Annotated in this window: 58 protein-coding genes (1 of these 58 only partly in view); 48 read left to right on the forward strand and 10 right to left on the reverse strand. The window is 44.5% G+C overall.

Annotated features, from left to right (window positions below; translation table 11 throughout):
• Nucleotides 1-243 precede the first annotated feature (243 nt).
• From rny to H9630_RS03940, 9 genes are all read left to right on the forward strand, one after another.
• On the forward strand, nucleotides 244-1803 hold the full coding sequence (gene rny / locus H9630_RS03900; RefSeq protein WP_191714156.1) for a ribonuclease Y: 1560 nt from the start codon (nucleotides 244-246) through the stop codon (nucleotides 1801-1803).
• Between the two features lie 65 nt (nucleotides 1804-1868).
• Nucleotides 1869-2666, forward strand: coding sequence for a TIGR00282 family metallophosphoesterase (locus tag H9630_RS03905; protein ID WP_191714157.1), 798 nt, complete (start codon nucleotides 1869-1871; stop codon nucleotides 2664-2666).
• Between the two features lie 388 nt (nucleotides 2667-3054).
• Nucleotides 3055-3483 (forward strand): RicAFT regulatory complex protein RicA family protein, encoded by a 429-nt coding sequence (locus H9630_RS03910; RefSeq protein ID WP_191714158.1) that lies wholly within the window; start codon nucleotides 3055-3057, stop codon nucleotides 3481-3483.
• Between the two features lie 591 nt (nucleotides 3484-4074).
• On the forward strand, nucleotides 4075-6600 hold the full coding sequence (gene mutS / locus H9630_RS03915) for a DNA mismatch repair protein MutS (RefSeq protein ID WP_191714159.1): 2526 nt from the start codon (nucleotides 4075-4077) through the stop codon (nucleotides 6598-6600).
• A gap of 4 nt (nucleotides 6601-6604) precedes the next feature.
• Nucleotides 6605-8419, forward strand: coding sequence for a DNA mismatch repair endonuclease MutL (gene mutL / locus H9630_RS03920; RefSeq protein ID WP_191714160.1), 1815 nt, complete (start codon nucleotides 6605-6607; stop codon nucleotides 8417-8419).
• A gap of 73 nt (nucleotides 8420-8492) precedes the next feature.
• Nucleotides 8493-9413 (forward strand): alpha/beta hydrolase, encoded by a 921-nt coding sequence (locus H9630_RS03925; protein ID WP_191714161.1) that lies wholly within the window; start codon nucleotides 8493-8495, stop codon nucleotides 9411-9413.
• Complete coding sequence (gene miaA, locus H9630_RS03930; RefSeq protein ID WP_404825525.1) at nucleotides 9391-10377, forward strand: tRNA (adenosine(37)-N6)-dimethylallyltransferase MiaA; 987 nt, start codon at nucleotides 9391-9393, stop codon at nucleotides 10375-10377. Before H9630_RS03925 ends, miaA begins: the two co-directional genes overlap by 23 nt.
• Entirely contained in the window at nucleotides 10374-10598 is a 225-nt protein-coding gene (hfq, locus tag H9630_RS03935) for an RNA chaperone Hfq (protein ID WP_146556690.1), read from the forward strand. Before miaA ends, hfq begins: the two co-directional genes overlap by 4 nt.
• 311 nt (nucleotides 10599-10909) lie before the next feature.
• Nucleotides 10910-11209 (forward strand): rhodanese-like domain-containing protein, encoded by a 300-nt coding sequence (locus H9630_RS03940; RefSeq protein ID WP_191714163.1) that lies wholly within the window; start codon nucleotides 10910-10912, stop codon nucleotides 11207-11209.
• A 46-nt stretch (nucleotides 11210-11255) separates the two neighbouring features.
• On the opposite strand, the gene H9630_RS03945 is transcribed toward H9630_RS03940, so the two are convergent.
• Nucleotides 11256-11861 (reverse strand): trimeric intracellular cation channel family protein, encoded by a 606-nt coding sequence (locus H9630_RS03945; protein WP_191714164.1) that lies wholly within the window; start codon nucleotides 11859-11861, stop codon nucleotides 11256-11258.
• 109 nt (nucleotides 11862-11970) lie between these two features.
• On the opposite strand from H9630_RS03945, the gene H9630_RS03950 reads away from it, so the two are divergent.
• From H9630_RS03950 to H9630_RS03985, 9 genes are all read left to right on the forward strand, one after another.
• The gene (locus tag H9630_RS03950) at nucleotides 11971-13203 is read left to right on the forward strand and encodes a methionine gamma-lyase family protein (protein ID WP_191714165.1); all 1233 of its coding nucleotides are present in this window, start codon (nucleotides 11971-11973) and stop codon (nucleotides 13201-13203) included.
• Between the two features lie 121 nt (nucleotides 13204-13324).
• On the forward strand, nucleotides 13325-13711 hold the full coding sequence (locus H9630_RS03955; RefSeq protein WP_191714166.1) for a MerR family transcriptional regulator: 387 nt from the start codon (nucleotides 13325-13327) through the stop codon (nucleotides 13709-13711).
• 41 nt (nucleotides 13712-13752) lie between these two features.
• The gene (gene glnA / locus H9630_RS03960) at nucleotides 13753-15087 is read left to right on the forward strand and encodes a type I glutamate--ammonia ligase (RefSeq protein ID WP_191714167.1); all 1335 of its coding nucleotides are present in this window, start codon (nucleotides 13753-13755) and stop codon (nucleotides 15085-15087) included.
• Between the two features lie 234 nt (nucleotides 15088-15321).
• On the forward strand, nucleotides 15322-15450 hold the full coding sequence (locus tag H9630_RS18860) for a hypothetical protein (RefSeq protein ID WP_263615925.1): 129 nt from the start codon (nucleotides 15322-15324) through the stop codon (nucleotides 15448-15450).
• Between the two features lie 249 nt (nucleotides 15451-15699).
• Nucleotides 15700-16158 (forward strand): hypothetical protein, encoded by a 459-nt coding sequence (locus H9630_RS03965; RefSeq protein ID WP_191714168.1) that lies wholly within the window; start codon nucleotides 15700-15702, stop codon nucleotides 16156-16158.
• 161 nt (nucleotides 16159-16319) lie between these two features.
• Nucleotides 16320-16508, forward strand: a complete 189-nt coding sequence (locus H9630_RS03970) for a hypothetical protein (RefSeq protein WP_191714169.1) — start codon at nucleotides 16320-16322, stop codon at nucleotides 16506-16508.
• A gap of 147 nt (nucleotides 16509-16655) precedes the next feature.
• Entirely contained in the window at nucleotides 16656-17087 is a 432-nt protein-coding gene (locus H9630_RS03975) for a hypothetical protein (protein ID WP_191714170.1), read from the forward strand.
• Nucleotides 17088-17148: 61 nt separating this feature from the next.
• A complete protein-coding gene (locus H9630_RS03980; RefSeq protein ID WP_191714171.1) occupies nucleotides 17149-17343 on the forward strand; it encodes a hypothetical protein in 195 nt (64 codons plus the stop codon).
• A gap of 97 nt (nucleotides 17344-17440) precedes the next feature.
• Entirely contained in the window at nucleotides 17441-18175 is a 735-nt protein-coding gene (locus H9630_RS03985; RefSeq protein WP_191714172.1) for a class I SAM-dependent DNA methyltransferase, read from the forward strand.
• Nucleotides 18176-18238: 63 nt separating this feature from the next.
• On the opposite strand, the gene lexA is transcribed toward H9630_RS03985, so the two are convergent.
• Nucleotides 18239-18859 (reverse strand): transcriptional repressor LexA, encoded by a 621-nt coding sequence (gene lexA / locus H9630_RS03990; RefSeq protein ID WP_191714173.1) that lies wholly within the window; start codon nucleotides 18857-18859, stop codon nucleotides 18239-18241.
• Between the two features lie 165 nt (nucleotides 18860-19024).
• On the opposite strand from lexA, the gene yneA reads away from it, so the two are divergent.
• The 6 genes from yneA to H9630_RS04020 all read left to right on the forward strand — a co-directional run bounded on the left by yneA (nucleotide 19025) and on the right by H9630_RS04020 (nucleotide 23425).
• Nucleotides 19025-19342, forward strand: a complete 318-nt coding sequence (yneA, locus tag H9630_RS03995) for a cell division suppressor protein YneA (RefSeq protein WP_191714174.1) — start codon at nucleotides 19025-19027, stop codon at nucleotides 19340-19342.
• Nucleotides 19339-19992, forward strand: coding sequence for a YneB family resolvase-like protein (locus tag H9630_RS04000; RefSeq protein WP_191714175.1), 654 nt, complete (start codon nucleotides 19339-19341; stop codon nucleotides 19990-19992). The genes yneA and H9630_RS04000 overlap by 4 nt, the downstream gene beginning before the upstream one ends.
• 58 nt (nucleotides 19993-20050) lie before the next feature.
• Nucleotides 20051-20284, forward strand: coding sequence for a DUF896 domain-containing protein (locus tag H9630_RS04005; protein WP_191714505.1), 234 nt, complete (start codon nucleotides 20051-20053; stop codon nucleotides 20282-20284).
• Nucleotides 20285-20371: 87 nt separating this feature from the next.
• Nucleotides 20372-22375 (forward strand): transketolase, encoded by a 2004-nt coding sequence (gene tkt, locus H9630_RS04010; RefSeq protein ID WP_191714176.1) that lies wholly within the window; start codon nucleotides 20372-20374, stop codon nucleotides 22373-22375.
• 393 nt (nucleotides 22376-22768) lie between these two features.
• Nucleotides 22769-23011: a YneF family protein gene (locus H9630_RS04015; protein WP_191714177.1), complete on the forward strand. Its 243-nt coding sequence runs from the start codon at nucleotides 22769-22771 to the stop codon at nucleotides 23009-23011.
• Nucleotides 23012-23143: 132 nt separating this feature from the next.
• Nucleotides 23144-23425 (forward strand): hypothetical protein, encoded by a 282-nt coding sequence (locus tag H9630_RS04020; RefSeq protein ID WP_191714178.1) that lies wholly within the window; start codon nucleotides 23144-23146, stop codon nucleotides 23423-23425.
• 27 nt (nucleotides 23426-23452) lie between these two features.
• On the opposite strand, the gene H9630_RS04025 is transcribed toward H9630_RS04020, so the two are convergent.
• Both H9630_RS04025 and H9630_RS04030 read right to left on the reverse strand, forming a co-directional pair.
• Complete coding sequence (locus H9630_RS04025) at nucleotides 23453-24433, reverse strand: alpha/beta hydrolase (protein ID WP_191714179.1); 981 nt, start codon at nucleotides 24431-24433, stop codon at nucleotides 23453-23455.
• A 12-nt stretch (nucleotides 24434-24445) separates the two neighbouring features.
• Nucleotides 24446-25345: a hydroxymethylglutaryl-CoA lyase gene (locus H9630_RS04030; RefSeq protein WP_191714180.1), complete on the reverse strand. Its 900-nt coding sequence runs from the start codon at nucleotides 25343-25345 to the stop codon at nucleotides 24446-24448.
• Nucleotides 25346-25426: 81 nt separating this feature from the next.
• Here H9630_RS04030 and H9630_RS04035 point away from each other — a divergent pair, with 81 nt between their 5' ends.
• A complete protein-coding gene (locus tag H9630_RS04035) occupies nucleotides 25427-26611 on the forward strand; it encodes an acetyl-CoA C-acetyltransferase (RefSeq protein WP_191714181.1) in 1185 nt (394 codons plus the stop codon).
• A gap of 12 nt (nucleotides 26612-26623) precedes the next feature.
• Nucleotides 26624-26833 carry a YqkE family protein gene (locus tag H9630_RS04040; protein ID WP_191714182.1) on the forward strand — a complete coding sequence of 70 codons (210 nt, stop codon included), beginning with the start codon at nucleotides 26624-26626 and terminating at the stop codon, nucleotides 26831-26833.
• A gap of 117 nt (nucleotides 26834-26950) precedes the next feature.
• Here H9630_RS04040 and H9630_RS04045 read toward each other — a convergent pair whose 3' ends face one another.
• Together H9630_RS04045 and H9630_RS04050 are read right to left on the reverse strand one after the other, a co-directional pair.
• Nucleotides 26951-28132 carry an MFS transporter gene (locus H9630_RS04045; protein ID WP_191714183.1) on the reverse strand — a complete coding sequence of 394 codons (1182 nt, stop codon included), beginning with the start codon at nucleotides 28130-28132 and terminating at the stop codon, nucleotides 26951-26953.
• 140 nt (nucleotides 28133-28272) lie between these two features.
• Nucleotides 28273-30600 carry an S-layer homology domain-containing protein gene (locus tag H9630_RS04050; RefSeq protein WP_191714184.1) on the reverse strand — a complete coding sequence of 776 codons (2328 nt, stop codon included), beginning with the start codon at nucleotides 30598-30600 and terminating at the stop codon, nucleotides 28273-28275.
• 369 nt (nucleotides 30601-30969) lie between these two features.
• Between H9630_RS04050 and H9630_RS04055 the strand changes: the two genes are divergently transcribed.
• Nucleotides 30970-32007 carry a zinc-binding alcohol dehydrogenase family protein gene (locus H9630_RS04055; protein ID WP_318247976.1) on the forward strand — a complete coding sequence of 346 codons (1038 nt, stop codon included), beginning with the start codon at nucleotides 30970-30972 and terminating at the stop codon, nucleotides 32005-32007.
• A 148-nt stretch (nucleotides 32008-32155) separates the two neighbouring features.
• Entirely contained in the window at nucleotides 32156-32398 is a 243-nt protein-coding gene (locus H9630_RS04060) for a hypothetical protein (RefSeq protein WP_191714185.1), read from the forward strand.
• A gap of 85 nt (nucleotides 32399-32483) precedes the next feature.
• Here H9630_RS04060 and H9630_RS04065 read toward each other — a convergent pair whose 3' ends face one another.
• The gene (locus H9630_RS04065) at nucleotides 32484-34328 is read right to left on the reverse strand and encodes a tetratricopeptide repeat protein (RefSeq protein WP_191714186.1); all 1845 of its coding nucleotides are present in this window, start codon (nucleotides 34326-34328) and stop codon (nucleotides 32484-32486) included.
• Nucleotides 34325-34750, reverse strand: coding sequence for a hypothetical protein (locus H9630_RS04070; RefSeq protein ID WP_191714507.1), 426 nt, complete (start codon nucleotides 34748-34750; stop codon nucleotides 34325-34327). The genes H9630_RS04065 and H9630_RS04070 overlap by 4 nt, the downstream gene beginning before the upstream one ends.
• A gap of 461 nt (nucleotides 34751-35211) precedes the next feature.
• Between H9630_RS04070 and H9630_RS04075 the strand changes: the two genes are divergently transcribed.
• From H9630_RS04075 to H9630_RS04125, 11 genes are all read left to right on the forward strand, one after another.
• Nucleotides 35212-38886, forward strand: a complete 3675-nt coding sequence (locus H9630_RS04075) for a nitrate reductase subunit alpha (RefSeq protein ID WP_191714187.1) — start codon at nucleotides 35212-35214, stop codon at nucleotides 38884-38886.
• Nucleotides 38876-40462, forward strand: coding sequence for a nitrate reductase subunit beta (narH, locus tag H9630_RS04080; protein ID WP_191714188.1), 1587 nt, complete (start codon nucleotides 38876-38878; stop codon nucleotides 40460-40462). Before H9630_RS04075 ends, narH begins: the two co-directional genes overlap by 11 nt.
• Nucleotides 40455-41030 carry a nitrate reductase molybdenum cofactor assembly chaperone gene (narJ, locus tag H9630_RS04085; RefSeq protein ID WP_191714189.1) on the forward strand — a complete coding sequence of 192 codons (576 nt, stop codon included), beginning with the start codon at nucleotides 40455-40457 and terminating at the stop codon, nucleotides 41028-41030. Before narH ends, narJ begins: the two co-directional genes overlap by 8 nt.
• On the forward strand, nucleotides 41017-41706 hold the full coding sequence (narI, locus tag H9630_RS04090) for a respiratory nitrate reductase subunit gamma (RefSeq protein WP_191714190.1): 690 nt from the start codon (nucleotides 41017-41019) through the stop codon (nucleotides 41704-41706). The genes narJ and narI overlap by 14 nt, the downstream gene beginning before the upstream one ends.
• 38 nt (nucleotides 41707-41744) lie before the next feature.
• Nucleotides 41745-42203, forward strand: a complete 459-nt coding sequence (locus tag H9630_RS04095) for a GAF domain-containing protein (protein WP_191714191.1) — start codon at nucleotides 41745-41747, stop codon at nucleotides 42201-42203.
• A gap of 32 nt (nucleotides 42204-42235) precedes the next feature.
• Nucleotides 42236-43270 (forward strand): sensor histidine kinase, encoded by a 1035-nt coding sequence (locus H9630_RS04100; protein WP_191714508.1) that lies wholly within the window; start codon nucleotides 42236-42238, stop codon nucleotides 43268-43270.
• Nucleotides 43267-43914: a response regulator transcription factor gene (locus H9630_RS04105; RefSeq protein WP_191714192.1), complete on the forward strand. Its 648-nt coding sequence runs from the start codon at nucleotides 43267-43269 to the stop codon at nucleotides 43912-43914. The genes H9630_RS04100 and H9630_RS04105 overlap by 4 nt, the downstream gene beginning before the upstream one ends.
• Nucleotides 43915-43939: 25 nt before the next feature.
• A complete protein-coding gene (locus H9630_RS04110) occupies nucleotides 43940-44467 on the forward strand; it encodes a hemerythrin domain-containing protein (protein WP_191714193.1) in 528 nt (175 codons plus the stop codon).
• 346 nt (nucleotides 44468-44813) lie between these two features.
• Nucleotides 44814-46343, forward strand: coding sequence for a nitrate/nitrite transporter (locus H9630_RS04115; protein WP_191714194.1), 1530 nt, complete (start codon nucleotides 44814-44816; stop codon nucleotides 46341-46343).
• A gap of 57 nt (nucleotides 46344-46400) precedes the next feature.
• A complete protein-coding gene (moaA, locus tag H9630_RS04120; protein WP_191714195.1) occupies nucleotides 46401-47414 on the forward strand; it encodes a GTP 3',8-cyclase MoaA in 1014 nt (337 codons plus the stop codon).
• Nucleotides 47415-47473: 59 nt separating this feature from the next.
• The gene (locus tag H9630_RS04125; RefSeq protein ID WP_191714196.1) at nucleotides 47474-48172 is read left to right on the forward strand and encodes a Crp/Fnr family transcriptional regulator; all 699 of its coding nucleotides are present in this window, start codon (nucleotides 47474-47476) and stop codon (nucleotides 48170-48172) included.
• A 63-nt stretch (nucleotides 48173-48235) separates the two neighbouring features.
• Here the strand turns inward: H9630_RS04125 and H9630_RS04130 are convergent, their stop codons facing one another.
• Nucleotides 48236-49138 carry an aldo/keto reductase gene (locus tag H9630_RS04130; RefSeq protein ID WP_191714197.1) on the reverse strand — a complete coding sequence of 301 codons (903 nt, stop codon included), beginning with the start codon at nucleotides 49136-49138 and terminating at the stop codon, nucleotides 48236-48238.
• A 79-nt stretch (nucleotides 49139-49217) separates the two neighbouring features.
• Here H9630_RS04130 and H9630_RS04135 point away from each other — a divergent pair, with 79 nt between their 5' ends.
• The 7 genes from H9630_RS04135 to H9630_RS04165 all read left to right on the forward strand — a co-directional run bounded on the left by H9630_RS04135 (nucleotide 49218) and on the right by H9630_RS04165 (nucleotide 55897).
• Nucleotides 49218-49769, forward strand: a complete 552-nt coding sequence (locus H9630_RS04135) for an NUDIX domain-containing protein (RefSeq protein ID WP_191714198.1) — start codon at nucleotides 49218-49220, stop codon at nucleotides 49767-49769.
• A gap of 104 nt (nucleotides 49770-49873) precedes the next feature.
• Complete coding sequence (fur, locus tag H9630_RS04140) at nucleotides 49874-50335, forward strand: ferric iron uptake transcriptional regulator (protein WP_008430965.1); 462 nt, start codon at nucleotides 49874-49876, stop codon at nucleotides 50333-50335.
• 112 nt (nucleotides 50336-50447) lie between these two features.
• Nucleotides 50448-51350, forward strand: a complete 903-nt coding sequence (xerD, locus tag H9630_RS04145; RefSeq protein WP_191714199.1) for a site-specific tyrosine recombinase XerD — start codon at nucleotides 50448-50450, stop codon at nucleotides 51348-51350.
• A gap of 67 nt (nucleotides 51351-51417) precedes the next feature.
• A complete protein-coding gene (gene deoB / locus H9630_RS04150) occupies nucleotides 51418-52605 on the forward strand; it encodes a phosphopentomutase (RefSeq protein WP_191714200.1) in 1188 nt (395 codons plus the stop codon).
• A gap of 56 nt (nucleotides 52606-52661) precedes the next feature.
• Complete coding sequence (locus H9630_RS04155; protein ID WP_191714201.1) at nucleotides 52662-53966, forward strand: pyrimidine-nucleoside phosphorylase; 1305 nt, start codon at nucleotides 52662-52664, stop codon at nucleotides 53964-53966.
• A gap of 68 nt (nucleotides 53967-54034) precedes the next feature.
• A complete protein-coding gene (gene lysA, locus H9630_RS04160; protein ID WP_191714202.1) occupies nucleotides 54035-55357 on the forward strand; it encodes a diaminopimelate decarboxylase in 1323 nt (440 codons plus the stop codon).
• Between the two features lie 180 nt (nucleotides 55358-55537).
• Nucleotides 55538-55897: a GNAT family N-acetyltransferase gene (locus H9630_RS04165; RefSeq protein WP_191714203.1), complete on the forward strand. Its 360-nt coding sequence runs from the start codon at nucleotides 55538-55540 to the stop codon at nucleotides 55895-55897.
• Nucleotide 55898: 1 nt separating this feature from the next.
• Here H9630_RS04165 and H9630_RS04170 read toward each other — a convergent pair whose 3' ends face one another.
• Nucleotides 55899-56399: a DUF309 domain-containing protein gene (locus H9630_RS04170; RefSeq protein ID WP_191714204.1), complete on the reverse strand. Its 501-nt coding sequence runs from the start codon at nucleotides 56397-56399 to the stop codon at nucleotides 55899-55901.
• A gap of 83 nt (nucleotides 56400-56482) precedes the next feature.
• Between H9630_RS04170 and H9630_RS04175 the strand changes: the two genes are divergently transcribed.
• Both H9630_RS04175 and scpB read left to right on the forward strand, forming a co-directional pair.
• Nucleotides 56483-57256 carry a segregation/condensation protein A gene (locus H9630_RS04175; protein ID WP_191714205.1) on the forward strand — a complete coding sequence of 258 codons (774 nt, stop codon included), beginning with the start codon at nucleotides 56483-56485 and terminating at the stop codon, nucleotides 57254-57256.
• On the forward strand, nucleotides 57234-57671 hold the 5' portion of the coding sequence (scpB, locus tag H9630_RS04180; RefSeq protein WP_191714206.1) for an SMC-Scp complex subunit ScpB. The gene runs 153 nt beyond the window's last position; 438 of the gene's 591 nt are visible here — the first part of the coding sequence; its start codon is at nucleotides 57234-57236; the stop codon falls past the right edge of the window. The genes H9630_RS04175 and scpB overlap by 23 nt, the downstream gene beginning before the upstream one ends.

Raw genomic sequence — 57671 nt, forward strand, 5'->3', positions numbered from 1 at the left:
ATCAGCCCCTCGGGGTCATAAGTCCCTCTGTCCATGCGGCTGAAGAGATGCCGCACAGCCAAAGTGCCTTATGCCTGTCAGGGCTACACGATCGCTTGCGCTTTTCTTGGTTGACACGACATAAGTCCATCTATACAATTAAAATTGTATAATTTACTAATTCTTAAATAGTTGCAGTTGAAAAAATTTTTACTTATTCATCTTTTAAACTGAAAAAAATCAATAGCAAGAGGAGGTGTCCGAATGGGTATTAACGAGTTCATCTTCGCTTTGCTTGGTATCATCGTCGGTGTGGTTGTTGGATATTTTGCATTGAAAAAAGCTAACGATTCCAATATTGCAGGCGCTAAAAACTCTGCGGAGCAAATAGTCGAAGATGCAAAACGAGAAGCTGAAGCGCTGAAAAAAGAAGCCTTATTGGAAGCGAAAGACGAAAATCATAAATTGCGTACTGAAACAGAATCTGAAATTCGGGAACGCCGATCTGAGTTACAAAGACAAGAGAATCGGTTGTTGCAGAGAGAAGAAAATTTAGATCGCAAGGATGATGCTTTAAACAAAAGAGAAGCGAGTCTGGAACGCAAAGACGAAGCGCTCGCAGAAAAACAACAGCATATTGAACAGATGGAAAGCAAAGCTGAGGAGTTAGTCCGACAGCAGCAGTCCGAAATGGAACGCATTTCATCTTTGACACGCGAAGAAGCGAAATCAATCATCTTGCAGGACGTTGAAAAAGAACTTTCAACTGATATTGCTGTAATGATGAAAGAATCGGAAGCCCGCGCCAAAGAAGAATCGGACAAAAAAGCGAAAAACATTTTGTCATTGGCGATGCAGCGTTTCGCAGCAGACCATGTAGCAGAAACTACCGTATCGGTAGTCAACTTGCCGAATGATGAAATGAAAGGTCGTATCATCGGGCGTGAAGGACGTAATATCCGTACGCTTGAAACCTTAACAGGAATCGATTTAATCATCGATGATACGCCGGAAGCGGTTATTCTATCAGGATTCGACCCGATCCGCCGTGAAACGGCGCGATTGGCACTTGAAAAACTTGTATCAGATGGCCGTATCCATCCTGCACGCATCGAAGAAATGGTCGAGAAGTCAAGACGCGAAGTGGATGAACAAATTCGTGAAATTGGTGAACAAACCACATTTGACGTAGGTGTACATAACCTGCATCCTGACTTGATCAAAATTCTTGGGCGCCTTCGCTACCGCACAAGTTACGGACAAAATGTACTGAAGCATTCTGTGGAAGTTGCATTCTTGTCAGGCTTGATGGCAGCAGAACTTGGAGAAGATGTTACACTTGCCAGACGTGCCGGCCTTCTGCATGATATCGGTAAAGCGATTGATCATGAAGTGGAAGGAAGCCACGTGGAAATCGGTGTGGAACTTGGAACCAAGTACAAGGAACATCCGGTTGTCATTAACAGTATTGCCTCTCACCATGGCGACACCGAAGCGACTTCAATCATTTCGGTCATCGTTGCAGCAGCAGATGCATTGTCTGCCGCTCGTCCAGGTGCACGAAGCGAAACACTGGAAAATTACATCCGCCGCTTAGAGAAGCTTGAAGAAATTTCCGAATCGTATGAAGGTGTTGAGAAATCATTCGCCATTCAAGCGGGACGCGAAATTCGCATAATGGTTCGCCCTGAACAGATCGATGACATGACGGCGCATCGTCTGGCCCGTGATATCCGGAAACGGATTGAAGAAGAGCTGGATTATCCAGGTCATATCAAAGTGACGGTCATCAGAGAAACCAGAGCAGTTGAATACGCAAAATAATAAGGGTGAGGCTTCGATGAATGTCTATTCAAAGAAGCCTTTTTCTTATGGAAAAAGGTGAGTTTGTGAAAATTTTATTTATTGGAGATATTGTAGGATCAATCGGAAGAGATGCATTGGAGTCATATTTGCCGAGATTGAAAAGAAAGTATTCGCCGGATGTCATCATCGCCAATGGCGAGAACGCCGCAGCAGGCCGCGGCATCACTAAAGCTATCTATCAGGATTTACTGTTCATGGGAGTGGACATGGTGACGATGGGCAACCATACATGGGACCAGAAAGAGATTTTTGATTTTATTGATGAAGTGGATTACTTGATCCGTCCCGCTAATTTTTCGGACGAAGCACCTGGCCGTGGCATGGCGACTGTGACGAAAAATGGCCAAACCTTGTCTGTCATCAACTTGCATGGCCGCGTCTTCCTGCCGCCGCATGAAGATCCCTTCCAAAAAGCAGACGAGCTGATAGAGGAAGCCAAAGCAATTTCTCCGTTAGTGTTTGTGGACTTCCATGCAGAAGCAACCAGTGAAAAAATCGCCATGGGCTGGCATTTAGATGGCCGTGCCTCCGTTGTAGTGGGAACCCATACGCATGTTCAGACTGCCGATGCACGTATTTTGCCAAATGGCACAGCGTATATCTCGGATGTCGGGATGACAGGTCCATATGATGAAATACTCGGCATGAATAAAGATGCCGTACTTTACCGTTTCAAAACCAATATGCCGACGCGTTTTGAAGTGCCGAAACGCGGCCGGTCAGTGGTCAGTGGATTCTTTACGGAAGTGGACGACCAATCGGGCAAGGCAAAATCATTTGAACGTGTATATATCAATGAAGATTATCCGTTCCAAGGCTAAATCTGCAGCTTCTTGACGAAACACCGACAATTCGAGCAGACGCCTTGTAGAACATGCGTGATTTTCAGTATAATAAGGTATCGAATGAAAGTTTTTATGCAATAGAAGTCAAGGCAATACTTTCAACTTGTCCATGCATTGTCTTCTTTTCATCGTGCGACTAAAACTTTCAGCGAATAATTGAAGGCATTGCTTGTACAAGGCGGAAATCTTGTCTGCCATATCCATTTACCTGTACAATCAGATTCAGTGGCAATAGTGAAGAATGCAGTATGCAACTATTCACGTCCGCACTGCATGGCGCATCAAGAATTACTAAAACTAAAACATGGTCATTGAACGGTGAACTTATGGAAGTCGTATCAGACCAAGAAGTGGGTGTCTATAAATGACGTATACAAAGCAGGAAATCATCGACAAAGCACGTGAAGTAGCAGATATGATCGCAGCAACAGAAGAAGTGGATTTCTTTAAACGCGCGGAAGCACAAATTAACGAGAACCAACAAATCCGCGAAAAAATCGCCAGCTTGAAGAGCTTGCAGAAACAAGCAGTCAACTTCCAGGCATACGGTAAAGAACGCGCATTGACTTTGATTGAAGGCAAAATCACTAAAATTGAAGAAGAAATTGACGCTGTGCCGATTGTCCAGGAATTCAAACAATCGCAAAGTGACGTCAACTCTTTATTGCAGATGGTCTCAACAGCCATCGCTAACCAAGTGACAAACAACATCATCACAGAAACAGGCGGCGACTTGTTGCGTGGCGAAACTGGATCAAAAGTCCGCAACGACACACCAGGAAGCTGCGATTAATAGAAAAGCGGAAGCGATCGTGTAGTCCTGACAGGCATAAGGCACTTTGGCTGTGCGGCATCTCTTCTGCCGCATTGCCAGAGGGACTTATGACCCCGAGGGGCTGATCGCTGGAGCTGGACAAGAGAAAAGCGGAAACGGCCGTTCAGCTCCGAAAGGCATAAGACGATTTGGCGAAGCGGCGTTTTTTCAGCCGCATAGCCAGAGTGGCTTATGACCCGAGGGGCTGGCCGTTGGAGCTGGACAAAAAGAAAAGCGGAAACGATCATTTAAGGAAGGTAACCTAAGTACGCGACGTCCTGTCGCAACGGTTACCTGATCCACATCCTGTGGACCTCCGTCAGGCATAAGACAGGCCAGCAGAGTGGCGCGCTTTGCCACGCAGCTGGGTTGACTTATGACCCCGAGGGGCCGATCGCTGGAGCTGGACAAAGAAAAGCGGAAACGGCCGTGTGTTGAATACCAACACTGACTCATAACTTTTCCATCAGCATTAAACTGAAAGAGCCAAAGCTCTTTCAGTTTTTTCTTTTCCCCTTTGAATTTTGGTATAATAGAGAAACGACGAATCGATTTGAAAGAGGTTTTAAAATGGCACCGACACCAATGATGCAACAATATTTTCAAATAAAGTCCGAATACCTGGATGCGTTTTTATTTTTCCGTATGGGCGATTTCTATGAGTTGTTCTATGATGATGCCATCAACGCATCGCAGATTTTGGAAATTACGCTGACGAGCCGCGGAGGCACTGGAGATGACCGAATTCCCATGTGCGGCGTTCCCCATCATGCAGCGAAGAATTACATCGATCAATTAATACTGAAAGGCCATAAAGTGGCCATCTGTGAACAAGTGGAAGATCCGAAAACGGCCAAAGGAGTGGTCAAGCGTGAAGTGGTGCGCCTTGTTACCCCAGGTACGCATACAGAAGGGAAAAGCGTCGATTCCAAATCGAATGTATTCCTTGCAGCTGCTGACGAGTTATCGGATGGCTTCGGGCTATCGTATGTTGATATCAGTACAGGCGAAGCAACAGCTACATACATAATGGGGACAGAAAAAGCCCTTCTTCAGGAACTTCAATCGTTGAACATCCGTGAATTGGTAGTTTCCGAGCAGTTATTTGTCTTATTGACCGAAGAAGAGCAGGACCTGGTGCTGTCTATCGAAACGATGGAAGAAGCGGCTCCGTTAAGCCCTTCGCTTGTGGCTAACTGTCCGAATGACCTGCACATGAGCTGCCACCGTCTTCTGGCGTATATTGCGCGGACTCAAAAGCAATCACTTGATCACATTCAAGCGTTTGCCTACAAAGAGAACAATCAATTATTGAGCATCGATTTCCACTCGAAGCGCAACCTGGAATTGCTGCAGTCGATCCGTGGCGGTGAAACAAAAGGCACTTTGTTGTGGCTTTTGGATGAGACCGTTACAGCGATGGGCAGCCGGAAATTAAAGCAGTGGCTGCACCAGCCTTTAGCGAATAAACGGATGATTGAAGAACGCCAGCACATGGTGGCCGCATTGATCGATCAATATTTCGTGCGTGTAGAGCTTCAGGGGCTGTTGAAGGAAGTCTATGACTTGGAACGCCTATCCGGCCGTATCGCCTTTGGGAGCGCCAGTGGGCGCGATTTGGCGCAGCTTCGGAGCTCGCTTGAGAAAGTGCCGGTGCTGATTGAAGAATTGGCCAATTCGGGAAATCCGGCATTGGTGGAGTTCAGTGAAAAACTGGATCGCTGCATCGAGGTCTGTGAATTGCTGCAGGCCATCAGTGAAAATCCACCCTTGTCTTCAAAAGAAGGCGGCGTCATCCGTGATGGCTTTAATCAGCAACTGGATGAATACCGGGATGCTTCACGCAACGGCAAAGACTGGATTGCAGAACTAGAACAGAAGGAACGTAAACTGACAGGAGTCAAATCCCTGAAAATCGGGTACAACCGCATATTCGGCTATTACATTGAAATGTCCAAAGCGAATATGCATTTAGCGGATTTGGAACGTTATGACCGCAAACAGACGCTGGCGAACGCTGAACGCTATACAACGCCTGAACTGAAAGAAAAAGAAGCGTTGATTTTGACAGCTGAAGAAGAAAGTCTGTCACTTGAATATGATTTATTCGTAGCGATCAGAGATGAAGTCAAACAATACATTTCTCGTATTCAGCGATTGGCTTCCTCCTTGAGCGGGCTGGATGTCTTCCTGAGTTTCGCCAATGTAGCGGAAAAATATCGTTTTGTTAAACCTGATTTTAACGATGCCAATGAAATTTCCATCATCGAAGGACGGCATCCGGTTGTGGAAAAAATGCTCAACAAGCAGCATTATGTGCCGAACGATTGCGTGCTCGCAGAAGGCCAGAACATGTTGTTGATCACCGGACCGAACATGTCGGGTAAAAGTACGTATATGCGGCAAGTGGCATTGACGATTGTTTTGGCCCAGATCGGCAGTTATGTACCGGCTGAATCCGCAAATCTGCCGATCGTCGATCAGATCTTCACGCGCATCGGGGCAGCTGATGACTTGGTGTCCGGACAAAGTACATTCATGGTTGAAATGCTGGAATCGCAATATGCCATCACCCACGCGACCAAAAACAGCTTGCTGCTGTTTGATGAAATCGGCCGAGGCACCTCGACCTACGATGGCATGGCACTGGCACAATCGATGATTGAATACATCCACCGTGAAATCGGGGCTAATACGTTGTTTTCCACGCATTACCATGAGCTGACGGCGTTGGAAGGTACGCTTGATAAGCTTCATAATGTCCACGTGGCGGCAATGGAACAATCGGGCAAAGTGGTGTTTCTCCACAAAGTGAAAAAAGGCCCGGCGGATAAGAGTTACGGAATCCATGTCGCGGAGCTTGCGAACTTGCCGGAACCGATATTGGCACGCGCACGCGAGCTGCTGAAAACATTTGAACAAGATAAAAAGCAACAGCCAAAAAACATTGAACAGTTATCCTTCTTTGATGAGATGGATACCGAAAAAGATGAAATCCTTCAGACCATCACGGATGTGCAAGTTGCCGCGATGACACCGCTTGAAGCGTTGCAGCTCATTAACGAATTGCAGCAAAAACTGATTAATAAGGAGTGAAATCATGGGCGTCATTCGTTTGATGGACGAACCTTTATCCAATAAAATAGCCGCTGGTGAAGTGGTCGAACGCCCGACTTCGGTCGTTAAGGAATTGGTGGAAAATGCCATCGATGCCGGCAGTACAGCAATTGAAGTGCTGCTGATCGAAGCCGGACTGACGTCCATCCAGATCATCGACAATGGTGTGGGAATGGATGCCGACGATGCATTGTTGTCGTTCTCCCGCCACGCTACCAGTAAAATTGCCAATGAACATGATTTGTTCCGGATCCGCACGCTTGGATTCCGCGGAGAGGCGCTGGCCAGTATCGCCTCGGTCTCCAAAGTGACTTTGCACACATCCAATGGAACAAGTGGGACGTTTGTACAAATGGAAGGCGGACGCCTGACAGAGCATCGTGCCGGTTCTTTGAGAAAAGGAACCGACATTAAAATCGATCAATTGTTCTTTAATACGCCGGCGCGCTTGAAATACATGAAGACGCTGCAAACGGAACTGGGCCATACCATCGACTTGCTGAACCGGTTTGCATTGAGTTATCCCGCCATCGCCTTCAAATTGACCCATGACGGCAGAACCATTCTGCAAACAGCCGGCAGCGGAGAAATTAAGCGTGTACTGGCAGATATCTACGGAGTGGCCATCGCCAAGAAAATGGTGCCCTTTGAGGGTCAATCGCATGATTATAAGATATCAGGTTACGCGTCACTACCCGAAATCACCCGTGCCAATAAAAACTATATTTCGTTGTTCGTCAATGGCCGTTGGGTAAAACATTACGCGATCACCAATACAGTACACCGCGCTTATCATACCTTTTTGCCGCTTGAGCGGCAGCCGATTGTGGTGATGAATATTGAAGGCGATCCTTATTTGACAGATGTCAATGTCCATCCGGCGAAACTGCAGATTCGGTTAAGCAAAGAAAAAGAATTGATGGAATTGATTCATGAAACGATCCGCCGGACGATCAGTACGGTCGTTCGTGCACCCGTCATCGATAAACCAAAACCAGTAAAGCAGGCGCCGACCAAACAACTGGATCTGTGGAAAAGTTCCTTTACAGTCCAGGAGCCGAAGCAGCCTTTGCCTGAGAGGGCCGCGGAGGACTGGAGCGAACTGCCGATTGAAAAAGAAGTGGAGCCGGTTCGCCGGCAATCCGAGGAAGCCGCACCGGTCAAGGAAGTGCTGCAGCCATTGCCGGAACGTGAAGAAGATGACAGCCCGCAATTCCCTGAGCTGGAAGTAGTGGGGCAGATCCACGGCACTTATATTGTGGCGCAAAGCAATGACGGATTTTATCTCATTGATCAACACGCGGCACAGGAGCGCATCAAATACGAATATTTTCGCGAAAAAGTGGGCGATATCGACAGCAATGAGCGCCAATCACTGCTCTTGCCGTTGACGTTCCATTACAGCCGCGATGAAGCTTTGCGGTTAAAGGAAAATTTGAATGTGCTGGCAGACAGCGGGGTGTTTCTCGAGGAGTTTGGCGATACGTCATTCATTGTGCGTGAATACCCGACCTGGTTCCCGAAAGGCTTCGAACAGGAAGTCATCGAAGACTTAATTGAACAGGTCCTGACAGAACGCAAAGTCGATGTTAAAAAGTTGCGTGAAGACGCAGCCATCATGATGAGCTGCAAGCGGTCGATCAAAGCGAATCATTTTTTGCAGAAGCATGACATGGAGCGGCTGTTGGCGGATTTAAAGCAAGCGGAACAGCCGTTTACTTGTCCGCATGGACGTCCTGTAATCATTCATTTCAAAACCTATGATGTTGAAAAAATGTTCAAGCGAGTCATGAATTAGGTGTCTCAGTTTGGAGAGTTTTGGGTAAGTATAAAGAACAGGTGATATGACTCAGTGAGGAAGGGTGTGGAGAATGCAGGTACGCAAAGATTATATGCATGTGTCTGATGGACACGAACTTTATTATGTATGCTATGAACCGCCAAACCCAATCGGACATGTCCATATCATTCATGGAATGGCAGAACATATTGCCCGCTATGAAGAGTTTGCTGAGTATTTGGCATCGCGGGGGTTTATTGTTTCCGGCCATGATCAGCGCGGCCATGGGAAAACTGCGGAACGCAACGGTGTGCAAGGCTATTTTGCAGATCATGACGGTTTTAACGAAGTCGTTGAAGATGCCCGCTCAGTCATCACTGAAGTCCAGCAGGCAACCGGCAACTTGCCGCTTATTTTATTCGGCCACAGTATGGGGTCATTTGTGGCCCGGCGTTATATGCAGCTTTACAGCGAAGACATCAGCCGGGTCGTCTTATCAGGCACAGGCGGCAACCCGGGGGCTTCCGGAAAAATGGGGTTGGCTGTGGCATTGGCCTCTGCAAAAATGCAAGGCAAACAGCAGCCCAGTAAGACTCTTGGTAAAATGACCTTCGGCAGTTTCAATAAACCTTTTGGCGACGAAGGTTCAGCGAGTGCTTGGCTATCGAGTGATAAAGAAGCGGTTGCAAAATACGAAGCGGATCCTTGGTGCGGTTTTGAATCGACCAATCAGTTTTATGTGGATTTGTTCTCAGGCTTGGCCCTCATCAACAAACCGTCCGAAATTGACCGCATCCGCAAAGACTTGCCGGTGCTGTTGATCAGCGGCGCAATGGATCCTGTTGGCGGCAATGGAAAAGGGGTTTTCAGTTCAGCAAAGCAATTCGATAAAGCAGGCATGAAGAACGTCAAAATTTATCTTGCGGAGCAAGGACGCCATGAATTGTTGAACGAAATTGATCGCCATTTTCATTTTGAGCTGATCGGTGATTGGATGTGCGGAAATGATTGATGTAATAGCCATCGTTGGCCCGACCGCATCCGGCAAGACGGCATTGAGCCTCGAACTGGCTAAGCGATTGGACGGGGAAGTCATTAATGGGGACTCGATGCAGATCTATCGGGACATGACGATAGGGACGGCGAAGATTTTGCCGGAAGAAATGCAGGGGATTCCTCACCATCTTCTGGATATTAAAAATCCGGACGAAAGTTTCTCTGTTGCTGAATACCAAACGCTGGTACGCGAAAAAATTGCAGATATTCAATCGCGCGGCAAGCTGCCGATTATTGTTGGCGGCACTGGACTTTACGTGCAGGCGGTTTTGTTTGATTACCGATTCTCGGAGGAAGCAGTGGACCAGGAACTTCGAGACAGTCTGCATCAGGAACTGGAGGAACTGGGTCCTGACAACATGCACCGGAAATTGCTGGCACTTGACCCAGATTCGGACATCCATCCCAATAATACACGCAGGGTTATTCGTGCTATTGAAATCCTGATGAGCGGCCAGAAAAAAGGTGACCGGGAGTTAGCATTATCGCCTATGTACAATGAACTGATCATCGGCTTGGATATTTCGAGAGATATCCTTTATGAGCGCATCAATCAGCGTGTAGAGGTGATGCTTGGGCGAGGCCTGATTGCTGAGGTTGAGTCATTGCGAAACAGGGGCGTACGGGATGTCCAATCCATTCAAGCCATTGGTTATAGAGAAATCTACGCTTATTTGGACGGGCAGGCAACCCGTGAAGAAGCGGTTCGAAAACTCAAACAAAACTCAAGGAAGTATGCCAAAAGGCAATTTACTTATTTCAAGAACAAATTACCGATATTCTGGATTGATGCATTGGCAGATCCCGAAAAGAATCTGCAGGAAATAATCGCCTTCATGCAGGAAAATGACAGAGACTGTCGAATTGATAAACTGACAACAAAATTTAATACAAGTAGAGAATTAGGGGGATTTTCATGAAACCAATCAATATCCAAGATGTCTATCTGAATCAGCTTCGTAAAAATAATATTTATGTAACTGTCTTTTTACTCAACGGCTTCCAATTAAAAGGAACCATTAAATCCTATGATAACTTTACGGTGCTGGTCGAAACGGAAGGCAAGCAGCAATTGATCTATAAACATGCTATCTCAACGTTTTCTCCAGCAAAAGCTGTAGCGATCGAACACGAAGAGTAAGGGAGATTCCGGACTGCCGTTGCAGTCCGGTTTTTTATTGGGCTTAGTTTCAGTTTTCTGTCGCTTTGCCGAAATGGCTTATGCCTGTCCAATCTAAACGGCTGTTTCAGCTTTTCTTGATGTTCAGCTTCAGCAGCCAGCCCCTCGGGGTCATAAGTCACTCCGGCAATGCAGCTGAAAAGATGCTGCACAGCCAAAGCGCCTTATGCCTGTCGGGTCTAGACGGCTGCTTCAGCTTTTCTGGTTGACAGGTGGCTTTTGACGGTATAGCATTTTCAGTGGAAAAGGAATTACATTCAGGAGGCGTATGTATGAAAACCATCACAGCAGATGAATTACAGCAACGAGTAGAAGCTGGAGAAGAACTGAACATCATTGACGTTCGCGAAGCGGACGAAGTGGCTGCGGGAATGATTCCTGGAGCTAAGCACATTCCTCTGGGGGAAGTGGCAGACCGCATCGAGGAACTGGATGCCGGGAAAGAATATCATATGGTGTGCCGTGCAGGCCGCCGCAGCGAAATGGCATGTGGGATTTTGGAATCAAACAACATCGATACAATTAACGTCGAAGGCGGCATGACTGCCTGGAACGGCGAGACAATCGCATAACATAAAAAATCAGACCGCCCGGGAAATTTAGCCGAGTGGTCTGTTTTCATGAAGTTTGGATTTTGCGGGCAGGCAATCTCCATTTGAATGTATAAGAGAGAATCCGCAAGGCTGTAATCAGCACAAACAAAGAATAGAGCATCAGGTCAGTTTGCACTAAATTAAAGCTGATAAACAATCCCGCCAAAGCAGCCCAGACCGCATAGATTTCCGCTTTCAAAACCAATGGCTTACGGCCTGCCAGCAAGTCGCGGATGATTCCTCCTCCGGATCCTGTCAGGACTGCTGCAACGATCACTGCAAAAAGCGGCAATTCCAAATCGACCGCATAAATGGCACCTTGTACGGCGAACGCCGACAATCCGATTGCATCAAAGAAATAGCCCCAGCGATTCCAATGGCCAAGCAATTTATGCGGGAATAAAAACACAATCGTGATAGAGATAAGGGCTAGCTGAAACATAAACTCCTGTTCCCACAGCGCCGAAACCGGCACGCCAATCAATAAATTCCGGACGGCACCGCCTCCAAAGGCAGTGACTACGCCAAGAAGGTACACGCCGAAAATATCGTATTCTTCTTCCATTGCAATAATGGCCCCGGAAATTGCAAAAGCAATCGTTCCAATGGCGCTCAGTACTTCCCAAGCCATAGCCTTTTATCCCCCTTCGCGTACGACTCTATGAATTGTATCAGAATTTGACGCTATTTCAAGTCGTGCCTCATAATAAGATGAGAAGTTTAACAGAATGGAGAATTGCATGCATACACAGATTAGGACAATAGAAGAAACTATCCAACTACAGCTCCAGCTGGCTGATGAAATTGCATACGTTAATCAGAAGAAAGTGCTGGATGCTTTCCATAACCAGCGTGTCAGTGATCACCATTTCAACCCGTCAACGGGCTATGGCTACGATGATGAAGGGCGCGATACGCTGGAACGCGTTTACGCAGATGTCTTTAAAGCGGAAGCGGCACTCGTGCGGCCTCAAATTATCTCTGGCACCCATGCCATCACAATTGCATTATTCGGTATCTTGCGGCCGGGAGATGAGTTGCTTTACCTTACAGGAAAACCCTATGACACCTTGGATTCCATCGTTTCAGGAGGAGAAAAAGATACCGGGTCGTTGAGGGATTTCGGTATCAGCTACCAACATACTGATTTGGATCCTGACAATAAAATTGATTGGGGCGCTGCTCAAAATGCAATCGGTGACAAAACAAAAGTCATTGCCATCCAGCGGTCCAGAGGATATGATACACGCCCTTCATTTACAATAGAAGAAATTGAAGAGATGATAGTCCGGGTTCGTGAGATAAAACCGGATGCGGTTATTTTTGTCGATAATTGCTATGGCGAGTTTGTGGAGATGCAGGAGCCGATTGAAGTGGGTGCGGATCTGATTGCGGGCTCGTTAATCAAAAATCCGGGAGGCGGATTGGCGAAAATCGGCGGATATATCGCAGGAAGAAAGGATTTAATCGAAAAATGCGGTTACCGGATGACGTCTCCGGGTATAGGTGGAGAGGCGGGTGCTTCTCTTAATGCACTGCCTGATATGTATCAGGGCTTTTTTATGGCACCGCATATTGTTTCGCAAGCGTTAAAAGGGGCCATTTTCACTTCAGCGCTTCTGGAACAGGCTGGCATGGTGACGACGCCTCATTGGAGCGGCAAACGGACCGACTTGATTCAATCAGTGTCGTTTCAGAATGCGGAACAGATGATTGCGTTTTGCCAAACCATTCAGGCGAGTTCACCGGTCAATGCGCAGTTTGCGCCTGAACCAGCTTACATGCCGGGCTATGAAGACGATGTCATCATGGCTGCCGGTACATTTGTGCAGGGATCCAGTATCGAGCTGACTGCGGACGGTCCGATTCGTCCACCTTATACAGCATTCGTTCAAGGCGGTCTTACGTATGAACATGTAAAAATTGCCGTATTGAATTCAGTAGATGCATTAAAAAAATTGAAGTTAATTTAAATGATTTCCCGTATGGAGCATACGGGAAATTTTAATGTAAGAAAACATAACATGTTGTTGACAGGTAATCTGACATGATGTATGCTTTAAGAGTAGCAATTATGTGAAATGGGTGAAACTTATGACGAACCGGGTGCGACGAACGATGCCGCTTCTTCCAATCAGCATAGTTATGCAATTGACGGAATTGACCGCCAGGCAAATTCGTTATTATGAAGAGCATGAGTTGATCAACCCTGCCCGTACCGAAGGCAACAAGCGTATGTTTTCCCTGAATGATGTGGATACACTTCTCGAAATCAAAGAATATTTGGATCAGGGACTGAATATTGCAGGCATCAAGAAATTATATGATACAAAAGAAATCCCTAAAAACGAAAAGGCAGAGCCGAAAAACTTAAGCGATGCCGAGTTGCGCAAACTATTGCGCGAAGAATTGAAGCACCAAGCCCGTCCTTTTGAAAAAGGCGGTTTCAGACAAAGTGATTTAACCCGTTTCTTTAAATGAGATGGGGTTACATACAATATTTATAGGAGAGTGAAGAGAACATGGGCAAGTATTCAAAAGAAGACATTCAACGATTAGTAAAAGAAGAGAACGTTAATTTTATCCGTCTGCAATTTACAGATATTCTTGGGGTCATCAAAAACGTTGAAATACCGACATCCCAATTGGACAAAGCACTCGACAACAAAATGATGTTTGATGGATCGTCCATTGACGGTTTTGTACGCATTGAAGAATCTGATATGTACCTATACCCTGACTTGGATACATGGGTTGTATTCCCTTGGATCACAGGAAAAGGAAAAGTTGCACGTTTAATCTGTGACATTTACAGCCCAGATGGCACGCCATTTGCTGGAGATCCACGTACAAACTTAAAACGTGTATTAAAGGAAATGGAAGAGCTAGGATTTACGCATTTCAACCTTGGACCAGAGCCGGAATTCTTCCTGTTCAAACTTGATGAAAGAGGCGAACCATCTCTTGAACTGAATGACCACGGCGGCTATTTTGACTTGGCACCGATGGACCTGGGCGAAAACTGCCGACGCGACATCGTTCTTGAACTGGAAGAAATGGGCTTTGAAATCGAAGCTTCCCACCACGAAGTGGCACCAGGACAACACGAAATCGACTTTAAATATGCAGATGCCGTACAAGCATGTGATGAAATCCAAACCTTTAAGCTGGTTGTTAAGACCATTGCCCGTAAACATGGCCTTCATGCTACGTTCATGCCGAAACCACTATTTGGTGTCAGCGGTTCAGGAATGCACATGAACCTTTCCTTGTTTGATGGAAATCGCAACACATTCCTGGATGAAGACGGCGAAATGAAATTGAGTGAGACAGCTTACCAATTCATCGCTGGAATCATTGAACACGCGAAAGGCTTTACAGCTGTAACAAACCCGCTTGTAAACTCGTACAAACGTCTTGTGCCAGGTTATGAAGCGCCTTGTTATATTGCATGGTCAGGCCAGAACCGTAGCCCGTTAGTGCGTATTCCAGCATCACGCGGTTTGTCTACACGTGTAGAAGTGCGTTCAGTCGATCCGGCAGCTAATCCATACTTAGCGATGGCTGTTCTTCTTGGCGCAGGCCTTGATGGAATCAGAAGAAAACTGACTCCACCCAATGCCGTAGACCGCAATATCTATGCAATGAACCAAAAAGAGCGTGAAGCAGTGGGAATCGAAGATCTTCCGAGCACACTTTACAACGCTTTGCAGGAATTGCAAAAAGATGAAGTGATGACAAAAGCATTGGGAAGCCACATTTTGAACAATTTCGTCGAAGCGAAAGAAATCGAATGGGATATGTTCCGCACAAGCGTCCACCCGTGGGAACGCGAGCAATACTTGAAGATGTACTAAAAATTACCTTAAGCCGTTGGTGCTGCAAAGCGCCAACGGCTTTTTTCTGTTTTCCGTCGAGTCCAGAAAGAGAAAATGAAAAAAATAATAGAAATTGAAAACTAATAGAAACTTATTCGTGTGCTAAAGCGACTAATTGGCAATGACCTGGCAGACTGAGATATTAAAAAGTTTTTAAAAAAAGAAAGTTAATATTTGACTATGTTGCTGATTAGTAAAAGAGGAGGAATCATTATGTTCATGATCTTATACGCAATTCTAATTTCTCTCTGGATCACGTCTTTAGTCGCTTTCGGAAAATCGTACATCCGTTACCACAAAGAAGAGCGTGCTTATGAAGAAAGCCACCGCGTCGATTCTTGATCAGCAGAATGCTTCACGGTTGAGAATTGAGTGATTCTCGTTGATGGTGGAATATCTGTGTGTGTTTCCTGTTAAAGGGATTCCGGCTTCAATTGCTCCTCAAATAATTGGCGAAGCATTTCAACGGAGTTTTTAAAAGAAGCAGGCCACGAGATTAAAGAACAGTATGCCGTTTGGAATTTAGTGAACTGGTCGGGTGTGATTCTTACTGTCTTGGAAGAAAGCGTGATAGAAATAGAGCCTAGGCTGATGGAAGTTAACGAGCAGGCTCTCTTCGATGGAATCATTAAAATAAGTGAACTGGAGCAAAGAACCTCGGATTTACTGAACCGTTTCGGAGATATTGAAAGAACCCTGCTGATTCGTCGTACAGACATCTTTACTCTGCTCGAAAATGAATGGATAGGCATGGGCATTGAAGACACCTTGAAACTGGCTAAACGGCCATTAGAATATAAATTATTTAAACAATCAACATTGGAAAAGATACTGAAGAGACCGATAAATGAAATTTTTGTCGATTGGAGCCTCAAAGCCGATAAAGGTTATGCTGTTCTGACTCTGCAGAAAAGTAAACATGAAAACAGTTTCTCCTCGGAGATGCTGTTTTTTATGTGCTGGCAAAGAAAGATTCCAGAGGCAAGCGGATATCTCCTTGTCTTGCTGTTGCTTGAAAATATCCTGATTCTAACTAAACAGGCTTTGTGAAATTTATGATGAAAATATGCAGAGTATGCGAAGAATACCTTTTTTTATAGTTTACAGCCGGCGAATTAAGGTTATAATTAGTTGCAGCCTGAAAAGTTAATAACTCATACTGAATTTTTCTTTCTCTTGAAAGAAGAAGGATTTTGTGGGAGGCGATTAATTTGAGGAAAATCCAAGGACTTTCGAATCTTGTAGAATATTTGGAATCAGTGAATTATCCATTGGCTGCAGAGCAGATTACAGATTTAATGTCGAAAAGAAAGATTCCGCACCGCAAAGCATTCCAAGACACTGTGATCTTTAATTTAGAACACATTGACTGGTGGATTGCTGAGCAGCAGAAACGATGATTAATTGATGAACATGCTTGAGTAAAAGAAATAACCTTGTGGTCCGTTCTGCAAAGAACGAACTGCGAGGTTATTCTTTTTTGGTAACTTTATACACTTTTTTGCGTCTACTGTTATAATAGTCTAAAAACGGAGGGGGAATCGGCTATGCGCTTTTTAATGTCTATCATTGTTTTTTTAATCTTCTTTTCGTTTGCAGGCATTGGCACATATGTTATCGGACCCGATTTGTCGACCGACCGGCTGGTTGCCGAGGCGACAGAAGAGCTTCGGAACAACGGGCAAATGGAAAAAGTGGTGGAATATGTTGAAAGTGATCCACAAATGCTTGAATATGTAGAAGAAGCCAAAATTGCAGAGGAAGAGAGTATGCCTTTGCCATTTGAAACAACTGGAGATGCGGCGGGTACAGTCATCAAAAAGGTCGGCATTGCGGATCTGGCTAAAATGAAATCGGGAATTGAAGATGGCACGATGTCAGCAGACGAAGTGATTCAGAAGCTTGAAGAGGATTTGAATGAAGAAGAGCTGCTTGCCCTGAAAGTGATCGTATACAAGGAATTATACAAACAGCAATAATAAAGGATATATGCTAAACTGAGTCACGAAGATAAAGTAAAAGTTTAAAGGAGGCTATTGCATGAAACCGTTTCGCGTAGAGTTTTATTTTGATCAAGGCAATACCATCGTACACAATGTCCAGGCTGTAGATAAAGAATCGGCATTAAGCAAGATTCCTTCCAATGGCACTTATGAAATTTCAGATGAACAAACAGGCAATATTTATCGCATTACTATCAATTTAGTTAAATATATTATCGTCAGCGAACTGTAGAAGATTTTTTCTCGGCAAGCTGCACTTAAGGTGTTGCTTGCGCAACTCCTTTTTTTAAAAGATTTTTTGCATGACAATTCGATTGGGAGGCAAATGAATGGAATTCAGAGGATCGAGTGCTTACGAGGAAAAAGATTTTTTGAAGAACTTTCTGCAAAGAAGAAATCGGGCGGAGAGCCCTAATAACAGCATTGAAAAACCAATAATCTATGGGTTGCTTGGCAACTTTCAAAACCAGGATATACTCGATTTAGGATGTGGAGATGCCTTATTCGGAAAAGAACTGTTGGAAGCAGGAGCGCATTATTATCATGGTGTAGAAGGGTCTGAAGAAATGATCGGCTTAGCGGCTGCAAATTTGGAGGGTGTCAATGCCGATCTGACATTGGCAATTATGGAGTCATTTATCTTTCCTGAAAATACCTATGACATCGTCTCCTCTCGATTAGCCATCCATTATTTACCGGAAGTGGACGAACTATTCCGAAATGTATATGAATCCTTAAAAGCTGAGGGGAAATTTGTATTTAGTGTGCAGCATCCACTGACGACCTCATCTTTTTCAAGTAAAATGTCAGGAGAAAAAAGAAGCAATTGGCTGGTGGACGATTACTTTAAAGAAGGGGAACGGCACGAACCGTGGATCGATAAAATTGTCGTCAAGCATCACCGGACCATTGAAAGCTATTTTACTTCTTTGACAAAGGCGGGATTTAGCGTAACGAATGTTCGGGAAGGGAAGCCCGAACGTCAATATTTCAGTTCTGATGAAGAGTATAGTAGGAGAATGAGAATTCCTGTAATTTTAGCTTTCAGCTGTCATAAACGCTAAATCGAAATTGTTTACATAATAAAAATATCCATTAAAAAAAACCAGGGATTTCCCCGGTTTTTTTTAATGGATTTGGCGGTAAACGCCTACAACTTTACCAAGAATCGATACTTGGTCTACAATGATCGGATCCATTGATGAATTTTCAGGCTGAAGACGGAAATAATTTTCTTCTCGGAAGAAGCGTTTGACTGTTGCTTCATCCTCAGTCGTCATTGCGACAACAATGTCCCCATTATCCGCGGTCTGCTGCTGCTTAACCACTACATAATCTCCGTTCAAAATTCCGGCTTCGATCATACTTTCACCCATGATCTCCAGCATGAAGATGTGATCATCTTCAGTGCCATAACTTTGCGGAAGCGGGAAATACTCTTCCACGTTCTCAATTGCTGTAATAGGAACACCGGCAGTTACTTTACCGATCAAAGGAACATGCAATACCGGACTTTTATCGATTAACGCTTCATCAGTGCTTATTACTTCAATGGCTCTCGGCTTGGTGGGATCCCGTCTGATCAAGCCTTTGCTTTCAAGACGTGCTAAATGTCCATGTACAGTCGAACTGGATGCAAGACCGACTGCCTCACCGATTTCGCGTACGGATGGCGGATAGCCTTTCAGCCGAACTTCCTCTTTTATAAATGACAGAATGTCTTCCTGGCGTTTGGATACTTTTTTCAACAGTTTCACCTCATTTGAGTAATTCTACTTGATTTCTACCAATAGTATACCAACTCGGGCATTGAAATGCAAACATAGGTTCGAATTTTATTCTTGACAAAAACACCTGTTCGCATTAATATGAGAACATACATTCCGAACACAAATTCTTAGGAGGCGGTTCAAATGACATTCATTCGACAAAATTCTTATCTTATCGCATTTTTCTCATTAATTGTGGTATTTACTTTTTACGCCATACTGTCCCATAATACAAACAGTACATCAATGAGCCAAGTTGAAATAGAAGAAGGCGATACGCTTTGGACTTTAGCTGAATCTTTCAGTGGCGCGACTCCCCATCATGAATGGATAGAGGAGATTATGAAAGAAAACAACCTTTCTACTCCAAAAATCATTGCAGGACAATCCCTTAAGATTCCAAGCGACCAATTGAAATTTGCTCCTGATGAGACCATTAAATTTGCAGGTGATACTGAATGAAGAAAAATGCATTAATTTATTGCCGTGTCAGCACGACCAAAGATACGCAGGAATCCTCCCTTGAGAGACAGGAAGAAGAACTGATGAAATTCGCGTTTGAACAATCTTATAAAGTGGATGGTGTATACACCGATCAGCACAGTGGATACGAGATGGATCGTGACGGTCTGCTTGAAATGCTTAATTGCATTAAGGGAGACAAAATCGATGCCGTTTTTATTCAGGATGAAACGCGTTTGGGCAGAGGGCACGCACGTATTGCTCTTTTGCATGTCATGAAGAAATATGGCGTGGAAGTTTATACCTTATCGGATATGGGGCCAATAGCCCTTAATGATATGGATGACATGGTGCTTGAAATTCTGGCAATCGTTGAAGAATATCAGCGCAAAATACATAATGCCAAAATCAAGCGGGGCATGAAACGCGCTGTGGAAAATGGCTATAAACCGGAAAAAAATCTAAAAGGCAAAGGCAATCCTGATGGGCGTGAACGCTTGGATCTGCCTATTGATCAAATTGTCAGCCTGAAAACTAATGGGCTGACTTTCAGTGAAATTGCTGTAACCTTGCAAGGATTCGGCTACCAAGCGAGCAAGGCGACGGTTCATCGGCGATATAAGGAATACGAAAAGCTGATGAAAGACTAAAACATTGCAGAAACCTTACTTTTTTTGTACCATATGAAAAGAAGAAAGGTGGATGTCTATGCTATCACCAGACAAATTAACTAGAATTAATGAGCTATCACGTAAATCGAAAACGACTGGATTATCCAAAGAAGAAGCAAAAGAACAATCTTCTTTGCGCCAGGAATATTTGCAAACGTTCCGTAAAACGATGCGTGGAACAATTGAAAATGTAAAAGTAATTGACCCGAATGGGAACGACGTAACGCCAGAAAAGGTCAAAAATATTCGAGAGAATAAGTATTTGAATTAAATACTTATTCTCTTTTTCATTGTATTCTTTTCTATTGTTGACTAAACTAGAAAGGGATTATATTTTTGTTTGAGAGAGGATGTTACTATGTCAACCCACGCAGATCAACTTGCAGTGACAACAATTCGTACACTTTCCATCGATGCAATCGAAAAAGCAAATTCTGGTCATCCAGGATTGCCAATGGGCGCAGCTCCAATGGCATATACTTTGTGGACTAAGCATATGAACCACAATCCAAAAAATCCGGATTGGTTTAACCGTGACCGTTTTGTGTTATCCGCTGGACATGGTTCCATGCTTCTATACAGTTTGCTTCATTTAAGCGGCTATGGTTTAGAAATGGATGAAATCAAAAACTTCCGTCAATGGGATTCAAAAACACCTGGACATCCCGAATATGGCCACACTACAGGCGTTGAAGCAACGACCGGTCCACTTGGACAGGGAATTGGTATGGCGGTCGGTATGGCAATGGCTGAGCGTCATTTAGCGGCTACTTACAATAAAGAAGGAATGAATATCGTCGATCACAACACTTTCGCTTTATGCGGTGATGGAGATTTGATGGAAGGCGTTGCCGGAGAAGCTATTTCTCTTGCGGGCCACTTGAAATTAAACAAATTGGTTGTTCTATATGATAGCAACGACATTTCGTTGGACGGTCCACTTGGCAAGAGTTTCTCTGAAAATGTTCAAAAACGTTTTGAATCATACGGCTGGAACTATTTGCGCGTAGATGATGGCAATGTATTGGACGACTTATCAGAAAAAATCGCACAAGCCAAAGAATCTTCAGACAAACCGACATTAATCGAAGTCAAAACCGTTATCGGTTACGGAGCTCCGAACAAATCAGGTAAAGCAGATGCACACGGCGCGCCGCTTGGTGAAGATGAAATGAAATTGGTTAAAGAATACTACGAGTGGACTTTCGATCAAGATTTCCATGTGCCGGAGGAAGTATATGAAACTTTCCAACAGGCAACTGAAGAGCTTGGGGCAAAAGCTGAGTCAAAATGGAACGAATTGTATTCACAATACGAATCAGCACATCCGGAATTGGCGGAACAATTGCAGATGGCGATCCGTGGTGATCTTCCAGAGAACTTTGATGCAGAGTTCCCGACATATGAATTCGGTAAGAAACAAGCAACTCGTTCTTCTTCAGGAGATATGATCAATGCAATCGCTAAAACAGTTCCTTCCTTCTTCGGAGGCAGTGCTGACCTTGCTGGATCCAACAAAACGAACATCAAAGGCGCTGGCGATTTTGACGCTGAACATCCTGAAGGACGCAATATCTGGTTTGGTGTGCGTGAATTTGCAATGGGAGCAGCCTTAAACGGTATGGCTCTTCATGGCGGACTTCATGTCTTCGGCGGAACGTTCTTCGTCTTCAGTGATTATGTCCGTCCAGCAATCCGTCTGGCTGCATTAATGGGGCTTCCTGTCACTTATGTCTTCACACATGATAGCGTAGCTGTAGGCGAAGATGGCCCAACACATGAACCGGTTGAACATTTGGCTTCTCTTCGGGCTATGCCGAACTTGAGCGTTGTTCGTCCCGCTGATGCCAACGAAACAAAAGCGGCATGGCGTTTGGCGTTGACGGCGAAAACTACACCGACTTTATTGGTTCTTTCTCGTCAGGACTTGCCAATTTTGGAAAACAGCGCAGAACTTGCAGAAGCTGGCGTGGAGAAGGGTGCATACGTTGTGTCCCCTGCTGAAAATCCACAAGCGCTATTGCTTGCGACTGGATCAGAAGTTAGCTTGGCTGTAGCTGCTCAAAAGCAATTGGCTGAAGAAGGAATTGCGGTTTCTGTCGTTTCAATGCCATCATGGGATCGTTTTGAAAAACAGGATAAAGAATACAAGCAATCCGTCATTCCGAGAACTGTCAAGAAACGCCTGGCTATTGAAGTAGGTACTTCATTCGGTTGGGACCGCTATACAGGCGACGAAGGCGATATTCTTGCAATCGACCGTTTCGGTGCAAGTGCACCGGGAGATCGCATCATGGAAGAGTTCGGATTCACAGCTGACAATGTTGCAAACAAAGTGAAAAATTTAATCAACGAAAACTAATATGGAAGGGCTGTCCCAAAAGGTCATGAAAAATGACTTTTAGTGGGCAGCCCCTTTTCTATTTGATGAGCAGTAAAAAAGGTGATGTTTCGTTTATCCCGCTTTAACGGGCAATAAGATCTCCCGCTTTTCGATCTGTAAGGGGGAGACCCCTACTGATTGAAGTTTCACTTTATCCCGCTTTAACGGGCAGTATGGTCTCCTGCTTTGACAAGCAGGAGATCCACTGACCGTAAAAGTCCGATTGGTTCAACTAACAATCAGTAAGGGGGAGACCCCTACTGATTGAAGTTTCACTTTATTATTTTCCTCCTTATGGTCACAATTCCTTTTTTATAGTATAATCCATTGTGGTGCACTACTTATTTACGCAACACGAAGGAGGTAACAAGAATGGATACATGGATCTGGATCGTAATCGTTATCGTGGCTTTACTCGCAGGTGTTGCACTTGGATTCTTTATCGCACGTCGATATATGATGAAATATTTGCAAGATAACCCACCAATCAATGAAGAAATGCTGCGAATCATGATGATGCAAATGGGACAAAAACCGTCTCAGAAAAAAATCAATCAAATGATGACTCAAATGAATAAAGCGTCAACCAAACCTAGCAAAACTGCTAAAAAATAAAAAGTACTCTTCGGAGTGCTTTTTTTATTTTGTTCGAATCTGCTATTAGAATTTCGGATTTCGGGTATTGAGCCAGTAAGATGCCAATTTTTGATGGCGGCTTGTATGCAGAAATCAAAGGAGGAATTCAGGATGGCGGAAAATGAAGAACTGTTGTTTTATTTACCGGTCATTGAAGAAGATGACAAGGAAGCAGGGAAGTTTCATCTTGAAAGCAATCAATTGAAAAAGGCTTTTCCCGTCTCATTGGATAAGATCGATGATTTGGTGAAAGATATGACAGATTATAGCTTAGATACAATCGAACTCCACGTTACCGGTATTGTAAAAAGTGGACCGATTACGGAATTGTTCATTGGCGCTGAAGGGCAGGCAGGCATGAAGTTGGTCCTCAACAAAAAGAAGAAACCATAATAAAAAGCACTCCGCGGAGTGCTTTTGTCATTTTACGATAGACACGGCCGAATTTGCTGAGATAGTGTGTAGGTCCTGTTGTTTAGGCGTCAGTAAATCATACTTCATCAGGAAATTTGCAACTGCCTCTTCGTATTGATCAGGGTTGCTGTTGAAAGATTGCGCATGTGCGCCTTCTTCAAACATTTTCAATTGTTTTGGTCCTTCTTTTAATGCATAAAGTTCCTCACTCATTTTCGCCAGGACAAAATCATCATGAATACTGTGTATGAAGAGCACAGGTTTTTTTATATTGGCTACTGTTTCCCTCGGAGAAACAGTAGAAATGGAATAGCCATCACGCATTTTCATGAACAAACTGGCGAGTCGCAGAGCCAAAGTTGTGCGCAGGGGTGTCGTGGTTTTCATGACATGCAGAATCTGTTCATAAATGTCGGAATAAGCGCAATCAGAGATGTAGAAATCTGCGGTGTCCTCCATACCGGCGTAAAGCAAAGTTGTAGCAGCCCCCATGGATTCACCGTGGATGCCATAAAACAGCTCATCACCAACATGCAGTTTTAATGCAGCTACGACAGCTTTCAAATCGATTTTTTCAAAATGTCCGAAACTGGTTGTTTTTCCTCCGGAATCTCCATGGCGCCGATGGTCATAAACCACCGAATTAAACCCTAAACGCTCAAACATCCGTGCGTACTTAAAAGAATTGACTTTCGTTTCGGTCACGCCATGGCAAATGATGACATAGCGATTAGTATCGTGAGGTTCGAGAAAAATAGCTTTTATCGGGTAGCCATTCTCGGATTCGATCCATTGCTCGCTTTTAGGGACATTGGCATACCAGACTTCATCATAGCGTTTAGCGCTCGTTTCCCTTTCTAGAATCAGCTTTTCATCTTTTTTCTTTACATACATCAGCCGGTTGCTGGCGATAAATCCCGCAACTGTAGCTGTTGCTGTAAGGACGCTTGATATAATGGCGGAAGTCCAAAGCAATCTTTTTTTCATGGCATAAGCTCCTTAAGGTTGGTTTTTATATAAGGTATACATGCCTGTGGCAACTGGATTGGTTACGTGGGGCTCGATTTTTTCGATGGCTTGACATAAAAGATTCTCATCAATTCCTGTATAGATGCCCATCCGGTGGAGCATATTGACGACATCCTCTGTGGCGACATTTCCGGTTGCGCCTGGTGCGAATGGACAGCCTCCGAGGCCGCCTGCAGAAGCATCAAAACGAGTGACGCCAGCCTGCAACGAAGCCAGTATGTTGGCAAGGGCCATTCTACGGGTGTCGTGGAAATGGGCTGTTATCAAAACATCTGGAAATGCTTCGATTAGTTTAGTAAACAGTTCATAACTTTCCTTCGGATTCGCCATGCCAATTGTATCGGCGACACTCAGTTCGTCGACTCCCCATTCCACAAATTGGCGGCATAAATCCAGTGTCGCTTCCGGTGATACCGCTCCTTCAAATGGACAGTAAAAGGCAGTCGATATACAGGCGCGGACAAAGATGCCTTGTTCTTTCAAGTTAAGAATCAACGGTTTTAAAGTTTCCATGCTTTCAGCCGTAGTTTTATTGATATTTTTTTTATTGAAGGTATTGGAAACGCCAACAAAGACGGCGAGTGATTGAGCTCCAGCTTCGAGAGCTGCATTGATGCCGCGTTCATTTGGTGTCAACACGAATTGGCGCCCGGTTTTTTTCGTCTGTGTGACGATATCCCGGGCATCACCCATTTGCGGCACCCATTTAGGAGACACAAAGGATGTCAACTCCATTTCCTGAACTCCGGCGTCCTGCAAAGCAGCTATAAATTGAAGTTTATTTTCAGTAGTAACAAGTTTTCCTTCATTTTGGAGACCATCCCTTGGTCCGACCTCGATAATTGTTGCATTTTTTGGTAAACTGAACATAATATCCCCCCTGCTTTCCATTGTATATAGGGAAGGGATAAAAGAGCAACTAACAGACAATCACTCAAGGGGGAAAAGTACATGTCACAGGAAATCGTTATTGTAAGCGCTGTCCGTACAGCGGTAGGTTCATTTCAAGGGTCATTAAAAGACGTGCCGGCTACACAATTAGGAGCGATCGTCATCAAAGAGGCGATCGGACGCGCCGGGATTCAGCCGGAGCAAGTTTCTGAAGTCATTATGGGGAATGTTCTTCAGGCCGGGTTAGGCCAAAATCCAGCACGCCAGGCATCCATCCATGCGGGGCTGCCGGAAACTGTGCCCGCTATGACCATCAACAAAGTCTGTGGATCTGGATTGAAATCTATTCAGCTCGCTTACCAGGCGATTTATGCTGGGGATGCAGACATTGTCGTTGCAGGTGGAATGGAAAACATGAGCCGTGCACCGTATCTCATGGAAAATGCCCGCAGTGGATTCCGCATGGGGGATCAGAAAGTAGTCGACAGCATGCTCGTTGACGGCTTGACCTGTGCATTCAATGATTACCATATGGGAGTCACTGCAGAGAATTTATGTGATCGTTACGACATCACACGTGAAGAACAAGATCAATTCGCTGCCCGCTCACAAGCACGTGCCACCGCTGCAGTCGAATCTGGCAGATTTGATGACGAAATTGTGCCAGTGGAAATTCCCCAGCGCAAAGGAGATCCAGTTATCTTCAAGGCAGATGAATACATTAAGAGTGATTCCAATGAAGCGCGTTTAGGAAAGCTGCGTCCGGCTTTCAAAAAAGACGGTAGTGTGACAGCGGGCAATGCATCAGGCATTAACGATGGTGCAGCTGCAGTTGTGGTCATGTCCAAAGCGAAAGCGGATGAACTTGGACTGACGCCGCTGGCAACTGTAGTAGCAAACGGCAGTGCAGGAGTTGATCCCGCTGTAATGGGAATCGGTCCCGTGCAAGCTGTGAAAAATGCCTTGAAAAAAGCCGATATGGCATTAGAAGACATTGAACTGATCGAGGCAAATGAAGCGTTTGCTGCGCAGTCGATTGCGGTTGACCGTGAGCTGAAGTTTAATCATGATATACTGAATGTCAATGGAGGAGCCATTGCGATTGGTCACCCGATCGGCGCAAGCGGCACACGCATTTTTGTCACTTTGCTGCACGAAATGATCAAACGTGACGCTAAGACGGGATTGGCGACTCTTTGCATCGGCGGCGGCCAAGGGATCGCAACGGTTATTAAACGTCCTTAAGGAGAGAGAGCAATGGCTAAAAGAAAAGAAGAATCCAACAGTATGCTGTCTGACGATGTGTTGGCAAAACTGAAGGAAACGAAAAAAGAATTGTTGAAACACGAACAGAAGTTGGAAGAAGAAAAAGAAGCACAGCGTTTATTCGAACGCAAAGAACGCGAGAAGAATCTATCATTTGCTGAACTTCTGGAGCGCCATGGAGATAAAGGGAATAAATTTTAGTTTTAAAAAGGAACACAATAGTTCTTATATGAAAAGGCAACGAATCTACTCATCACAGCAGCCAACCTCGAAAATTGAGGTTGGCTGTTTCTGTTTCAAGAAATCGGGTGGTTTGAACTATTTCTGTTGAGGGCAGTGAAGATAACGTGATTTGAGAACCAGAGATAGAACGAAAATGATAAACGCCAATATTGCAGAAACAACAAGCGCTGTTTGTTCTCCGTATTTATCGATGATAAAAGTGTAAAAAATGGGTGAAATCGCAGACAACAAGAAGCCAGGTACTAATAATTTTCCTACGGTGGCTCCGTAAGTATTGTGGTCAAACAGAATCAACGGCAGGGTTCCACGCGTAATCGTCATCAATCCGTTGCCGGCTCCGAAAAGAAATGCAAACAATAAAGCAGCTATAAGGAACCGGCCGCTGAGAAGTCCGCTGAAAAAACCAAGGGGCAATATACCTGAAGCTAAAATTGTCAATGAAATAGGATGGAGGCGGGCGCCGAACAGAACTTCGCAGACACGCGCAAAGGATTGTCCTATTCCCCGGAGAGTTGAAATCCATACTGAAAGAGCGGCGGTCAAACCGAGGCCGGCAAGAATAGTAATCATGTAAGTCGACATGGCAGAGTTCAAAATATTTAACAGCGTGAATATCAATGCATAGAGGCTGCCTGCGACCCATCGTTCTTTGTCTGCAGTAATGACAGGAAGGAGAGAAGGCGGCAGCTCCTTTTTATTATTGAACCGCTGTTTAGGAAGAGATAGATGCAAAGGGATGGTTAAAAGGGCAAATCCCGCATAAATTAGAAGAGCTGCTCTCCATCCGAAAGCTTCAGCTAACATGAAACCGACAGGCCAAAAGACGCTGGAAGCCAATCCGCCCAAAAGAGTGATTTGTGAAATGGGGCGTTTTGCATGTATGCCACCTATACGCGCTAATGCTGCAAATGCCGCATCATAGAGAGTCAAGCGCATAGCAAACCCGAGCAGCACCCACGACACATAATAAATCCCAATAGAATAGGATAAAGCAATGCCGCTGCAGCCTAATGACAATAGGGCAGATCCCCCCGACATAACGAAGCTTCCGCCATAGCGGTCGATTAATCTTCCCGTCAGTGGAGATGTAATTGCCATAATCACTAAGGCTGTTGAAAATCCACCATAGACAGTCGTTTCGCTCCAGTCCAAATCAGCAGCGATCCGTGTCCCGAATACAGCGATCGAATAATAGGAAATTCCCCAGCAGATAAGTTGAGAGATACCGAGTGAAATAACAGTTCGGCGAGTGATCATTGTTTCACTTCCTTACTATTCCTTATCGATAAAGCCATTATAGAATTTTTTAAGGGGCTATGGTTAATTTATAAGGAATATCTCGGATGCTATTCGGACGAAAAAAAAGGAACCCGCGGCTGCAGGTTCCTTTTTGAAAATTAATGTGTTTCATCATATTTCAATGCTCTGTCCATGAAGACAGCAAACTCTGCTCTCGTGACGTCGGCTTTTGGATTGAATTTTCCATTAGTTGAACCGATGGTGATCCCAGCAGCGTACAAAGTATCGATATACTTATCTGACCATCCGCCCTTTTTAACATCTGGGAAGTTATGGGAGCCTTTTGCTTCGATATCAAACGCTGTTACTAGCACCTTAGCCATCTCTTCGCGTGTCAGCTTGCTTTTCGGTTGGAATAGGTTGTTATATCCTTCGAAAATTCCGGCACGTTGTGTTGCTGTGATTGCATCGAAATTCGGATGCGATTTCGGAACATCTTTGAACGCTTTATATGGCAGTTCATTTTCTAAGTCCACTGCGCGATCGAACATTAGTGATACATGTTGACGTTGAATTCCATCTCTCCATTTGAAAGTTCCATCTGGATGTCCTTTAATAATGCCTTCTGCTGCCATGCGCTCAATTGCTTCGTAAGCCCAAGCAGGCTTTTCAGGCGTTACATCCGGGAAAGTTGGTTTTGTCGGTTCTGGTTTTGGATCTGGTTTTGGATCCGGTGCAGTTGAACCAGTCGTAAATTGATAAATTGGTGATTTTTCACTCTCGCCTGCCGCATTGGTTATATTCATGTACCAATGATAAACGGTGTTTTTGCTTAAGCCTTTCCACTCGGCAGAAGCCACTTCGCCTGATTTCAAGTCTTTATCCTGGCCGATAGCCTGGTCGGTATAGATGTTGACGGCCATATAATCCGTTTCGATTTGTCTAGGGTTGTCTTTTGCTTTTACATCCGCCAAATCGAATTGGGCTGTAAAGCTTTCTTTTGCAGGGTCGAATTGTTCGAAATCGTAATCATTTTCGAAAGGAGAGTATGACACAAAATCCAATGTTTCATCCGTTGGATCGAACGTCAGCTTCTTCAAATAGCCTTGTCCACGGTCAGGAGCAGTATTGCCCTGATGATTTGCCAACACTTCCAGCACTTCACGTGTTGAGCCATCTTCATTTTCAATCTGTTTGACACGGTAGTTAGCGCCGTGATGATGGCCACTGAGGACCATTTTAACATTTTCATTAGGGACGACAATTTCTCTGTTGACCACTCGTGCTTGTTCGGTTACGTATTGTGCCAACGAATTGATATTCTCATGCATGCCGACAATGGCATTGCGGTCTGCATGCTGCTTAAGAACTTTGTTTGCCCAGGCGACGGTTTCAGCTGATCCATCTCTTCCGTAGCCAAGATATAGAAAAATGAAATCATGATCGCCGAAAGAAAACAAATCGTAATGGTTTTGATTTTCTTCGTTCATTGCTTCACCAAACCACGATTTGTCTTTAAAGCGATCGATTCCAGCGTATCTCGCGAAAATGGAATAATCATAAGTTTTGTTGAGGGTGTCGATTCCTACATCATGGTTACCGGCCAGTACCCCATACGGAATGTTGGCAGCATCGAGCCGATCCAAGTTTTCCTCTGCAACTTTCCATTGTTCCTCATCGATTACATTATTGACAAGGTCTCCGGTATGCATGGCATACTCATAAGTTCCTTTTTTGAATTCGTCGATCATCCAATCTGTCATGGATGTCCAGACTTCAGGGAAATCCTGTGCATAGTATTGGGTATCCGTAAACCAGACCATAGAGAAGTCTTCATCTTTGGAATCTGTCAGCGTTCCGGAATCGTGGACCATGGCCTGAACTTTTCCATCTTTGACGAATCTCTCTTTATCAATTTCAGCTTTCAGGACAATTTCTTCGCCCTTTGCATTTCCTTCCGCCTGGTTCAAAGCGACCCAGTTGCCCGCTTTATAATCCCATGCTGAAAGATTGGCTAAACCACTTGCCAAAGTTTTTCCTTCCCAATACAGCTGGATCGCGTTGCCGGCTGCCAAGTCCTTGGAGACGTCAACTACAAAACGTTGAGAAGGAAAGCCGTTGCTGCTTTTGGTGACGGCTGTTTTTCCGTCGTCAGCTGCCATCGCTTTTATTTGTTCACCCGTTAAAGGAGCGGCATTTGTTTGGATAGGCACAGTAATCGGGTTGTCGGCTGAATCATTTGCAAAGCCGGTTATCCCTTTGCCTGCAAAATCATATTTGAATCCTTTTTTGAAATCGACGGTTTTGATGCCTGCCCCTGTTGAATCTTTTACGATAGCCTCTAAGGTGGGGGTAAGGCTGACATCTTTTGAGTAATTAGCAGGCTTTACCTGTTCTGGTTTTTGCGGAGCTGCCAGTGGAGTTAACGAAACACTGGTTAGCACTAAAGCTACTGCCGCTGTGGTGGTGAAAAACTTTTTAATCATCTGTTGTCCTCCTTTAATGGGTGTTGCGTGTTTAGTAGGTGAAAAGACTTAAACAAACAAAAATAATTATAAAAAAATAGTTTACTAGGGATATGTGTCCTTTCTTTTATTTTTTAGTGAACCTATTTATTCATAATAACAAATAAAAAATAAAAAACAACTTAATTTTCCATATTTTTAGAATATTTAATTATCTGAAGCATTACCTTCAGCTTAGATGGGATAAAACAAGTCAGGATTACCTGCTTTATAGTTGGATAACATTGTCATATACAAAGGCAAAGTTTTTGAACCTATTTAGAGGGAAGAGTAAAATGACTGGAGATTTATCAATGAATATTCATAAGATTGAAAGGGCGGCGAAGTGAAGTGAGTAAAGATAAGATGAATGTATTAGGATTTTATAATCCGGGATCGAAAACAGCGGCGCCGAATTTTGAGAAGGTTGAAATGGACCGTCCAAAAGCGGCAGGAAGAAATTTGCTTGTTGAAGTCCGTGCGGTGTCGGTCAATCCGACGGATCTGCGGACTCGTGACGCCAAAGGGGAAGATGATCAGACATTAACGGTCGTTGGACGTGATGCGTCAGGAATTGTTGTAGAAACAGGGGATGACTGCAGGTTGTTTCAGGTGGGAGAAGAAGTGTTTTATGCCGGTACAAGCATTGCGCTGGGAAGCCTTAGCGAAGTCCAGCTGGTAGATGAGCGGATTGTTGGAAAGAAGCCGAAAAGAATCGGTTTTGCGGAAGCTGCAGCACTGCCTCTGACCAGCGTCACAGCCAGCGAAGCGCTTTTTGATCGGCTTGGTGTATCACGGAATCCGACTGATAACAAAGAAAAAGTGATTTTGATCATCGGTGCAGCAGGCGGGGTGGGATCTGTGGCCACTCAAATGGCTAAATTAGCCGGATTGACTGTCGTAGGAACTGCTTCCCGTCCAGAATCAAAAGAGTGGGCGTTGAATCATAAGGCAGACTTTATCATCAATCATCACGAAGCTTTTGAACCGCAATTGGAAGCTTTGGGTATTTCGGGGGTTCATTATATATTCTGTTTAACCAATATCGATGACCACATGGAGAGCATGGCTAATGCTATCCTTCCACAAGGCAAAATCTGTTCGATCTTACCGGCAATGAAGCCGCTTCATCCAGCTTTGTTTTCAAAATCGGTCAGCTTTTCCTATGAGTTGATGTATACGCGCTCAGTGTATCAAACAGAGGATATGATTTCACAGCATCATATTCTGAACCAGTTGGCAGATTGGGTGGATGAAGGGGAAATTTGTTCGACAATGTCCAAAAAACTTGCGCCTCTCAATCCAGAGACATTAAAAGAAGCCTATGAGAACCTGCTCACAGGGCGAACTATCGGTAAAATTGTCGTTGAGGGTTCGATTTATCCCTAAAATGCCAAAAGAAAACTGAGTCAAAATTATTCCATAAATTTTCTTCTGTTTTGAATAATCAGAAAAATGGTGTTATGGTGAATATGTATCCACCCACACTTCTGCTTGATGGAAATTTAGTTGACAATCATTAAAAGGAGGAACTTCAATGGCTGATGAAAAAAAAACGGAAGAAACTTATTCAAGCAGGGCTGAAAGAGAACGGATTGGCCGTGAAACGAATGCAGGTTTTGCGCGAGTGGAACGTGCGGAAAGAGAAAATAGTTCCACTGATATTCCGACAGGACCCATCGGAAGAAAGTTAACTGAAGATGAAATTCGCCAAAGGGTTGGTCAAGGGAATTTTGATTCTGCAAAAGACGACAATCAAACAAGTTCAATCAATAGCTGAATAAATTAAGAGGCTGCAACTTCTATTAAAGAAGAACAGCCTCTTTTTTTGATTTATTCAGTTGTTCTGCTGATTCGAATCTTGCTTACAGATTCTCGAGAGTAGGTGCCAAAAACGTCCAGATTAGCCCTGCTTCTTCAGGAGAACGTGGGGTGATGACAGACGATTTCGGATAAGGCAAAGCGGCAATCCGTTGTTCGACATATTTCTTTACGTATGGATTTTGATCGATGGCTTCTATATAAGTTGTTTGAGCAGTTTGGGAAAGTATTCCTTTCTGCCGCTCCATAGACCACCTCAACCAAGCATAGAATGCATTATCGCTGAGTTCTTCTTCGTAATGGCTGATCAGACTCTCGGCTTCTTTAAGGCGGCCCAAGGCGATTAACGCCGAAACCGCTAAATATCGTACCCCTTGATGATCTCCTGGGTTCAAACGCAGCAACTCATAATAAATAGGGAAAGCCTCTTCGAAGCGGGCTTGCTCCCAATAGAAATTTCCAAGCAAAAATAGGGATCTCAAATAAGGCCGGTTTGGAACGTACAACCAAGCTACATCCATTTCCGGTTCAAAGCGTTCTTTTCCGCTGGAAACCGCTTTTTGAAGCAATTGTTCTTTTAAGGACAAATTCTCTTCCATTTCAGCTGCCAGTAGGAAGGCATCTGTATTTTGGGGATCCAACCTCTGAATCTGCTCCACTTGGCTGGTCCGATTTATAGTTGTATAGGCACTGTAGGCAAGAAACTGAGCTTTTTCAGCTTTGGTTTTCGGTTCATAGGATTTGCTGTGGTAGTACTCCATCTGGCGTTTCAATTCATTTTCACTTGTAATGGTCGCATTTTTCAAATGCATATATAATTGCCAATTCTGCAGTTCATTGCCTTTGGGATCCGTTCCGACTTCAAATGCATAAACGGCTCCTTTCTCTGGGTCTTTTTTGCTTTTGGCGGTGTGATAAAAAGAACCGAGGTCATTTTTGAAAAGTGTCAGTCCTTCTGTATCCACTCCAAAATGCTGTGCGGTTTCTTCAGTCTTCCAGTCGAGCTTCACCAATTGGTGATCGATGGCAAATTGGACTGCGCCGGCGACCGCTTCTTTAGGAATCATTGCTAAGGGTTCTGCGTAATGAAAGAAGGCTTCGATTAATTCGTCACTCTTCAAATCATGGGCAATTAGGAAATTCTCCAATTCCTCCACAGTTTCAAGAACAGCATAAGCGACTTTTTCGGTGCTCAGAAGGCCACTGCTTAGGAGCTGGTAAACAGCCAAAATGTTCCGGCTGTAGAATTCCTTTGCGTTTGCCGTTTCGGATGACTGATACATCTCCTGAAGCTTTCGGACACTTTCCGGTTTCACTTTAACAGCAACCGTCAGGCTGTTCAACACCATCATGAAATGCTCGCCTATCCGGACATCGGGCAAATAGAAACCGGTGGCTATGGTTCCAGCTTCAACCGGAAAAGACTCATTAACCTCAATTTCCATAATATCTTTAGTCAGCAAATCACGGACTTGAGCTTGGTAATTGGAAACGGAAAGAACTTCGCCGGCCATAAACAGTGGGTTAAGCCAGGATTCAAGGATCAGTTTGATTTGCATTCTTTCTTCCTTGATGATCTTCCGTTCAATAAAACTATTCCATACATCGACGCGTTCAGAAAAGAAAAAGATATCTCCGATAATGCCATTCGATTTATCTTCTCCGTAAAGTGGGACGAGAAGGTTTTCGACTTTATCTTTCCATTTCACCAATTCTTTCTGTTCTGACCGACGGGGATTATTTTCAAAAAAATCCCGAAGCGTCCCTTGCAGTACTTTGTTTTGTTCTTCAATCATCAGCTTGGAGGATCCGTCCGTCCCACAGCATTTTTTATATTTTTTGCCGCTTTCACAATGGCAAAGCTCGTTTCTGCCAATCGCTTTTATCATATAGAAGGCTCCTGAAGCAGCAGACGTTCTTCATCGCGGCTATGGATAGCGTTCACTACCAAAAGTGCATGAAACTGTTTCATGACCTCATAGTTGAGGCCTTCTTCTGCAAGCAATATTTTGATGTCAGCCACAATGATGCGCAAGATATCATGATCGCGTGTCAAATCAGCCACTGTTTGCTTGAGTTCTGGTTTCTGGTCGATCATTTCCTGATAAAATCCTTCTTCCTCTGCATCCGCATGGCTGATGATCCGTGTTTCCCAATACTCCAGCAAATGATCCGCCGCTTGATGGGCAACTTCGTATTCTTTAGCTCTCAATAAATCTTCAACTTCTTCTGTTTTAGTTACTGCTCCAGATAAGGCGCCTTCATGGATGGCATGATGGGCATGCAGCTGGCGCAAAGATGGTCCTGACATAGTCATTCATTCCCCTCATTTTTTTTCAGTATAACATGCCAAAAACCGCTGATTTTCCAGCTAGGGCATTTCCTTTGGTGAAAGAGGGAACTCCCTTATCCGATGAGAAACGGGGAGTTTTGAAGCTGGAAAAATAGATGGAAATCGGCATTTTTTTTCGGTTTTTCATTGGAGAAAATAAGAATCTGCTGGAATTCACTGTCTTGAGGCATATCTCAATGAAAAACAACCTGATTTTATTGGACAGCTTATCGGAAACCCTCGATAAATAATGGAATATGGAAATTTTGGGCTAAACAGTATTTTTGCAGTTTTCAATGAACAAGGGAATTCCAGTGCTTCTGTAGGACATTCCCTAATGGGAACTTGTATAGGGGACTAACATAATAAAAGCATACGAATGAATTTGTAATTGATTCCCTTCAATAGTTTTCATTCATGAGAAGGAGTGGGTATACGCGATGAAGAAAAAATTTGGATTGAATTTCTTTAAACCAGTCGAAAGTTATTCGGGCAGTTGGTCCATCCTGGAGGAAAAAAGCCGGGATTGGGAAAATATGTACCGCCAAAGATGGTCGCACGATAAAGTAGTCCGCACCACACACGGAGTAAACTGTACAGGATCATGCAGTTGGAAAGTATTCGTGAAGAATGGAATCATCACGTGGGAAAATCAGCAGATCGATTATCCTTCCTGCGGACCTGATATGCCTGAATTTGAACCGCGCGGCTGTCCAAGGGGTGCTACATTTTCCTGGTATGAATACAGTCCACTGCGAGTGAAATACCCTTATATGCGCGGTAAACTTTGGCGTCTTTGGAAAGCGGCGCGAGCCAGCCACCCGAACCCGGTGGATGCATGGGCAAGTATTGTAGAAGATCCTGAGAAAGCGATGTTCTATAAATCTGCCCGTGGAAAAGGCGGACACATCCGCGTCAATTGGGAAGATGCTTTGGAATTGATCGCAGCACAATTGATCTACACCATACAGAAATACGGACCAGACCGCGTGGCTGGCTTTACGCCAATTCCAGCGATGTCGATGGTCAGCTACGCTTCAGGAGCAAGATTTATTTCACTTCTTGGTGGTGAAATGCTTAGTTTTTATGATTGGTATGCGGATCTCCCACCTGCATCTCCACAAATATGGGGAGAACAGACAGATGTACCGGAGTCATCGGATTGGTATAACGCCGGGTATTTGATGATGTGGGGATCGAATGTTCCAATGACCAGAACACCGGATGCGCATTTCATGACAGAAGTCCGCTATAAAGGAACAAAAGTGGTATCGGTAGCTCCTGATTATGCAGAGAATGTTAAATTCGCCGATAATTGGCTGGCTCCTCACCCTGGAACGGATGCAGCACTAGCTCAAGCCATGACGCACGTTATTCTGGATGAATTCTATCAAAAGCGCCAAGAGCCGATGTTCATCAATTACGCGAAACAATATACGGATATGCCATTTATGATTTTATTGGATCCGCATGAAGATACATTAAAAGGTGGACGATTCTTGCGCGCCAGCGATTTGGGAGATACATCAGAGCATGCAGAATGGAAACCGGTCATTTTCGACGAAGCTGCAGATAAATTGATGGTGCCGAATGGCACGATGGGGCAGCGATGGGAAGAAGAGAAAAAATGGAACCTGATTCTCGAAAATGAAGATGGCTCCAAAGTGGACCCGGCGATGAGTGTTGTTGGCCACCAGGAAGAATGGAAGGAAATCGTCTTCCCGTATTTCGATAATCAGGGAAATGGCGTCTTCAAGCGGGTTATTCCTGCAAGAAAAGTAATATTGGCAGATGGTACAGAACGCTACGCGGCAACTGTTTATGATCTGATGATGAGCCAATACGGAATTATCCGTACGGAAAGTGAATATAATGCAAAAGGCTACGACGATGAAACCTCATTTTATACTCCTGCATGGCAGGAAAAAGTGACATCCGTCAAAGCATCAATCGTTACGCAGATTGCACGTGAATTTGCACAAAACTCGATCGATACAGGCGGACGCTCGATGATCATCATGGGCGCTGGCATCAACCATTGGTTCAACAGCGACACGATTTACCGCGCAATTTTGAACCTGGTCATTCTGACAGCTTCCCAGGGCGTCAATGGTGGTGGATGGGCGCATTATGTCGGACAGGAAAAATGCCGTCCGATTGAAGGATGGTCGACTGTGGCTTTCGCGAAAGATTGGCAAGGCCCTGCAAGACTGCAGAATGCAACTTCCTTCTTCTATTTTGCAACAGAACAATGGAGATATGAGGAAAGTGGCGTAGATGTGTTGACGTCACCTTTGGCAGAAGATGTCGCCTATCAGCACCCGGCTGACTATAATGTGCTGGCAGCACGATTAGGATGGCTTCCTTCATATCCACAATTCAATAAAAATAGCTTGCTGTTTGCAGAAGAAGCTGCTGAAAAAGGTGCAAAGACCAATAAAGAGATTATCGATTACGCAGTGGAAGAAGTTATTTCCCGTAAAACGAAATTTGCGGTGGAAGATCCAGGTGCACCGGAGAACTTTCCGAGAACACTGTTCATCTGGCGTTCCAACTTAATTTCGAGTTCTGCTAAAGGCCAGGAATACTTTATGAAGCATCTGTTAGGTGCCAAAGATGGCTTGTTGGCTGAACCGAACGTCGATGAAAAACCAGAAGAAATCGTTTGGAGGGAAGATGTTGAAGGCAAACTGGATCTTATGGTTGCACTTGATTTCCGGATGACTTCGACTCCTCTATACGCAGATATTGTCTTGCCTGCAGCGACTTGGTACGAAAAGACCGATCTGTCTTCAACTGATATGCATCCTTTTGTACATCCATTTAATCCGGCAGTCAACCCCCTGTGGGAATCCCGTTCTGATTGGGATATCTACGCTAAATTAGCTGAAAGATTCTCAGAGATGGCGAAAACACATTTGCCTGGCGTCTATAAAGATGTGGTCATCACCCCTCTTGCACATGATACAAAAAGTGAAATTTCACAGCCGATGGGTGTCGTTAAAGATTGGACTAAAGGGGAAATCGAAGCAATCCCTGGCAAAACAATGCCGAATTTCAGTATTGTAGAGCGGGATTACACCAAAATACATGACAAATACATTACCTTGGGACCTAATTTAGCTGTCGGCAAAACCGGTGCGCATGGTGTCAGCTTCTCTGTAGCGGATGAGTATGAGGAATTGAAGCACATCAACGGTACGTTCTTTGATGAAACCATCAAAAATGGTTTGCCAAAAATCCAAACGGCTCGACAAGTGGCGGATGCCATGCTGAACCTTTCATCGGCAACAAACGGACGTGTTTCACAAAAAGCATATATTGAAGCAGAAAAAGATACAGGCGTAGAGTTGAAGGATATTTCAGCAGACCGCGCAGCAGAAAAAATCACGTTCCAAAGTATCACTGTCCAACCGCGTGAAGTTATTCCGACGCCGGTGTTCAGTGGATCCAATAAAATGGGGCGACGGTATTCTCCATTCACAACAAATATTGAGCGTTTAGTGCCATTCCGGACATTGACAGGCCGACAGCATTTCTATATCGACCATGAAATTTTCCAGCAGTTCGGCGAAGCTTTGCCAATCTATAAACCGACATTACCGCCGATGGTATTCGGCAAGAATGATAAAAAGATAAGAGGCGGCGTTGATTCGCTGGTGCTGCGTTATTTGACGCCTCACGGCAAATGGAATATCCACTCCACCTATCAGGATAATCAGCATATGCTGACGCTATTCCGCGGCGGTCCGACTGTCTGGATCAACAACGAAGATGCAAAAGCACACGATATCGACGATAATGCATGGCTCGAAGTGTATAACCGAAACGGCGTTGTCACAGCGCGCGCTGTCGTCAGCCACCGGATGCCGAGGGGTACGATGTTCATGTACCACGCTCAAGACAAACACATTCAAGTGCCTGGTTCTGAAATTACGGATACCCGTGGCGGCAGCCATAACGCGCCGACCCGCATTCACCTCAAACCGACTCAAATGGTCGGCGGATATGCTCAGCTCAGTTACGGCTTCAATTACTACGGCCCTATCGGTAATCAGCGCGATGAATACGTGGCAGTTCGGAAAATGAAGGAGGTTGACTGGCTTGAAGATTAAAGCGCAAGTAGCGATGGTGATGAATTTGGATAAATGTATCGGTTGCCATACCTGCAGTGTCACGTGTAAGACCACGTGGACCAACCGTAAAGGTGCAGAGTATATGTGGTTCAACAACGTGGAAACAAAACCTGGCATCGGGTATCCGAAGCGCTGGGAAGATCAGGAACTTTATAAAGGCGGCTGGCAGCTCCGCAAAGGGAAACTGGAATTGAAGTCAGGGAATAAATTATCAAAAGTCGCGTTGGGGAAAATCTTTTACAACCCGGATATGCCGGAAATGAAGGATTATTATGAGCCTTGGACATATAATTATGAGCATTTGACCAACGCTGGAGAATTGGAACACTCACCGGTTGCACGTGCACATTCAGCCATCACTGGGAAGAAGATGGACCTTGAATGGGGTCCGAACTGGGAAGATGATCTGGCAGGAGCGCATATTACGGGACCGTTGGATCCGAATATCCAAAAAATCGAAGAAGAAATCAAATTCAATTTCGATAAAGCGTTTATGGTGTATTTACCGAGACTTTGTGAACACTGCCTGAATCCGAGCTGTGTAGCATCATGTCCCTCTGGCGCGATTTACAAACGCGAAGAAGATGGTATCGTCCTGGTCGACCAGGAAGCTTGCCGAGGCTGGCGCTATTGTATGACAGGCTGCCCTTACAAAAAAGTTTACTTTAACTGGCAAACCAATAAAGCCGAGAAATGCACATTCTGCTTTCCGCGGATCGAAGCGGGGCTGCCAACCGTTTGCTCAGAAACCTGTACGGGCCGCATCCGTTATTTAGGGGTGCTTTTGTATGATGCAGATCGCGTGCTGGAAGTGGCTTCCACACCAGACGAAAAAGATTTATACAAAGCGCAATGTGACCTATTTATTGACCCGTTTGATCCTGAAATGATTGCGATGGCCAGAAAAGATGGCATATCAGAAGACTGGATAGAAGCAGCGCAGAACTCGCCGGTTTACAAACTGGCGATTGAACATCAACTCGCTTTCCCGTTACATCCGGAGTACCGGACTTTGCCGATGGTTTGGTATGTGCCGCCGCTTAGTCCAATCATGAACTATTTTGAAGGCAAAGATTCTATTAAAAATCCGGATATGATTTTCCCGGCAATCGAAGAAATGCGGACCCCGATTCAGTATTTGGCGAATATGCTGACGGCCGGCGATACGGAAACAGTTAAGAAATCGCTGCAGCGCATGGCAATGATGCGCTCGTATATGCGTGCCAAGACAACTGGCAAGGAATTCGATGAAAGCCGCCTGGAACGGATCGGCATGACAGCCCATCAGACTGAGAAAATGTACCGCCTTCTGGCAATCGCCAAATATGAGGATCGTTTCGTCATTCCAAGTACGCATAGAGAAGGACGTGTCAATCCGTACCGTGCGCAGGGGATGGAAGGGTTTGATACAGAAGGCATGGGAGGGTGGGGAACTGACTCCGGTGGATCCTGTGACAGCTGTGGCCCGGCAACGCCAAGCCCAACTGGAACAGCTACGAAAACCGGTAAAGAAATTTATGAAGAAAACTTCTACGGAGGTATATGGCGTGATTAATTTAGAGAAACTATATCGTTATAAATTGTCATTCGGTTTTTTTGCCCATCACTTGACCTATCCGCAGAAGCTTGATTTTCATCCATCGTTGATTGAGGAATCATTCGATGCGGATCATCCGGCGTATAATTATGTTCAGCAATATTGGGAACTGATGCATGAATTGAGCTTGGATGAAATCCAGGAAATGTATACCGATATTTTTGATTTTGACAAAGACAGCACGCTGTTCATGACCTATTTCAAGTTTGAAGATGCCAAAGAACGGGGCCAGATGCTTGCTAAACTGAAAGTCTCGTATGAAATGTTCGGTCTTGAAATGCCGGATTCGGAATTATCCGATTTCCTGCCACTCATTTGCGAATTTCTTTATGCAGCTGAGTGGCTGGGGGATCCACGGGCGCCTCAGAGTTTCCAGATGCTGATTGCCGTTCTGGAGGATGGAACCTATCATCTGTTGAAATCACTTGAGAAAAAAGACAGCCCCTATTTCCATCTTGTTAAAGGATTGCGTGAAACGTTTAAAGTCTGTATCGAGCAGGAGGTGCCTGTCGATGGAAACGCTTGATAGATTAATTTGGGTGGTCTTTCCTTACCTCTGCATGGCCATCTTCGTTTTTGGGCACATCTATCGCTACCGAGTTGATAAATTTCATTGGACAGCCAAATCCAGTGAATTTATTGAAAAAAAACAATTAATGATTGGCAGCTTGATGTTTCACCTTGGCATTATTCCTGTCATTTTTGGCCATATCGGAGGGTTGGCAATTCCGATTGCCTGGATGAATGCTATTGGCGTCAATGATCATTTGTATCATATCGGTGCTATCTATATCGGTGGGATTTTTGGTTTCATGACGTTGATCGGCATGATTATTCTCACTTTTCGACGCTTTTCGCTGTCCAGTGTCCGCAAATTAAGTTCTTTTTCTGATCTTGCAGTAAACTCACTGCTTTTGTTCATTGTGTTCGTCGGAATGTATGCCACGTTGGTCACGAATGTAGTGCAGCCCGACTTCGATTATCGCATGACGATTTCAGTCTGGTTCAGGGATTTGTTCTTGTTTAGAGCAAATCCGGCTATCATGGCAGACGTGCCTTGGTCGTTTAAAATTCATGTTTTAACAGGCTTTGCCATATTTGCTTTTTGGCCGTTTACCCGTCTTGTGCATGTTTGGAGTGTACCGTTGAATTATGTAGGCAGAAGTTATATCCTGTACAGGAGACATAAACCAACAAATTAAAGAGATGTTCTCTTTTTAGTTTAATAGGAGACAAAAGCATGGATTATACAGAAGAATATCAATTGCAAATTGAAAAAATCCGGGAAGCTCTTGGTTGTGATATTATTGCGCTTGCTTTAGTCGAACCGGCGGAAAACTTGCATGTATTAAAATGGCAATACATTTCAGGCAACATAAGTGAACGCATAAAAAAAGTAGTGCTGCAATCAGGCAAAGGAATAGCGGGAGGCGTTTTTAAGAATGGCAAACCTATTCTGGTGGCTGATGTGGAAAAATTTGCAGCAAAGGAAGATTTATTCAACTATCCTATTTTAAAACTTGAAAACCTAAAGAGTATTGGCGCTGCTCCGTTATGGCATAGCGGAAGAGTGGTAGGGGTGCTGTTGGGCGGCTTTAGAGAACCCCATTTGATGACACCGGAAAGATTGCAGATGCTGATCAGCATGTCTAAATCCGACATAGGAACGCTGGACGGGAAGGAATTGATGTGGAATTGATTTCGGGGAAAAAAGATCAATTGATTGATCTCATGCTGAAGATGTACGAAAACAGCACAGAAGCAATTTTCTTTTTTACGAGCGAAGGCAGTACCATTTCAATGAACCCGGCAGCAGAAAATATAATGGATGACCATGTGCTGGAACAGCTGAAAAAAGGAGCCGAAAACGCCTTATGCAATGTCTGCAGAGGGTATACCAGCGAAAGCGATCTGACAACCTGCAAAGACTGTTATTTCACAAGTTCCAATCATGAGGACTTCACCTCTTTTCAGGTTTTTTTGGAAACAGTCGGAAAAGGCATTGTTCCGTACGCAGCAACCTTCCATGTTATCGATGCGGAAAAAGGCACGAGGGTCTTCATCTTAAGGGATTTGTCGATGCAATTTGAAACGCAAAACAAACTGCAGCAAAACAAAATGATGAAAAATGTCATTAAAGCCCAGGAAAATGAACGCAAGCGGATTTCAAGAGAGCTGCATGACAGCGTTGCGCAAGAACTTTTAAGTGCGGTCGTGGATTTGCGTGCACTTAAATACATGACAGATGACACAGAAGTCTTGAAGAAAACCAATGAAAGTACGTCAACATTAATCCGGTTGATGGACGATATCCGTAATCTGTCTGTAGAACTGCGTCCCTCAGCGCTTGATGACTTTGGGCTGGAGGCGGCTTTCCGTTCCCACTTTAAACGGGTGGAGGAAAGTTTCGGTTTAACCATTGATTTTAAGTCGACAGTCAAAAAGACCCGTTATGAAAATGAAGTCGAAACCGTATTGTATCGGATCTGCCAGGAAGCTGTTTTGAATGCGATAAAATATGCGCAAGTGGAGACTATCCAAGTTCATTTATTCGAAGAAGGGGATAGCTTGCAGTTGAGCGTAAAAGACAAAGGTGCAGGTTTTATCGTTGGAGACCATCCGATGGGCACAGGGCTTGGCCTTTATGGCATGAACGAACGAGCTGAATTGGTATCGGGAAATGTAACCATCGATTCTGAAGTCGGTAAAGGAACGACCGTGCATTTGCGTGTGCCTTTAGACGAAAAGCGGGAGGTGGCGAAATGAAGATAGTCATAGCGGATGACCACGCGATTGTGCGCAGTGGGTTTTCAATGATCCTCAATTTCCAAGAGGATATGGAAGTGATCGCCATGGCAGCTGATGGAATTGAAGCTTACCAGATGGTAGCCAAGCATCAGCCGGATGTGCTGCTGCTGGATTTGAGCATGCCGCCTGGCGAGAGCGGATTAGTGGCGACAGGGAAGATCAAGGAAGATTTTCCTGAAACCAAGATTCTTGTGCTGACGATGCATGATGATGAAGAGTATTTGTTTCATGTATTAAAAAATGGCGCTTCGGGTTATATGTTGAAAAGTGCGCCGGATGAAGAATTGCTTCAGGCCATTCGCGTCATCTACAATGGTGGAACCTACATCCATCCCAAAATGGCTACTTCATTGGTACGCGAATTAGTCAATAAAGACCACAAAGTAAAAGAATCGGATCCTTTTGAATTATTGTCCAAAAGGGAGATCGAAGTTCTGCCATTGGTTGCGAAGGGTTATGGCAATAAGGAAATTGCCCAAAAGCTCTTCATTTCTGTAAAAACGGTCGAAGCCCATAAAGCAAAAATTATGGAAAAGCTCCAGTTGAAGAGCAGGCCTGAATTAGTGGAATACGTATTAAAGAAAAAACTATTGAATTTTTGACGAAAAGCTGGGAGTTGGTCTTTTGATGACAGAAAAATCAGAGCTTCGTTTTAAGGAACCTGGTATGAGGCTATTGGAAAATGAACATGCTTATTTAACGTTCTTAATGAATGAATGGCATGCGCTGGTCCTGTCTTTTGAAGATGAAGGGCTTAGCCTGGAAGCTGGCCGTGAAAACATGAAGATTTTACGCCAAAAACTTTTTGAGTTTATTGAGCCTTTTAAAAATCATACGGACAAAGAAGAAGAATTCTTTTTTCCCGCATTAGGAAATTATATCGGATTCGAGCAGGGCCCGCTCGTCGGTATTCAAGACGAGCATCAGGAGATCGATGCGTATATCGGTCATTTCTTTCACCATACCCGTGACAATATCGACTTATTGACATTGGAACAGATGAAGACAGTCGCTCAGGATGCGGCAGAGGCATTTGAAGTCTTGACGGTCCATTTCATGAAAGAGGAAACCGTGCTGTTTCCGATGGCTGAAAAAGCCATGAAAGCAGCCGATCAGGATGAATTATACAAAAAACTGAATACCCTTATCACCTGAAAAGCTTGAGGGGCTGTCCCAAAATCATAAAAAATGATTTTGGGACAGCCTTTTTTTATTGGTCAAGAGATTAGGCGCTTGCGCTTTTCTTATTTTTTCAGACTCCAGCGCCCAGTCCCTCGAGTCGCTTCGGCAATACCGACAATGGCAAGAAACGCCATTACCGGCATTTCCTCCAGCGCTGGTCGGGACTAAACGGGCGCTTGCGCTTTTCTTAATTTAAGGGTTTCCCCTCCCAGTAGAAGGGCTCTCCCTTATTAAAATGCAGGTACTCTCGGGATACAATGAAGGCAGGGAATCAATATGAAAAAATCGTACAGAAAATTCAGTGGAAAAGGTGATTTTGATGATCAAGAAACTGCAATTGCCCCTTCAAACAATGAATCTCGTGGTCGGTTTTATGGTGTGGGTGATTATATCTTCCCTGATTCCATTTATCAGCGAAGATATAACCATAGCTCCAGAAAGACTGGCTATCGTAACGGCTGTGCCGGTTGTTCTGGGCTCAATTCTGCGGATTCCACTTGGCTATTACGCCAATGTCTTTGGAGCGCGAATTATTTTTCTAGTAAGTTTTATCCTGCTTTTGTTTCCGGTCTTTTACTTAAGTGAAGCCTCCAGTTTTACAGACCTCATCATCAGTGGATTATTCCTGGGAATCGGCGGAGCAGTCTTTTCAGTAGGGGTAACCTCGCTTCCGAAATACTATCCGAAGGAGAAACACGGACTCGTCAACGGAATTTATGGTGCCGGTAACATCGGTACAGCCGTCACTACATTTTCTGCTCCACTGATTGCCACACAGATTGGCTGGTCAAACACTGTCAAGATCTACCTGATCCTGTTGCTGATTTTTGCAGCATTGAATTTCTTCTTTGGTGACCGCCATGAACCGAAAGTGAAAACCCCTATTATTGAGCAGATTAAGGGTGTTTATAAAAATGAAAAACTTTGGTTCTTTTCCTTGTTCTATTTCATCACATTCGGCTCTTTTGTAGCATTTACGATTTATCTGCCCAACTTCCTTGTCAGCAATTTCGGACTGGAAAAAGTGGACGCGGGCATGCGGACTGCCGGCTTTATCGCACTTGCGACTTTTCTTCGGCCGGTAGGCGGATGGCTTGCCGATAAACTGCAGCCTTTGCTGCTGTTGATGGGGACGTTCTTCATCTATACCATCGCTGCGATCGTGTTGGCTTTTTCTCCAACAATCGGAATTTACACAGTCGGTACGCTGGCTATTGCAGTAAGTGCGGGTATTGGCAACGGCGTAATCTTTAAACTAGTGCCGTTTTACTTCAATAAGCAGGCCGGTATTGCAAACGGAATCGTATCCATGATGGGTGGCCTCGGCGGATTTTTCCCACCGATTATGCTGTCGATTATCTTTTCAGTTACGGGCCAATATTCAATCGGATTCATGCTCCTCTCCCAAGTAGCATTGGCGAGTCTCGTGCTGGTTGTCTGGATGTACTACCAGGACCGTCTGCAGCTGGCGGCCGAAGTTTTCAAGTCAACCGGACAAGGCATTTTGGTGACAGACATTTCCGGAAAAATAAAAACGGTGAATCCGGCTTTCACTAAATTGACCGGCTTTGAAGAATCGGATGTCATCGGCCAAAACCCAAACATCATGAAATCCGACAGACAGCCAAAAGACTTCTATAAAGAAATGTGGCAGGAAATTGAGCAGAAGGGAATGTGGCAAGGCGAAATTTGGAACCGCCGCAAAAATGGCGAGGAGTACCTTCAATGGTTGAATATCAGTGCAGTAAAGGATGATACGGGTGAAGTCGTCCGATATGTCGGTACATTCACTGATATCACTTCTGAATACAAGAAAAAAACCGTCACCATTCCAGTGATGACTACATGAACAAGAGACCAAAAAATCTCTTTTATACGAATGAAGTGTTTAAGAAAGGTGGATAAGATGATGGAACCATTGACCGATCAACTGGGGCGTCCAATGAGGGATTTGCGCATTTCTGTTACAGACCGCTGCAACTTCCGGTGTTCTTACTGCATGCCAAAAGAGGTGTTCGGTGACGACTATGCATTTTTGCCTAAACAGGAATTGCTGACTTTTGAGGAAATCCAAAGGCTTACCAGATTATTTGTGTCGATGGGGGTTAAAAAAATCCGATTAACGGGCGGAGAACCTTTATTGCGCAGGGGGTTGCCGGAATTGATCAAAATGATCTTTTCAGTTGAAGGAGTAGAAGATGTCGGATTGACCACTAATGGCTTGCTGCTTAAACGGCATGGCCAGGCTTTGTACGATGCGGGACTCAGAAGGCTGAACATCAGCCTCGACGCACTGGATCCGGAATTATTCGGAAGCTTGAACGGTCGAGGGGTCAGCTCAGAAAATATTTTGGAACAAATAGACTACGCAAAAGCTCTTGGATTTGAAATCAAAGTGAATATGGTAGTCCAAAAAAATGTCAATGATGCTGAAATCCTTCCTATGGCGGCATATTTCAAGGAACGGGAAATCACATTGCGTTTTATTGAGTTTATGGATGTCGGAAATGACAATAATTGGAGCTTTGAAAAAGTCGTAACCAAACAGGAAATCCTCCGGAAGCTCGAATCGGTTTATACATTAACGGCTGTCGACGAAGATTATTTTGGGGAAGTGGCTAAACGGTACCGTTATGAAGGCAGCGAAGCCCAAGTTGGTTTTATTACTTCCGTTTCAGAATCGTTCTGTTCTTCGTGTACAAGGTCCAGATTATCGTCAGATGGTAAATTCTACACGTGCCTTTTCGCTACGGAAGGATTCGATATCCGCAAACTTCTACGGGATGATTGGGATGATCTACAGCTACTTGATGCAATCGGTGCAGTTTGGAGCGGGAGAAGAGATCGTTATTCCGATGAACGGACTGAAGAAAGTGCCAAAAGCCGGAAGAAAATCGGCATGTCTTATATAGGCGGTTGATCTTTCGGGTATAGTTAAAGGAGAGATTTAACTATATGGATCAATACAGGAGGGAAAGTATGGAGAGCAATGGGTTAAAGCAACCATCTTCGCCACATGAGCATCTATGTGTATCTATCGTTCCAATTTTTAACCATCTTGAACAAGCCGAACTGAAAGAAGTCGCTGCTACGACCAAAGGGCGAAAGTTGCCAAAAGGCGAAATTCTCTACAGGGCTGGCGAAAAATCCAATTCCTTGTACATTATCCATAAAGGAAAATTGAAAGTATACCGTTTGACTGAAAGTGGCAAAGAACAGGTGATCCGGATTTTGCAGCCGGGTGATTTCACAGGAGAACTAGCTCTTTTTACAGACAATGTCCACGATTCTTATGCAGAAGCGATGGAAGCTACAGAATTGTGTACGATCAGCAGTGGAGACATAAACGACTTGTTTTTGAAATATCCACAAATATCTTTGAAAATCATCAAGGAATTTTCATTGAGACTGGATCAGGCAGAACATCAAGTGATCAGTTTTACAACAGAAGATACGGAGACGAGAGTTGCGTTGTATTTGATCCAGCAAGCTGAATCCAGCCAAAGCAAAGAGATCCGATTGCCGATGTCGCGAAAAGATCTTGCTTCTTATCTCGGAACTACGCCGGAAACGATCAGCCGGAAATTGGCCAAGTTTGAAGATGAAGGATGGATCCAGCAATTCGACCAACGGGCCATCCGGATCGTGGATATGGAAAACTTGTCGCTTTATAAATAGAAAACCAGCAGCAATCCCGTCGGTTAACAACGGATTGCTGCTGGTTTTTTTGTTAGGTTTAGCTTATTCTCGATGATCCTGATAGAGATCTTGGCGAGTCAGTGTTTTAGCCTCTGTGATTTGCTCGGTGGAAACCGGTGTTTTGTATGCTTGGATAGTCGTTTTGAGCTGATCGGCTGAACTGGCTCCAGCGACGACAGAACTGACCGTGTCGTGCTGCAATACGCTCTGTAATGCCAAGGCATGCAGGTTGTCATGGACTGCCGATAATTTCTGAAGAGTGGTTTTCAATTCCTCTGCCGCATACCCCATATAGCTGCCCATTTTTTCTGCACGCTGAAGTCCTTCACCAGTCAATAGACCTTTCGCAAGCGACCCGCGTGTAACGACTGATTTTCCAGCTTGTCCAATGCTGTCGAGAAGTTCTTCCGGCCGGCGGTCCAGTAGGCTGTATTGCATCATGATTGAAGAAATATTACTTTTTTCGAGAAAGCGTTTGATGACGTTAGGCCGGATGGAGGAAATGCCATACGCACGAATGAGCCCTTCTTCTTTTAATTCTTCAAAAGCCTCAATGGTTTCTTCGGAATCATCCGTGATCATGCCGCCATGCAATTGATACAAGTCGATGTAATCTGTCTGCAGGCGTTTTAAACTCGCGTGAATCTGTTCTTTGATATACGCTTTTGTCGGATTCCACTTGACCTCATCAGAATGCGTATTCCATTGGTTGCCCACTTTAGTGGCTAGGACAATATCTTTTCGGTGGCGCTTTAAAGACTGCCCAACTACCTCCTCATTGATGCCTTTGTTATACAAATCCGCCGTGTCGAAATAATTGATGCCATGGGCAATTGCGGCATCTACAATGATGCCTGCTTCTTTTTTTTCTGTTGGCAGGGACATGCAGCCCATGCCGATTTCACTTACCTCAATTCCGCTATTTCCCAAAAAACGTTTCTTCATTTCTGCACCTCATTTAGTCTGTCGTATCTTATATGGTATACTTTTCCTCAGAGAAACAACAAATGAAAAGAGGATTCCAATGAAAAAGTTTGAAGAAAAGACGATCTCTTCCAATCGTATATATGAAGGGAAAATTATTAACTTGAAAGTTGACGATGTGTCTCTTCCGAATGGCCATACGTCAAAACGTGAATTGATTGAGCATCCTGGAGCGGTCGCAATCATCGTTATTACGCCCGAAAACAAAATTGTTTTGGTGGAACAATACCGTAAAGCGCTTGAACGGTCCTTGGTGGAAATTCCTGCAGGAAAGCTGGAGCCGGGAGAGGCACCTGAATATACGGCAATGCGTGAATTGGAAGAAGAAACAGGGTACACAGCAGAGAAATTGGTTAAAATACAAACTTTTGCCACATCTCCCGGATTTGCGGACGAAGTGGTTCATTTGTTTGCGGCAGAAGGTTTAAGCAAAGCAACAAACGGCGCTGTGTTGGACGACGATGAATTTGTGGAATTAATGGAAGTAACGATTGAAGAAGCAGAACAAATGGTTTTGGACGAACGAATTTATGATGCCAAAACAGCATTTGCGATACTGTGGGCAAAGCAACGATTATCAATTGAGAATTGAAACAATTATCACTTTGTAACGATTCTAATTAAACCACAGATAGTATGGTTGTAATTGAGAACTCCCTTTTGATATAATAGAGGCAGTTTAAGGGAGGGCGTCGCATGGAAACCAGAATCGATCGGATTAAAAAGCAATTACACGCTGCGAGTTACAAATTGACGCCACAGCGTGAAGCGACAGTTCGAGTTTTGCTAGACCATGAAGAAGACCATCTGAGTGCTGAAGACGTCTATCTTTTAGTGAAAGACATTGCACCGGAGATTGGATTGGCAACTGTTTACCGAACGTTGGAGCTTTTAACGGAATTAAAAATTGTCGACAAAATAAATTTTGGTGACGGCGTGTCGCGTTATGATTTGCGTCAGGAAGGCGCAGCACATTTCCATCATCACCTTGTCTGCTTGGAATGTGGAGCAGTCGATGAAATACAGGAAGATCTATTGGAAGATGTCGAGAATATAGTAGAGAAACGCTGGAATTTTCAAATTAAAGACCACCGTCTTACTTTTCATGGCATCTGCTGGCGCTGCAATGACAGCAATTCTCAAAATCCATCAGAATAACTGATGCCAAAAGGACGGCCCATACTGGCCGTCCTTTTTGAATGGGAAAACTGTCAGATGTTTACGAAGACTAGGATTTACTTACCGGGCAATAGATAAAGGAGGCAGACAGATGAACTTTGGCAAAGATGCACTCGACGATTATGTGCATTTTCTCCGTGTTGAAAGACAGCTTGCCGACAACACATTATCGTCTTACGAACGCGATTTGAAAGCTTATTTACAGTATTTAAAAGAAGTGGAGCAGCTGGAATCCTTGAGCAGGGTCGAACGGGTACATATCTTAAATCATTTGCTCCATTTGAAAGAATCGACCAAAACTCCGCGGACAGTCGCACGCCATATATCTTCCATTCGGTCATTCCATCAATTTCTGATTCGGGAACGGATCGTTGAAACGGATCCGACCGTCCATCTTGAGATGCCTCAAATGGATAAAAAGCTGCCGAACATCCTGTCAATTGAAGAAGTGGACGCTTTAATTCAGGCGCCCGCCACCAACAAAGCAAATGGGTTGCGGGATCAGGCAATGCTGGAATTATTATATGCCAGTGGAATGCGTGTCAGTGAATGCATCAATTTGGATATAGAAGACATCCATCTAACAATGGGATTTGTCCGATGTACTGGTAAAGGCGGAAAAGAACGAATCATTCCCTTAGGCAAATCCGCATTGAAATCATGCCAGACATATTTAGAGGTGGGACGCATGGAGTTGCTTAAGAGTGGAGAAAAAACAGACGCCATGTTCATCAATCAACGCGGCAAACGGCTGACGCGCCAAGGCTTCTGGAAACTGCTGAAGCAGCATGCCCAAAAAGCGGGAATCCAAAAAGAATTGACGCCGCATACGCTGCGCCATTCTTTTGCGACGCATTTATTGGAAAACGGAGCAGACATTCGTGCCGTCCAAGAAATGCTTGGACATGCAGATATCTCGACTACACAAATTTATACACACGTCAGCAAAACCCGTTTAAAGGATGTCTATTCTCAATTTCATCCTCGTGCTTAAAAGAGGTCTGACTTCCGACGAGAGACGGATGTGTGGTAAAATTAAATGAAAATAAGGAGGAACATATATGACAATCAAACCATTTAAACGCGTTCATTTAGTAGTGCTGGATTCAGTGGGCATCGGCGAAGCGCCAGACGCTGAAGCTTTTGGAGATACAGGTTCAGATACATTAGGCCATATTGCGGAAGCGGTAGGCGGACTTAATATGCCGAACATGGAGAAGCTGGGTCTTGCAAACATCGTTCCAGTGAAAGGGCTTGCATCTTCGGACTCACCGGCAGCTTATTATGGTAAATTGCAGGAAGCTTCTGTCGGCAAAGATACCATGACTGGCCACTGGGAGATCATGGGTTTGAACATTGATACACCTTTTAAAGTATATCCGGATGGTTTTCCTGAAGAATTGATCCAACAACTGGAAGAAAAAACAGGCCGGAAAGTTCTCGGCAACAAGCCGGCGAGCGGAACCGAAATACTGGACGAGCTTGGCCAACAGCATATGGAAACAGGCGCAATCATTGTTTATACATCTGCTGATCCGGTCTTACAGATTGCAGCTCATGAAGAAATCATTCCACTCGAAGAGCTTTATCGCATCTGTGAAATTGCACGCGAACTGACGTTGGAACCTGAATACCTGGTTGGCCGCGTCATTGCACGCCCATTCTTGGGACAGCCTGGAGCTTTCAAACGGACATCGAATCGTCATGACTATGCGTTGGCGCCTTTTGAACGCACTGTAATGAACGAATTGAAAGATGGCGGCAAAGACGTGATCGCTATCGGAAAAATAGATGATATTTATAACGGAGCAGGCGTCACGAAAGCTTTGCGTACGAAAGACAATATGGACGGCATGGATAAACTTGTGCAAGTCGTAGGTGAAGAATTTAATGGATTGAGCTTCCTGAACTTAGTAGATTTCGATGCGCTTTACGGCCATCGCAGAGATCCGCAAGGTTATGGCGATGCGCTTGAGGCATTTGATGCCCGCTTACCGGAAGTGCTGGAAAAAATGCAGCAGGACGACTTATTGATTATTACAGCCGACCACGGCAACGATCCAACCTTCCCAGGGACAGATCATACGCGTGAATATGTTCCGTTATTGGCTTATTCTCCGCGCTTCACAGGCGGCGAACAGCTGGAAACCGGCAAAACATTTTCGGATATCGGCGCGACGATCGCTGAAAACTTTTCAGTGGCAATGCCGAAATTCGGCAAAAGCTTTTTGGCCCGGTTAAACGGATAGTCCAATAAACGTTGATTCACCTGATTTAAAACAAAACCAAGAAGGTGGTAAAATTCATGAGAATGGTAGATTTGATTGAAAAGAAAAGAGACGGCCACGAGCTGTCGACTGAAGAAATTAAGTTCGTTATCACGGGCTATACAAGTGGCGACATCGCAGATTATCAAATGAGTGCTTTTCTGATGGCTGTTTATTTCCAAAACATGACTGAGCGCGAACGGGCTGACCTGACATTGGCGATGGCTGAATCAGGCGACCAGATCGATCTTTCTGCAATTGACGGAATCAAAGTCGACAAGCATTCCACGGGCGGTGTCGGCGATACAACGACTCTTGTTCTGGGTCCATTAGTGGCAGCTTGCGGCGTTCCTGTTGCAAAAATGAGCGGACGCGGCCTTGGCCATACCGGCGGTACAATCGATAAATTAGAGGCGATTGATGGATTCCACGTTGAATTGTCAACAGAGGATTTCATCAAACAAGTGAACGACCATAAATTGGCGGTTATCGGACAAAGCGGCAACTTGACTCCTGCCGATAAAAAAATGTATGCATTGCGTGATGTAACTGGAACTGTCAACAGCATCCCGTTGATTGCGAGCTCCATCATGAGCAAAAAAATCGCTGCAGGAGCCGACGCCATTGTCTTGGACGTGAAAACAGGTGAAGGAGCGTTTATGAAGACGCCTGAAGATGCTAAGGAATTGGCTCATGCCATGGTCGGAATCGGCAACGCGACCGGCAGAAAAACAATGGCCATCATTTCTGATATGAGCCAACCGCTTGGCTTTGCAATCGGCAACGCTTTGGAAGTCAAAGAAGCAATTGAAACCCTGCAAGGAAAAGGTCCGGAAGATTTGACGGAATTATGCATGGTCCTCGGCAGTCAGATGGTTGTAGTCGGCGGAAAAGCGGAAACTTTGGAGGAAGCCCGCACCATGTTGGAACAAGTGATTGAAAATGGACAAGCGTTGGAAGTTTTCAAGCAGTTTATAAAAGACCAAGGCGGAAATCCAGCAGTAGTGGATGATGTCACATTATTGCCACAAGCTGAATTCGTTACAGAAGTTCATTCTAAAGAAGAAGGTTACATTTCCTTCATGGAAGCGGATGAAATCGGTACAGCAGCTATGGTGCTGGGTGCAGGCAGAGCAACAAAAGAATCAGAAATCGATTTGGCTGTCGGCATCGTCCTCCACAAGAAAGTGGGAGACTTCGTTAAGGCCGGAGAATCGATTGCAACTATTTATTCCAATGCAAAAGAAGTCGCAGAATGTTCTAAAATGATATATAATAGTATCGAATATACAAGTGAACCGGTTGATAAAATCAAGCTGATCTCAGCTTTGATCACCGATTGACAAAAATCTTGCTGGGTAGTTGCTCAGCAAGATTTTTCGCATATAGACATAATCAGGAGGGGCTTTTATTGCATTTATACGGCACACAAACGATTAATGAGCAGGGCCATTTGACGATTGGCGGAACCGATTCAGTTGAATTGGCGAACACCTACGGCACACCACTTTACGTCTACGACATCCAATTGTTCCGGGACCGGGCAAGAGCATTCCAGCAAACTTTCGAAGAGGCAGGAATCGGCTATCAGGTTGCATATGCCAGTAAGGCATTTTCAACGATCGCCATTTATCAAGTGGCTGCAGAAGAGAGCCTGTCGTTGGACGTGGTTTCTGCAGGTGAATTGTACACCGCCATCAAAGCCGGATACCCGGTTGAAAAAATTCACTTCCATGGCAACAACAAAAGTCTGGAAGAACTCCAAATGGCTTTCGAGGCAGGGATTGGCTGCATCGTTGTGGATAATTTTCACGAAATCGATTTATTGAAGAAACTTTCAGAACAATTGAAACGACCAATGAATATTCTATTGCGTGTAACACCGGGAATTGAAGCCCATACACACGATTACATCACGACAGGACAAGAAGATTCGAAATTCGGTTTTGACTTGAAAAATGGACAGGCTGACAAAGCATTCCAGCAAACCTATGATCATGGCTATCTAAAACTGATGGGCCTTCACTGCCATATCGGATCGCAAATTTTCGATACAGCGGCATTCCAGCTGGCTTCAGAAAAACTGCTCCAGAAAATGGCTGCGTGGAAAGAAGAGACGGGCTATACGTGTCCGGTCTTAAACCTTGGCGGAGGATTCGGCATTCGTTATACAGAAGAAGACCAGCCGTTGGAACCGGCTGTCTATGTAAAACAAATGATTGAAACCGTCAAACAGACTTCCGAAGCATCGGGTTATCCAATTCCGGAAATTTGGATTGAGCCGGGCCGTTCTTTGATCGGTGATGCGGGGACGACACTGTACACCATCGGCTCGATGAAGGAAGTACCGGGCACCCGCAAGTACGCAGCGGTAGACGGCGGCATGTCGGACAATATCCGTCCGGCATTGTATGGAGCGAAATACAGTTCTCTATTGGCCAATAAAGCAAATGCTGTACTGGACGAAACCTATACCATTGCAGGGAAATGCTGCGAGTCGGGGGATAAGCTGATTGAAGAGGCTAAATTGCCGGCAGCCGAACCTGGTGATATTTTAAGTGTTTTCTGTACGGGAGCTTATGGCTATTCGATGGCCAGCAATTACAACCGTATTGCAAGACCGGCAGTTGTTTTCGCAGAAAACGGCAATCATCAGCTGGTAGTAAAACGCGAAACGAATGAGGATCTGATTAAACAAGATCTCTCGTATTCGCAGCAGGCATTGAAGAAATGAGAAAAGGAAACGTAGTTTTATTGCTTTTCATCTTGGCAATGGCAGTGGCTTGGGGAATTGTTTATTGGATCTTTTTTGCAGAAAATGTCATAACCGGCTAAGCGATGCTCTCTTGAGTTATCGGAAGATCTATAGTAGTATGGTAAAAGCCGCTTATAGACGAAAATGAGGGATTTGACTATGCTGTACAGATATAAGAAATCATTCGAGAAAATCGCTATGGGCCTGTTGTCGTTTATGCCGAAAGAGCGAGAGCTGAAAAAACTTCAGCAAACCATGCACATCTATGAAGAGAATCCCGATTGGCAATTATTCCTTTGGAAAAAAGGGGATGATTTTGTCGGGTTATTAGGAGTGGAAGTCGGCGAAGAAACTTATACGATTCACCATTTATCGGTAAATCCATCGCATCGCGGATATGGAATCGGCCATGAAATGGTGGACAAGATCCAAGATATCATGCAGAATCGTAGAATGCTTGCAACAGAAGAAACCGAAGCATTTCTAAAAAAATGCCCAGTAAAAAAAGGCGGCCTTTAAGTTAAAGGTTCCGTCTTTTTTTTTGTTCCCGCAAACTGATGATGGAAGTGCGGTCACGAAGTCTATGTTTGTGCATCAGAAAGTAGGGATCCTGCTGTGCAAGCGGATGTTCTGAATGATAGGCATCCACTGCTTTTTTCAGCTCTTCTGAAACAATCGGGATTTCCTGCACAAAAAATGGGCGGCGGTCAGTGACAGCTTCAATCGAATCGGTTAAAATGCTGATCAGCTTTTCGTGGTCGAAACCCTCGACCCAAACGCCTTCTGCAGCCAATTTTACTTTGGCGCGGATGAACGAGCGCAAAGCACCCGGGTAATTGCTTCTTCTCCAATGATACATGCCGACCGCCAGTTGGATCCAGCCGGTAAGCGGGTGCATTTTGTCTTTAGGGGCCACGGCTTTCCAGTATTCTTCGCCAACTTCGTGGCATTCGAAAAAGTCTTTCTCTTCATTGAAATTGATGATGTATTGAATAAACAGCGGATGTTGAAGTGGATGCATTTTGATCCCCTTTCTACTATAATAAAGGTTAACTGCCCATTAATTGGGATGGATGAGTATTTTAACAGTCAGGTGGTACAGTCATGTCGTACGAAGTAAAAGTGGAGGCTTTTGAAGGCCCTCTAGATTTATTATTGCATTTAATCCACCGTTTGGAAATTGATATTTACGATATTCCTGTTTCACAGATTACTTCACAGTATATGGAACACATACGGGCGATGCAAGTCCTGGAATTGAACGAGGCAAGTGAATACCTTGTGATGGCCGCTACTTTATTGGCAATCAAAAGCAAAACGCTGCTGCCGGTCCATGAAGGAGAACTGGATGAAATTGAATTTGAATTCGATGAACAGGACCCCCGGGAAGAGTTGGTATCACGACTGGTCGAATATCGGAAATTCAAGGAAGCTTCTGAAAATCTAAAGGACTTGGAAAGCCAGCGCTCCTTTATATACACGAAAGCACCGATGGATCTATCGGAAATACAAGCAGCCATTCCTCACGATCAAGTTGATCTTGAAGTGAACGCATACGATATGCTAGGCGCGTTTCAGAAAATGCTTCGGCGCAAACAGTTAAAAGCGCCATTATCGGCGCGTGTTGCCAGACAGGAAATTTCCATCAAGCATCAGATGACTGCAATCGTTGACCAATTAAAGATATCGAAAGGACGCACGACTTTCAGCAGTTTGTTCCCTTCAGATGATAAATCCGTACTGGTTGTGTCTTTCCTTTCGATTTTGGAATTGATGAAACGCCAAGTGGTTGCGGTAGAGCAGGAAATGAATTTCACCGATCTGATGGTGGAACTCAGAAAGGAAACGTGGGAATATGAAGACGAATCTTACGAGTAAAATAGAAGCTTTGCTTTTCGTTGCCGGAGATGATGGATTGACGCTCAAGCAGCTTCAATTTTTAACGGAAGCAGATAAAGAAGAAGTGCTGGAAGCTTTGAAAGAGCTGGAGACGCGTTATCTAAACACAACCAGTGGCATTTGTTTAAAAGAATTGGCAGGCGTTTTTCAGCTTGTGACCAAACAAGAAGTGGCTGAGACGATTCAGAAACTGGTGGAAAACCCTACTGTTCAAGCACTTTCGCAGGCATCTCTGGAAGTATTGGCGATTATTGCATACAAACAGCCGATCACGCGTGTGGAAGTTGAGGATTTGCGCGGAGTAAAAAGTGAAAAAGCGCTGCATACATTAGCTGCAAAAGGCTTGGTTCAGGAAGCGGGCCGTGTTGAAGGGACAGGAAGAGCCATTTTATAT

Origin of the sequence: Planococcus wigleyi, assembly GCF_014836985.1 — a bacterium.
In the GTDB taxonomy this organism is placed as follows: domain Bacteria; phylum Bacillota; class Bacilli; order Bacillales_A; family Planococcaceae; genus Planococcus; species Planococcus notacanthi.

Bases quoted from the DNA above. Each gene is read 5' to 3' on its own strand.
- rny (WP_191714156.1), top strand. From the start codon at position 244: ATGGGTATTAACGAGTTCATCTTCGCTTTGCTTGGTATCATCGTCGGT.
- H9630_RS03910 (WP_191714158.1), top strand. From the start codon at position 3,055: ATGACGTATACAAAGCAGGAAATCATCGACAAAGCACGTGAAGTAGCA.
- mutS (WP_191714159.1), top strand. From the start codon at position 4,075: ATGGCACCGACACCAATGATGCAACAATATTTTCAAATAAAGTCCGAA.
- mutL (WP_191714160.1), top strand. From the start codon at position 6,605: ATGGGCGTCATTCGTTTGATGGACGAACCTTTATCCAATAAAATAGCC.
- H9630_RS03925 (WP_191714161.1), top strand. From the start codon at position 8,493: ATGCAGGTACGCAAAGATTATATGCATGTGTCTGATGGACACGAACTT.
- hfq (WP_146556690.1), top strand. From the start codon at position 10,374: ATGAAACCAATCAATATCCAAGATGTCTATCTGAATCAGCTTCGTAAA.
- H9630_RS03940 (WP_191714163.1), top strand. From the start codon at position 10,910: ATGAAAACCATCACAGCAGATGAATTACAGCAACGAGTAGAAGCTGGA.
- H9630_RS03945 (WP_191714164.1), bottom strand. From the start codon at position 11,861: ATGGCTTGGGAAGTACTGAGCGCCATTGGAACGATTGCTTTTGCAATT.
- H9630_RS03950 (WP_191714165.1), top strand. From the start codon at position 11,971: ATGCATACACAGATTAGGACAATAGAAGAAACTATCCAACTACAGCTC.
- H9630_RS03955 (WP_191714166.1), top strand. From the start codon at position 13,325: ATGACGAACCGGGTGCGACGAACGATGCCGCTTCTTCCAATCAGCATA.
- glnA (WP_191714167.1), top strand. From the start codon at position 13,753: ATGGGCAAGTATTCAAAAGAAGACATTCAACGATTAGTAAAAGAAGAG.
- H9630_RS18860 (WP_263615925.1), top strand. From the start codon at position 15,322: ATGTTCATGATCTTATACGCAATTCTAATTTCTCTCTGGATCACGTCT.
- H9630_RS03965 (WP_191714168.1), top strand. From the start codon at position 15,700: ATGGAAGTTAACGAGCAGGCTCTCTTCGATGGAATCATTAAAATAAGT.
- H9630_RS03975 (WP_191714170.1), top strand. From the start codon at position 16,656: ATGCGCTTTTTAATGTCTATCATTGTTTTTTTAATCTTCTTTTCGTTT.
- H9630_RS03980 (WP_191714171.1), top strand. From the start codon at position 17,149: ATGAAACCGTTTCGCGTAGAGTTTTATTTTGATCAAGGCAATACCATC.
- H9630_RS03985 (WP_191714172.1), top strand. From the start codon at position 17,441: ATGGAATTCAGAGGATCGAGTGCTTACGAGGAAAAAGATTTTTTGAAG.
- yneA (WP_191714174.1), top strand. From the start codon at position 19,025: ATGACATTCATTCGACAAAATTCTTATCTTATCGCATTTTTCTCATTA.
- H9630_RS04000 (WP_191714175.1), top strand. From the start codon at position 19,339: ATGAAGAAAAATGCATTAATTTATTGCCGTGTCAGCACGACCAAAGAT.
- H9630_RS04005 (WP_191714505.1), top strand. From the start codon at position 20,051: ATGCTATCACCAGACAAATTAACTAGAATTAATGAGCTATCACGTAAA.
- tkt (WP_191714176.1), top strand. From the start codon at position 20,372: ATGTCAACCCACGCAGATCAACTTGCAGTGACAACAATTCGTACACTT.
- H9630_RS04015 (WP_191714177.1), top strand. From the start codon at position 22,769: ATGGATACATGGATCTGGATCGTAATCGTTATCGTGGCTTTACTCGCA.
- H9630_RS04020 (WP_191714178.1), top strand. From the start codon at position 23,144: ATGGCGGAAAATGAAGAACTGTTGTTTTATTTACCGGTCATTGAAGAA.
- H9630_RS04025 (WP_191714179.1), bottom strand. From the start codon at position 24,433: ATGAAAAAAAGATTGCTTTGGACTTCCGCCATTATATCAAGCGTCCTT.
- H9630_RS04030 (WP_191714180.1), bottom strand. From the start codon at position 25,345: ATGTTCAGTTTACCAAAAAATGCAACAATTATCGAGGTCGGACCAAGG.
- H9630_RS04035 (WP_191714181.1), top strand. From the start codon at position 25,427: ATGTCACAGGAAATCGTTATTGTAAGCGCTGTCCGTACAGCGGTAGGT.
- H9630_RS04040 (WP_191714182.1), top strand. From the start codon at position 26,624: ATGGCTAAAAGAAAAGAAGAATCCAACAGTATGCTGTCTGACGATGTG.
- H9630_RS04045 (WP_191714183.1), bottom strand. From the start codon at position 28,132: ATGATCACTCGCCGAACTGTTATTTCACTCGGTATCTCTCAACTTATC.
- H9630_RS04050 (WP_191714184.1), bottom strand. From the start codon at position 30,600: ATGATTAAAAAGTTTTTCACCACCACAGCGGCAGTAGCTTTAGTGCTA.
- H9630_RS04060 (WP_191714185.1), top strand. From the start codon at position 32,156: ATGGCTGATGAAAAAAAAACGGAAGAAACTTATTCAAGCAGGGCTGAA.
- H9630_RS04065 (WP_191714186.1), bottom strand. From the start codon at position 34,328: ATGATAAAAGCGATTGGCAGAAACGAGCTTTGCCATTGTGAAAGCGGC.
- H9630_RS04070 (WP_191714507.1), bottom strand. From the start codon at position 34,750: ATGTCAGGACCATCTTTGCGCCAGCTGCATGCCCATCATGCCATCCAT.
- H9630_RS04075 (WP_191714187.1), top strand. From the start codon at position 35,212: ATGAAGAAAAAATTTGGATTGAATTTCTTTAAACCAGTCGAAAGTTAT.
- narI (WP_191714190.1), top strand. From the start codon at position 41,017: ATGGAAACGCTTGATAGATTAATTTGGGTGGTCTTTCCTTACCTCTGC.
- H9630_RS04095 (WP_191714191.1), top strand. From the start codon at position 41,745: ATGGATTATACAGAAGAATATCAATTGCAAATTGAAAAAATCCGGGAA.
- H9630_RS04100 (WP_191714508.1), top strand. From the start codon at position 42,236: ATGCTGAAGATGTACGAAAACAGCACAGAAGCAATTTTCTTTTTTACG.
- H9630_RS04105 (WP_191714192.1), top strand. From the start codon at position 43,267: ATGAAGATAGTCATAGCGGATGACCACGCGATTGTGCGCAGTGGGTTT.
- H9630_RS04110 (WP_191714193.1), top strand. From the start codon at position 43,940: ATGACAGAAAAATCAGAGCTTCGTTTTAAGGAACCTGGTATGAGGCTA.
- H9630_RS04115 (WP_191714194.1), top strand. From the start codon at position 44,814: ATGATCAAGAAACTGCAATTGCCCCTTCAAACAATGAATCTCGTGGTC.
- moaA (WP_191714195.1), top strand. From the start codon at position 46,401: ATGATGGAACCATTGACCGATCAACTGGGGCGTCCAATGAGGGATTTG.
- H9630_RS04125 (WP_191714196.1), top strand. From the start codon at position 47,474: ATGGAGAGCAATGGGTTAAAGCAACCATCTTCGCCACATGAGCATCTA.
- H9630_RS04130 (WP_191714197.1), bottom strand. From the start codon at position 49,138: ATGAAGAAACGTTTTTTGGGAAATAGCGGAATTGAGGTAAGTGAAATC.
- H9630_RS04135 (WP_191714198.1), top strand. From the start codon at position 49,218: ATGAAAAAGTTTGAAGAAAAGACGATCTCTTCCAATCGTATATATGAA.
- fur (WP_008430965.1), top strand. From the start codon at position 49,874: ATGGAAACCAGAATCGATCGGATTAAAAAGCAATTACACGCTGCGAGT.
- xerD (WP_191714199.1), top strand. From the start codon at position 50,448: ATGAACTTTGGCAAAGATGCACTCGACGATTATGTGCATTTTCTCCGT.
- deoB (WP_191714200.1), top strand. From the start codon at position 51,418: ATGACAATCAAACCATTTAAACGCGTTCATTTAGTAGTGCTGGATTCA.
- H9630_RS04155 (WP_191714201.1), top strand. From the start codon at position 52,662: ATGAGAATGGTAGATTTGATTGAAAAGAAAAGAGACGGCCACGAGCTG.
- H9630_RS04165 (WP_191714203.1), top strand. From the start codon at position 55,538: ATGCTGTACAGATATAAGAAATCATTCGAGAAAATCGCTATGGGCCTG.
- H9630_RS04170 (WP_191714204.1), bottom strand. From the start codon at position 56,399: ATGCATCCACTTCAACATCCGCTGTTTATTCAATACATCATCAATTTC.
- H9630_RS04175 (WP_191714205.1), top strand. From the start codon at position 56,483: ATGTCGTACGAAGTAAAAGTGGAGGCTTTTGAAGGCCCTCTAGATTTA.